The following is a 56,422-nucleotide window of genomic DNA, read 5'->3' on the forward strand; positions in this document are numbered from 1 at the left end:
ATACAAAGCAAAACTAAAAGAATACAAATTAAAAACAGCGATTATGAAAAACAGACCTTTTGAGAATTTTGACTTTACAGACTTCTGGGATGATGATGAATATGCTATGAATGAATATATTGGCGCGCCTCCAACAGAAGAGATGATAGAAGAAACAGAACGTGAACTGGGATACAAACTCCCCGAATCTTATATTTGGCTGATGAAGCAGCATAACGGTGGAATACCTTTCAATGTTTGTTTTCCTTGCGACGAGCCTACCAGTTGGGCGGACGATCATGTGGCTATCACCGGCATTATGGGAGTTGATAAGGATAAGATATATTCTCTTTGCGGACAGCTCGGCAGCCGTTTCATGATTGAAGAATGGGGGTATCCGGACATCGGAGTGGCCATCTGCGACTGTCCTTCTGCGGGACATGATATGATTTTCCTTGATTATCGGGAGTGTGGTCCGCAGGGCGAACCGAAAGTCGTTCATGTCGATCAGGAAGATGATTATTATGTTACTTTCCTTGCCGATAACTTTGAAAAATTTATTCGGGGACTTGTTAACGAAGATGTCTTTGATACATCGGAAGAAGATGAAAGAATGGAGCTGGAAAAAGTTCGGAACGCAGCTTTCTCACCGCTCTTGTCCGATTTGTGCGCAAAGTGTGATCATCCCGTGGATACGGAACGGTGGATTCGGAAGATATCGGAAGAAATAGTAATTGATAAGGGATTCTTTGCGCTTCATGCCGACGAACGTTCTTATCTGCTTTACGACATCCAGCTTTGGCTTTACACCAACGCTTATCCCGATACGACGGAAGAAGATTACCTGTCTGCCTATAAAAAGATAATAGCGCTGGACGGTGAGTTCAGTACAGGAGGATATGCTTCGGATTTTGTAACTGATTGGCTGACGCGACGCAAGGAGAGCGGTATGGTTACGTGTAATGACGGTATTCTTTCGATGGCAGCGGGGACTAAGGAGGCCTTGCTGGCAAATCGGGAGTTGATTTCGAACAAAGAGCAATAATTTGTGTTTATTTATTATAAATATATATCTTTGTCCCGAATTATAAACACGTAGATTTATGAAAAAGATTTTTGGTGCTTTAATGATTGCCGTATGTATCGGTATGGCGATGCCTGCCCAGGCACAATTACATTTTGGTGTAAAGGGTGGTTTAAACTTGTCTAAAGCAAGCTTTTCTGATGTGAAAGAAAACTTTAAAAAGGATAATTTTACAGGTTTCTTTATCGGTCCGATGGCGGAATTCAATATCCCGGTTGTGGGATTAGGAGTCGATGCGTCTTTGCTTTTTGCTCAAAGAGGTATAAAAATCTCTGATGGAGGTGAAGAAGCTACTGTCAAGCAGAATGGCTTGGATATTCCGGTCAATTTGAAATATAACATCGGCCTGGGAAGTCTGGTAGGTCTTTATGTGGCTGCCGGTCCTGATTTTTACTTTGATTTTGCCGGTAATAAGACAATAGACGGAGTAAGAACCGATAAAAAGAAAGCTGAAGTCGGTATCAATGTCGGCGCAGGTGTGAAGTTGCTGAATCATCTGCAAGTAGGAGCTAATTATAATATTCCGTTGGGCAAGACTGCCAGCTTTGAAGACATTGAAGGCTCATACAAAACCAAGACTTGGCAAGTATCCGTTGCTTATATATTCTAAGCTATCCGTTACTTTTTATCATAAAAAGAAAGAGCTTCCGATAGAGGAGGCTCTTTTTTTATTCTAAGGTATTTTGTTTAAGATACTGGTCTGTAAACTTGAATCTATTTTATTAAATTCCGGTGTACAGACTATTTTTCTTATCAGTGTTCCCTTCCCTCTTTTAAATCCCCATTTTTTTATTGTACTTTTGTGCTTGCAATGAAAAAGTATGTAGATGTCATATTACCATTACCGCTTCCGAAGTACTTTACCTATTCCCTGCCGGATGAATGTGCGGAAGAAGTTGAAATCGGATGCCGTGTGATAGTTCCTTTCGGACGGAAGAAGTTTTATACAGCTATCGTTCGTAATGTTCATTATTGTGCTCCGACGGAGTATGAGGTGAAGGATATATCTGCATTGCTGGATGCTTCTCCTATTTTATTGTCCACTCAATTTAAGTTTTGGGAGTGGCTGGCAGATTACTATCTCTGTACACAAGGAGACGTTTATAAAGCGGCACTTCCTTCCGGTTTGAAGTTGGAGAGTGAAACGATTGTAGAATATAATCCCGATTTTGAGGCAGATGCACCGTTGTCGGAAAGAGAGCAGCGTATTCTTGATTTGCTTTCAGTAGATTCTCAGCAATGTGTCACGAAACTGGAGAAGGAGAGTGGCATGAAAAATATCCTCACAGTCATCAAATCTCTGCTGGATAGAGAGGCCATCTTTGTGAAAGAGGAATTGCGCCGTACTTACAAGCCGAAAACAGAGGCGAGAGTACGATTAGCCGGTTCTGCTGATGAAAAGCGGCTTCATATCTTATTTGATATCCTGTCCCGTGCTCCGAAGCAGTTGGCGTTGTTGATGAAATATGTCGAGTGTTCGGGAATCCTTGGAAGAGAAACGCCGAAAGAAGTTTCGAAAAAGGAACTATTGCAACGTGCAGGGGTGTCTCCTTCTATTCTGAATGGCTTGGTGGAGAAAAAGATATTTGAGATTTACTTTCATGAAGTCGGCCGGCTGAATCAGGAGGTGAAGGAGGTCGTAAAGTTAAATGCCTTGAACGAGTTTCAGCAGCGGGCGCACGATGAGATCGTGCAATCCTTTCAGGAGAAAAATGTCTGCCTGCTTCATGGAGTCACATCCAGTGGAAAGACGGAAGTATACATTCATCTGATAGAAGAAACGATTCGTCAGGGGAAACAAGTATTGTATCTCTTGCCTGAAATAGCATTGACTACTCAAATCACAGAACGCCTGCAACGGGTATTCGGTTCTCGTTTGGGGATTTATCATTCCAAGTTTCCGGATGCCGAACGGGTAGAGATATGGCGGAAGCAACTGGGAGAAAAAGGATTTGATATCATCCTTGGAGTCCGTTCTTCCGTATTTCTTCCTTTCCGTGATCTGGGGCTGGTGATTGTAGACGAAGAGCATGAGAACACCTATAAGCAACAAGACCCTGCTCCCCGCTATCATGCACGGAATGCGGCTATCGTACTGGCTGCCATGTATGGAGCAAAAACGCTTCTCGGTACTGCTACCCCCTCCATAGAAACATGGCAGAACGCAAGGAATGGAAAATATGGATTTGTACAACTGAAAGAACGTTATAAAGAAATTCAGCTGCCGGAGATTATTCCGGTGGATATCAAAGAGCTGCATCGCAAGAGGCGGATGGTCGGACAGTTCTCGCCGTTGCTGATACAATATATGAAAGAAGCACTGGAACAGAAAGAACAAGTCATTCTTTTCCAGAACCGTCGCGGATTTGCACCGATGATAGAATGCCGTACTTGCGGCTGGGTGCCGAAATGTAAGAACTGCGATGTGAGTCTGACTTATCATAAAGGCATCAACCAACTGACCTGCCATTATTGCGGCTATACCTATCAACTGCCGAAGTCCTGTCCTGCCTGTGAAGGAACAGAACTGGTCAATCGCGGTTTTGGTACGGAAAAGATTGAAGATGATATCAAAGTCCTTTTTCCGGAAGCGGCTGTTGCCCGAATGGATTTGGACACTACCCGTACCCGAGCTGCCTACGAGAAGATTATTGCCGACTTTGAACAGGGAAAGACGGATATACTTATCGGTACGCAAATGGTTTCGAAAGGTCTGGACTTTGATCACGTAAGTATAGTGGGTATCTTAAATGCGGACACCATGCTTAATTATCCGGATTTCCGTTCTTACGAACGTGCTTTCCAACTGATGGCACAAGTAGCGGGACGAGCCGGACGTAAAAATAAACGCGGGCGGGTGGTATTGCAAACGAAAAGCATTGATCACCCCATTATCCATCAGGTTATCGGTAATAACTATGAAGAAATGGTAGACGGTCAGCTCGCCGAACGGCAAATGTTTCATTATCCCCCTTACTATCGGTTGGTGTATGTATATCTGAAAAACCATAATGAAGCTTTGCTGGACCAGATGGCTGCGGTCATGGCAGATAAACTAAGAACCGTGTTCGGAAACCGGGTATTGGGACCGGACAAACCTCCCGTTGCCCGTATCCAGACATTATTCATCAAAAAGATAGTGTTGAAGATCGAACAGAATGCCCCGATGGGACGTGCGCGGGAATTGCTACAACGTATCCAGAAAGAGATGCTGGAAGATGAGCGCTATAAATCCTTGATTGTCTATTATGATGTAGATCCGATGTAGCACTTGATACAGACCTAATATTTTCCTTATAATAACCTTTATAAATTAACTAACCATGAAACGACTTACGATTTATTGCTTAACATGTCTTATTGGTGTGAGTCCTCTTTTTGCCCAGCAAGGAGTGACGCAGTGTGGAACCCCTACGGGGCAACCGAAATTTCCAATTGAAACTTATCAGGAACTGCCCGATCCTTCTTCCCCCTCTGATAAAGACTGGGCAGCAGTTACCATCCCTCAGATTTCCTGGGGAACAATTGACACCCGCTATGCGAAGCATCGGCTTCCCCAGCTGAAAAAGCAGCAGCTTACCACTTTAAAAGGCTGGCGTGGCGAACGTGTAAACGCGCAGGCTGTTGTCTGGACCGGCACTGAGGTGAAAGATCTGAACTTCAGCTTTACCGATTTTAAAGATAAAAAAGGAAATAGTCTTTCGGATGAGGCGTTTAAAGCCGGTTTCATCCGTTATGTAATGACCGATGAACTGAATAAAGATGGCAGAGGCGCGTGCGGTCACCGTCAAGCAGTGGATTACGATTCGTTGTTGGTAGCCGACCCGATTGATACGAACTTGAAATCAATGTCTGTTCCGGCACGTACCGTTCAGCCTATCTGGGTGCAATGTTGGATTCCTCAATCGGCTACTCCCGGAACCTACAAGGGTGCTTTGCTGGTAAAAGACGGTTCCCGTCTGTTGCAGCAGCTTAATCTCGAAATCCTCGTTTCTTCCCGTGAACTTCCTGCACCGTCCGAATGGGCTTATCATCTGGATTTGTGGCAGAGCCCGTTTGCCGTAGCCCGTTATTATCAGGTTCCCTTGTGGAGCCAGGAGCATCTGGACGCTATGCGCCCGCTGATGAAAATGCTGGCAGATGCCGGTCAAAAGATTATCACAGCCACTTTGACACATAAACCCTGGAACGGTCAGACTGAAGATTATTTCGAGACGATGGTTACATGGATGAAACGTGCCGACGGCACTTGGGCTTTCGACTATACGGTTTTCGATCGGTGGGTAGAGTTTATGATGAGTGTCGGTATCGATCAGCAGATTAACTGTTACTCTATGGTTCCCTGGGAATTATCTTTCCAGTATTTTGATCAGGCAACAAATTCATTGAAGTTTGTAAAGACAGCACCGGGAGAACCTGCTTATGAAGAAATGTGGGTTGCGATGCTTACTTCTTTTTCCAAGCATCTGAGAGAAAAAGGATGGTTTGATATTTGTGCGATTGCGATGGATGAGCGTCCGATGGATGTAATGCAGAAAACGTTGAAAGTAATCCGTAAGGCAGATCCGGAGTTTAAAGTTTCACTGGCCGGTAATTATCATGCTGAGATAGAGCCGGACTTGTACGATTATTGCATTGTTATCGGACAGAACTTCCCGGAAGAAGTGCGTCTCCGCCGTGCGGCCGAGAATAAACGTACCACCTATTATACTTGTTGTACGGAAGCACATCCCAATACATTCACTTTTTCCGACCCTGCTGAGGCTGCATGGGTGAGTTTCTATTCTTCGAAGAAGCATCTGGACGGCTATCTGCGTTGGGCATACAATAGCTGGCCTTTGGAGCCGTTGCTCGATTCACGTTTCCGCACGTGGGCGGCAGGAGATACTTATCTCGTGTATCCGGGAGCCCGTAGCTGTATCCGTTTCGAACGTTTGATCGAAGGTATTCAGGCACATGAGAAAATAACGATTCTTCGTCAGGAATTTGAGAAGAAGGGAAATAAAGCCGGATTAAAGAAGATAGAGAAAATGCTGGCGCCGTTTAATTTGGGTAATATGCCGGAAATACCGGCAGCCGTTACCGTGAACCGGGCCAATCAGATACTTAATTCGTTTTGATAATAGAAACGAATGAAGCCTGTCAATTATTAAACGTAAATTATGAAAAAAATATTATTTGTCTGCCTCGGAAATATCTGCCGTAGCTCTACGGCGGAAGGAGTAATGCTTCACCTGATCAAAGAAGCCGGACTGGAAGAAGAATTTGTGATTGATTCCGCCGGAATCCTGTCTTATCATCAAGGCGAGTTGCCGGATAGCCGGATGCGTGCACACGCTGCCCGTCGTGGTTATCAACTGGTTCATCGCTCCCGTCCGGTGCGGACAGAGGACTTTTATAATTTTGATCTGATTATTGGCATGGACGACCGTAACATAGATGATCTGAAAGAAAAAGCTCCTTCTACGGAAGAGTGGAAAAAGATTCATCGCATGACGGAGTACTGTACCCGCATTCTCGCCGACCATGTCCCCGACCCCTACTATGGAGGGGCCGAAGGATTTGAATATGTGCTGGATGTACTCGAAGACGCTTGTGCCGGTCTGCTTACTTCTTTAACTCAGGATAACTGATCCGTGTGTGATAAGCGATTTTCAGCTTTTCTTTGAATACCGTCTTGATGGTCGCAATGTCCTTGAAAGTGATAGGGCACTCTTTGAAATAACCTTCAGCAACTTGGGAGTCAATGATCTTGTCGACCAAGTTGCTGATAGTTTCTTCCGTATATTCCGGCAGACTGCGTGACGCCGCTTCGACAGCATCCGCCATCATTAGAATAGCTGTCTCCTTTGAGAAAGGATTAGGACCCGGATAGGTGAACAGTTCTTCATTCGGTTCCTCGTCGGGGTGCTCGTTCTTCCATGAGATATAGAAGAACTTCGTTTTCCCCCGTCCATGATGGGTGCTGATAAAGTCTTTGATAACTTTCGGCAGATTATGCTTGTCCGCCAGTTTCAATCCGTCTGTCACATGACTGATCACGACCTGGGCACTTTGCTCATAATTCAGATTCTTATGAGGATTGACGCCTCCCGACTGATTCTCCGTAAAGAAAGCGGGATTCTCCATCTTGCCGATATCATGATATAAAGCTCCGGTACGTACTAATTGACTTTTCGCTCCAATACGGATCGCTGCTTCTGCCGCCAGATTGGCTACCTGCATAGAGTGCTGGAAAGTTCCGGGCACTGTTTCGGACATCTGTCGGAGAAGATCACTGTTGATATTGGAAAGTTCGACCAAAGTCACATTAGAGGTAAAGCCGAACGTCTTTTCCAGCAGAAACAGCAACGGATATGTAAACAGCAGCAGAATACCATTAATAAAGAAATAGGTATACATCCGTGCATTCAATTTAGAGAAGTCATTGGCAAGTCCATTCTCGGTCATTAGCTCGAATGCGAAGTAAATAGCCGCATAAGTCAGTATCACCAATAAGGCCGTGCGGAAGAGCTGTGACCTCTGCGAAAGTTCCCTTAAACTGAAAATGGCAACTAATCCGGCAGCCAACTGCGTCAGAATGAACTCATGCGGAAAACGCAGGGATATAGAGCAGATTAATATCGTAATGACATGCGTCAGGAAGGCAGTTCGTGAATCGAGGAAAACCCGTATGATGATGGGCAGCATCGCATACGGAATCATATATACATTAAATATATTATGTGATACCATGAAAGCTGTTACCACACTATAAAATACAATCAGTGTAAACAGTAACGACAGGCTGCCTTTGCGCTCATAATAATCTTTTCGGAACAGGTCGAGATAGAGCATAAAGCAAAGCATCAGCATACCGACAAACAAAATCTGCCCGCCAAGAATCAAGCGGCTCTGATCAATGGATTCACTTCGCTTGATGGACTCTTTGCGTAATGATTCCAGAATATTGTACGTTTCCGGGCTGATGATTTCTCCACGGTCTATAATTTTCTGTCCGCTGACGACTAATCCGTTGGCCCAGGAATAGTTGTTCAGCATTTCCTCTTTGGCGGTCTGTGTCCGTTGTTGGTCGAATGTGAGATTGGGAGTGATGTATTCGTTTAATGAACATTGTCTCAGAATCTCACGGTTGAAGTGGGTCGTATCTGCGGATAGCAAGTACTCATAAGCTTTTTTGACCGTATATATATGATCGGTAGGCTTGGAGTTGGCGAGTTTATCGTCGATGATCATGATTGCCGAAGTACTGTCCTTGTGGAGTTCTTGTATGTTTTCTGTCGAAACGATGCCCTCTCCGTATATTTCTTTTAATGTCCGTTCGATGTATCGCAGATAATCTACGGAAGGAAGTATACCTTTCAGGTGAGTATGGTAATTCTCTTTCAGCTTGGCGATTGCGTCTTTCTCTACTTGTTTGTCAAGCAGATAATAAGGTTGGAAGGAAGCCAGCAGACTATCCTGTTCCCGGTTCACCACTGCGTCGTCTTTATAGATCGGAAAGTCAAAAGTGGCTATCAACTGCCCGTACTTCCAGGGCTTGTTTATGTCAAACTGATAGTTGAATTTTCCGTCACGTGGCAGGAAATAGACAATCAGTGTCACTGTCGCTACAAACAGCAATGATTTATATAATATATCTCTTCTTGAGAACCTCTTTTTCTTCTTCATATGTTCCATACGCATTGAAATTTTTGCGAAAAGTACAAAAAAAAACAATAGTGTGGAAAAAAAGGTTTAATTTTGCCACGATTTACCTATACTAACCCAAATTATGGCAGAAAGAAAAGTAAGAGTTCGTTTTGCTCCGAGTCCTACGGGAGCATTGCACATCGGTGGTGTGCGTACAGCTTTGTATAATTATCTATTTGCGCGTCAACACGGCGGAGACCTCATTTTCCGTATTGAAGATACTGACTCCAACCGGTTCGTGCCGGGAGCGGAAGAGTATATACTTGAGTCATTCAAGTGGTTGGGTATCCACTTTGACGAAGGAGTGAGCTTCGGTGGAGAACACGGCCCGTACCGTCAGTCCGAACGTCGCGAAATCTATAAGAAATACGTGCAGATTTTGTTGGATAATGACAAGGCATACATCGCTTTTGATACTCCTGAGGAACTGGATGCTAAGCGTGCGGAAATTGCTAACTTCCAATATGATGCATCTACCCGCAGGATGATGCGCAATTCTCTGACAATGTCGAAAGAAGAAGTGGATGCATTGATTGCTGAAGGAAAGCAATATGTGGTCCGCTTTAAGATTGAGCCGAACGAGGATGTTCACGTGAATGACTTGATTCGTGGCGAAGTCGTTATTAATTCATCTATTCTGGATGACAAGGTGCTCTATAAATCGGCTGACGAACTGCCTACTTATCATCTCGCGAACATTGTGGATGACCATTTGATGGAAGTGTCTCACGTAATCCGTGGCGAAGAATGGTTGCCTTCGGCACCGCTGCACGTACTGTTGTACCGTGCATTCGGCTGGGAAGACACGATGCCGGAATTTGCCCACCTGCCTTTGCTGCTGAAGCCGGAAGGAAACGGTAAACTAAGTAAGCGTGACGGTGACCGTTTGGGATTCCCTGTATTCCCGTTGGAATGGCGTCCGGAATCGGGGGAAGTGTCTTCCGGATATCGTGAATCGGGTTATTTGCCCGAAGCGGTGATTAACTTCCTGGCTTTGTTGGGATGGAATCCGGGCAACGATCAGGAAGTGATGTCTATGGACGAGATGATAAAACTGTTCGACATTCATCGTTGCAGCAAGTCCGGAGCTAAGTTCGATTATAAAAAAGGTATTTGGTTCAATCATCAGTATATCCAGCTTAAACCGAATGAAGAAATTGCCGAACTGTTTTTGCCTGTGCTGAAAGAGCATGGGGTAGAGGCTCCTTTCGAGAAGGTCGTTACGGTAGTCGGCATGATGAAAGACCGTGTAAGTTTTATCAAGGAACTGTGGGATGTATGTAGTTTCTTCTTTGTGGCTCCTGCTGAATATGACGAAAAGACAGTGAAGAAACGCTGGAAAGAAGACTCGGCAAAATGTATGACTGAGTTGGCGGAAGTAATTGCCGGCATCGAGGATTTCAGCATTGAAGGCCAGGAGAGGGTAGTGATGGACTGGATTGCTGAAAAAGGTTACCATACAGGTAATATAATGAATGCCTTCCGTCTGACACTGGTGGGCGAAGGTAAAGGTCCGCATATGTTCGATATTTCCTGGGTATTGGGCAAGGAAGAGACATTGGCTCGTATGAAGCGTGCCGTAGAGGTACTTAAATAATTAGGATTTGTAAATTATGCTTTACAATCTGGCAATAGTTGTTTATGACCTTTTGGTTCATTTTGCTGCTCCGTTCAGCCGTAAGCCCCGAAAAATGATGAAAGGGCATTGGGTGGTGTATGAACTTCTACGACAGCAAGTGGAGAAAGGGGAGCAGTATATTTGGTTTCACGCTGCTTCGCTTGGTGAGTTTGAACAAGGGCGTCCATTAATAGAAATGATCAGGGAAAAATATCCCGATTATAAGATATTGCTCACATTTTTCTCTCCGTCCGGTTACGAAGTGCGCAAGCATTACCGGGGAGCGGACATTGTCTGCTATCTGCCGTTTGATAAACCGCGGAATGTGAAGAAGTTCCTGGATATTGCAACCCCGTGCATGGCATTCTTTATCAAGTACGAATTTTGGAAGAATTACCTGGATGAGCTTCATAAGCGTCGCATCCCGGTGTATAGTGTTTCTTCCATTTTCCGTCGCGATCAGATATTCTTTAAATGGTATGGTGGGACTTATCGCAATGTGCTGAAGGATTTCGATCATTTGTTTGTGCAAAATGAGGCTTCCAAACGCTATTTGTCGAAGATTGGCATTAGTCGTGTGACAGTGGTGGGAGATACCCGTTTCGACCGTGTGTTGCAGATTCGGGAAGAGGCCAAAGACCTTCCGTTGGTGAAAATGTTTAAAGGAGACAATGCCTTTACGTTTGTAGCCGGCAGTTCTTGGGGACCGGATGAAGATTTATTCCTGGAGTACTTCAATACCCATCCGGAAATGAAGTTGATCATCGCTCCGCATGTGATTGATGAAAATCATCTGGTGGAGATTATCAGTAAACTGAAACGTCCTTATGTACGCTATACTCGTGCTGACGAAAAGAATGTACTGAAAGTTGATTGCTTGATTATCGATTGCTTCGGACTGTTATCTTCTATTTACCGCTATGGAGAAGTGGCTTATATCGGAGGTGGTTTTGGCGTCGGTATTCATAATACACTGGAAGCTGCTGTATATGGCATTCCTGTTATCTTCGGACCGAAATATCAGAAGTTTATGGAAGCAATCCGGTTGCTCGAAGCTAAAGGCGCATACTCTATTAAAGACTATAACGAGTTGAAAACCTTGTTGGACCGTTTCCGGACAGATGACGCTTTCATGCGTGAGACCGGCGCGAATGCCGGTTATTATGTGACCAGTAATGCCGGAGCTACGGAGAAGATTATGCACATGATTAACTTTTAGAGATGGATAAAGTTGCTTCAAGTCTTCAGAATAAATAATTTGAAATAGATAAATGGAGCGGCTTCATTAATGAACTGAAGTTTGATATAAAGAATATAGATCCCCTTATTTTAGAACTCCTGTTGTGGACGAAGCTAAAATAAGGGATCTTTTTATGAATCTATTTTTTCTTTATTTATACCATTGGGAATACATCAGGTAATTGTGAGCGATTTTTTGGTTTAGTTCCTTTGCCTGTTCCGGGTCTACCTTCTTGATAAATTTAGCCGGTACCCCTCCCCAGATACTTCCGGGTTCGATCACTGTATTGCTCAAGACCAAAGAACCGGCGGCAACGATGGCCCCTTCGCCTATTACGGCATGATCCAGTATAGTAGATCCCATCCCGATAAGTGCATAATCTTTGACGGTTGCTCCGTGAATCGTCACATTATGTCCTACGGAAACATGATCACCAATTTCGATGGTTGACTTCTCGTATAAAGTATGTAGCACGCTTCCATCCTGAATATTGACTCCATTACCTATCCGTATGGAATTAACGTCACCGCGCAATACTGTACAAAACCAGATGCTACAGTCATTTCCTATTTTTACATCTCCTATGATGGTTGCATTATCTGCGAGAAAACAGTTCTCTCCAATTTCGGGGGTAAAGCCCCGCACTGATTTGATTAAAGCCATAAATTATATTGTTTCTAATGATGTTTTTTATTGAATATGATTGGGGATTGTTCGACACCCGGGTCTCGTGATGTCTGACACCCGGATCTCAGACTGCCTGACACCCGGGTGTTAAGCAGCCTGACACCCGGGTGTCAGACAAAAGCTGTTTTAAATAGCTTTTGTTGCTTCTAGCAGCCATTTCTTTTCTTCTTCGTTCAGACTTGGAGAAAGTTTTTTGTAAACGGTTTGATGGTAGTCATTGAACCACTTGACTTCTTCTGCTGTCAGCATTTCTTTGATGATGCCTTTTTTGCAAATCGGGCATAGGGTGATCGTCTCAAATTTGAAATATTCTCCGAACATGCCTTCCTTATCTTTGCAGACCAATGTCAGATTCTCGGTGCGTATCCCGTGGCTGCCTGCCTTATAAACACCAGGTTCATTGGATGTAACCATACCGGGTTGCAGCACAATGGGATTTTCGTTCATACGGATACTTTGCGGACCTTCGTGTACGCTCAGAAAATGTCCTACGCCATGTCCGGTACCATGAAGGAAGTTCATGCCATGACTCCAGATAGGCATACGGGCCAATACATCGAGTTGGGCGCCGCGTGTTCCGGCTGGGAATTTAGCCATTGCCAATGCAATATGGCCTTTTAATATTAAGGTATAGTCTGTTTTTTCTTCCTCCGTCAGTTCGCCTAATGCAATGGTACGGGTGATGTCAGTTGTTCCATCCAGATACTGCGCTCCCGAATCTAACAGCAAGAAACCTTTAGACTGAAGCGTGACATCACTCTCCTCCGTTGCGGAATAGTGTACGATTGCTCCATGCTCTTTATATCCGGCGATTGTGTCAAAACTTTCTCCCATATACAAAGGTTGGGCTGCTCTGAACTCATGCAGCTTCCGGTCTACGCTCAGTTCGGTCTCTTTGCCCGAAAGCACTGATGCTTCCAGCCATTTGAGAAACTTGACAAGCGCCACGCCATCCCGCTGCATTGCGTGATGGATGCCGGCAATCTCCTGCTCATTGCGAATGGCTTTCAGTAATGTCACAGGAGATTCTCCACGAACGACCTTGCATGCAGGATTGATAGCCGAATAAATCGCATAGTTCGTTTTCTTTGGGTCGATAAGTATGTTTTCTCCTGCAAAAGAATTCAGGAAAGATTCAGCTTCGTCATATTTTCTCAGGCTGACTTGCTGCTCTTGCAAGTATTCATTTACCTCTTGGGTAATTTTTTCCGGCGAAATGAAGTAGACTACTTCATCTTGAGTAACCAATAGATAACTTACTATAACCGGATTGCAATGCACATCACTTCCTCTCAGATTGAGAGTCCATGCTATTTCGTCCAGACTGGATAAAAATAAAGCAAAGATGCCTTTCTCTTTCAGCTCGGTACGAATGGCGGCAACTTTTTCTCCACAACTTTTTCCTGCATATTTAACATCGTAGATAAAAGCCGGAGCATCAGGCATGGATGGACGGTCCTTCCAAATGTTTTTCAGAGGATCGCCAAACAGATTGACCTGTAACTGATAGGGGGCAAGATCTTCTTTCATTTGTTCCACCTGTTGCACGGAAAACATTTTCCCATCAATACTCACAGATTCTCCCGGCTTTAGATTCTGACAGAGGAACTTTGTGATACTAGGAGTTTCCGGCAGCATCTCTTTATATAATGTAATGCCGCTGCCTTCCAGTTCCTTTTCCGCTTGCAGGAAATAACGGGAATCTGTCCATAGTCCGGCTTTATCCATTAAGATGACGGCTGTTCCGGCGGAACCCGTGAAACCGGAAATCCATTCACGGGACATCCAATAAGGAGCTACATACTCACTCAGGTGAGGATCGGTGCTGGGAATGATGAACGCTTTGATATTGTTAGGGCGGAATGTCATCCGTAGTGCGTGTATACGCTCTTTTATGCTCTGCTTCATACCTTATTATGTTATTTATAGACATATTTATGAGTCTCAAAGGTACTAACTTTTCGCGGTTAATGATTTGTTTATGAATAGTTTTTGAGAAATATTTGCCGAAAGTTTTGTGAATAAAGAAAGTATGTGTAATTTTGCGGCGCAATTTGACTGCGGAAATTTTTAACCAATAACATATTAATAATAACAAAATGATTGTAGTACCTGTAAAAGAAGGCGAAAACATTGAAAAAGCGCTGAAGAAGTTTAAAAGAAAATTTGAGAAAACTGGCATCGTGAAAGAATTAAGAAGCAGACAGCAATTTGATAAACCGTCTGTAACTAAAAGACTTAAGAAAGAGCGTGCAGTTTATGTACAACAACTTCAGCAAGTAGAAGATTAATAATTCGTAATTTCCTTTGAATTATTGAATTCTTTTCATACATTCGTTGCACGATTTTAGATGTAGCGATATTATGTTAATTAAATCTTTTCTTGATTACCTCCGGTATGAGCGGAATTATTCCGAAAAAACCGTTCTGGCGTATGGCGAGGATATAAAGCAACTACAGGAGTTTGCTCAGGAAGAGTACGGAAAGTTTGATCCGTTGGAAGTGGAAGGTGAACTGATTCGTGAATGGATTGTTTCATTAATGGACAGGGGATATACTTCAACTTCTGTAAATCGAAAGCTAAGTTCGCTCCGGTCGTTCTATAAGTATCTTTTAAGGCAAGGAGAGGTGACCGTAGATCCGTTACGAAAAATAACAGGACCTAAGAATAAGAAACCGTTACCTGTCTTTCTGAAAGAGAGCGAAATGGATAAGTTGCTGGATGATACGGATTTTGGCGAAGGATTTAAAGGTTGTCGTGATCGGTTGATTATTGAAATGTTTTATGCTACAGGCATGAGACTATCGGAATTGATAGGTCTGGATGATAAGGATGTGGATTTTTCTGCTTCTCTTTTGAAAGTAACCGGGAAAAGAAACAAGCAACGGCTAATACCGTTCGGTGATGAACTGAAAGAGTTGATGCTTGAATATATTAATGTAAGAAACGAAGCGATTCCGGAAAGGTCGAAGGCTTTCTTTATTAAAGAGGATGGCGGACGGCTTTATAAGAATCTAGTCTATAATTTAGTGAAACGGAACCTGTCAAAGGTGGCGACGTTGAAAAAAAGAAGTCCTCACGTGCTGAGGCATACTTTTGCTACCACAATGCTGAATAATGATGCAGAATTGGGTGCGGTAAAAGAACTTTTGGGTCACGAGAGTATTGCAACTACCGAGATTTATGCGCATGCCACATTTGAAGAACTTAAAAAAGTGTATAAACAAGCTCATCCAAGAGCTTAAAAAAAGGAGGTAAGTATGGATATTAGAATTCAATCAATTCACTTTGATGCGTCAGAGCAATTGCAGGCATTTATTCAGAAGAAAGTGTCTAAGTTGGAAAAATATTACGAAGATATAAAGAAAGTAGAGGTGTCATTAAAGGTAGTTAAGCCGGAAGCTGCTGAAAATAAAGAGGCAGGCATAAAGATTCTTATTCCTAATGGTGAGTTTTATGCAAGTAAAGTGTGCGATACATTCGAGGAAGCAGTTGATTTGGATGTGGAAGCACTTGAAAAACAACTGGTGAAATACAAGGAAAAACAGCGTAGCAAATAAAAAAATCGCAAATATTTTGCGGGAAAGAAATAAATAACTAAATTTGCAGCCGTTTCGCTCGCGTTAGAACGTGACGGTTGCATTTTTTAGCTAGAATGCCTCTTTAGCTCAGTTGGCCAGAGCACGTGATTTGTAATCTCGGGGTCGTTGGTTCGAATCCGACAAGAGGCTCCAAGGATGAATGAGAATCATCCGATTTTAGCGAAAGGGATGACGGCAGTCAATTCGGTTCGCATGGCGGGGAAGAATTAGAAGAAGAACTGAGAATAAAACATCTATGTTCAGAGTATTGTTCGCTATTTGATTTTAATTCTTTGTTTGAAATATTAAGGGCAAATACCAGAGTGGCCAAATGGGGCAGACTGTAAATCTGCTGTCTTTCGACTTCGGTGGTTCGAATCCATCTTTGCCCACAATCAGAGTGACAACTTTGGCAAGAATGCGGAAGTAGCTCAGTTGATAGAGCATTAGCCTTCCAAGCTGAGGGTCGCGGGTTTGAGCCCCGTCTTCCGCTCTTTTTTTCTTGCTGTTATAGCTCAGCGGTAGAGCACTTCCTTGGTAAGGAAGAGGTCCCGGGTTCAAGTCCCGGTAACAGCTCATAAAGATGTAAATGCTGATTATTAATCAAATAAATAACAAGTAAAGCTATGGCTAAAGAGAAATTTGAACGTACCAAACCGCACGTAAACATTGGTACAATCGGTCACGTAGACCACGGTAAGACAACGTTGACAGCTGCTATCACTACTGTGTTGGCAAAAAAAGGTCTTTCTGAATTGCGTTCTTTCGATTCTATCGACAACGCTCCTGAAGAAAAAGAAAGAGGTATTACTATCAATACTTCACACGTTGAGTACGAAACAGCTAACCGTCACTACGCACACGTTGACTGTCCGGGACACGCCGACTACGTAAAGAACATGGTAACTGGTGCTGCTCAGATGGACGGTGCTATCATCGTTTGTGCTGCAACTGATGGTCCGATGCCTCAGACTCGCGAACATATCCTGTTGGCTCGTCAGGTAAACGTACCTCGTCTGGTTGTATTCTTGAACAAGTGCGATATGGTAGACGACGAAGAAATGTTGGAACTCGTTGAAATGGAAATGAGAGAACTTCTTTCATTCTATGATTTCGATGGTGACAATACTCCTATCATCCAGGGTTCTGCTCTTGGCGCATTGAACGGTGTTGAAAAATGGGAAGACAAAGTTATGGAACTGATGGATGCAGTTGATAACTGGATTCCACTTCCTCCGCGCGATGTTGATAAACCATTCTTGATGCCGGTTGAAGACGTGTTCTCTATCACAGGTCGTGGTACTGTAGCAACAGGTCGTATCGAATCTGGTATCATCCACGTAGGTGATGAAGTTGAAATCCTTGGTTTAGGTGAAGATAAGAAATCAGTTGTAACTGGTGTTGAAATGTTCCGTAAACTGTTGGATCAGGGTGAAGCTGGTGACAACGTAGGCTTGTTGCTCCGTGGTGTTGACAAGAACGAAATCAAACGTGGTATGGTTCTTTGTAAACCGGGTCAGATTAAACCGCACTCTCGCTTCAAAGCTGAGGTTTATATCCTGAAGAAAGAAGAAGGTGGTCGTCACACTCCGTTCCACAACAAATACCGTCCTCAGTTCTACTTGCGTACTATGGACTGTACAGGTGAAATCACTTTGCCGGAAGGAACAGAAATGGTAATGCCGGGTGATAACGTAACTATCACTGTAGAGTTGATCTACCCAGTAGCATTGAACCCAGGTCTTCGTTTCGCTATCCGCGAAGGTGGACGTACAGTAGGTGCTGGTCAGATTACTGAAATTATCGACTAATACACAATAATTAATCAGTTCCCGGTTTTACTATCGGGAACTGATTATGTACAAACGGGAGTAGCTCAGTTGGTAGAGCACCGGTCTCCAAAACCGGGTGTCGGGAGTTCGAGCCTCTCCTCCCGTGCTAATATTATTGAAATGAAAAAGGTAATAGCTTATATTAAAGAATCTTACGACGAACTTGTTCATAAAGTATCGTGGCCTACGTATTCCGAACTTGCTAACAGTGCAGTAGTTGTTTTATATGCTTCCCTGCTTATTGCATTGGTAGTATGGGGTATGGATGTCTGTTTCCAGAACTTCATGGAAAAAATTGTTTATCCACATTAAAAAATTAGGAATTGAAAATGGCTGAGATTGAAAAGAAATGGTACGTTCTGCGTGCTATTAGCGGAAAAGAAGCTAAGGTAAAGGAATATCTTGAAGCTGACCTTAAAAACAGCGACCTTGGTGAATATGTATCTCAGGTATTGATTCCAACTGAAAAAGTGTATCAGGTTCGCAATGGTAAAAAAATTGTGAAAGAGAGAAGTTATCTCCCTGGTTACGTTTTGGTGGAGGCTGCTTTGGTTGGTGAGGTCGCTCATCATCTGCGCAATACTCCGAATGTGATAGGCTTTTTAGGCGGCTCCGAGAAACCGGTGCCTCTCAGACAATCAGAAGTGAATCGTATACTTGGTACAGTAGACGAACTACAGGAAACGGGTGAAGAACTCAATATTCCGTATGTAGTGGGTGAGACTGTGAAAGTTACTTTTGGTCCTTTCAGCGGATTCAGTGGTATCATTGAAGAAGTGAATAGTGAAAAGAAGAAACTAAAGGTCATGGTGAAGATATTCGGGCGCAAAACGCCGCTTGAATTAGGCTTTATGCAAGTGGAAAAAGAATAACGCGGAATTGTTACGCTGTTGTTGTTCTTCGTTTAATGTTTATATATAAATCAATAAAAAAATGGCTAAAGAAGTTGCTGGACTAATCAAGTTACAGATTAAAGGAGGCGCTGCAAATCCATCACCCCCAGTTGGACCTGCTTTGGGTTCCAAGGGTATTAATATCATGGAATTTTGCAAGCAATTCAATGCCAGAACCCAAGACAAGGCAGGTAAGATTTTGCCTGTTATCATTACTTACTACGCAGATAAGTCTTTCGATTTTGTAATCAAGACTCCTCCCGTTGCTATTCAATTGCTTGAAGTAGCTAAGGTAAAGAGTGGTTCTGCTGAGCCTAACCGTAAGAAAGTTGCCGAGCTTACTTGGGAACAGATTCGTACGATCGCTCAGGACAAAATGGTTGACTTAAACTGTTTTACTGTGGATGCTGCCATGAGAATGGTTGCTGGTACAGCTAGAAGTATGGGTATCGCTGTAAAAGGGGAGTTCCCGGTTAATAACTAATAAACTTCAATTGTAATGGGTAAACTGACAAAAAATCAAAAGTTAGCTGCAGAAAAAATTGAAGCAGGGAAAGCATACTCACTGAAAGAAGCTGCATCTTTAGTAAAAGAAATTACTTTCACTAAATTTGATGCCTCACTGGATATTGACGTACGTTTAGGTGTAGACCCACGTAAAGCTAACCAGATGGTGAGAGGTGTTGTTTCACTTCCTCATGGTACTGGTAAAGAAGTACGTGTTTTGGTACTCTGTACACCGGATGCTGAAGCTGCTGCAAAAGAAGCTGGTGCTGACTATGTTGGTCTTGACGAATATATTGAAAAGATCAAAGGTGGATGGACTGATATTGATGTAATCATCACTATGCCATCTATCATGGGTAAAATTGGTGCACTCGGTCGTGTACTCGGTCCTCGTGGATTGATGCCTAACCCGAAGAGTGGTACTGTAACTATGGATGTTGCTAAAGCTGTAAAAGAAGTAAAACAAGGTAAGATTGACTTTAAAGTTGATAAGAGCGGTATTGTTCATACTTCTATCGGTAAGGTATCATTCAGTCCTGATCAGATTCGCGACAACGCGAAAGAGTTCATCTCTACTCTGAACAAACTGAAACCGACCGCAGCAAAGGGTACATATATTAAGAGTATTTATCTTTCTAGTACAATGAGTGCGGGTATCAAAATCGACCCGAAATCAGTGGATGAAATCTAATAAAACAGAGAAATAATGAGAAAGGAAGATAAAAATTCGATTATAGAGCAAATTGCTGCTACAGTAAAGGAATATGGCCACTTCTATTTGGTAGACGTTACAGCGATGAACGCTACTGCTACAAGTGCATTGAGAAGAGATTGTTTCAAGTCTGACATCAAATTGATGGTAGTTAAGAATACATTGCTTCACAAAGCTCTTGAAAGCCTGGAAGAAGACTTTTCTCCTCTTTACGGTTCTTTGAAAGGTACAACTGCTGTTATGTTTTGCAATACTGCAAACGTACCTGCTAAACTGATCAAAGACAAAGCTAAAGACGGAATTCCCGGACTGAAAGCTGCATATGCAGAAGAAAGCTTCTACGTTGGTGCAGACCAATTGGATGCTCTCGTTGCTATCAAGAGTAAGAACGAAGTTATCGCCGATATCGTTGCATTGTTGCAATCTCCGGCCAAGAATGTTATTTCTGCTCTTCAATCAGGTGGTAACACCCTTCACGGAGTTCTCAAAACTCTTGGTGAGAGACCCGAATAATTTTCAAAAAACAACAAAGTATTTAAACAATTAAAATCATACAAAAAATGGCAGATTTGAAAGCTTTTGCAGAACAATTAGTTAACTTGACAGTAAAAGAAGTTAATGAACTTGCAACTATCCTTAAAGAAGAATACGGTATTGAACCTGCTGCTGCAGCTGTTGCTGTTGCTGCTGGTCCTGCAGCTGGTGCTGCTGCTGTAGAAGAAAAAACTTCTTTCGACGTAGTATTGAAGAGCGCTGGTGCAGCTAAACTTCAGGTTGTTAAGGCCGTTAAGGAAGCTTGTGGTCTTGGCTTGAAAGAAGCTAAGGACATGGTAGACGGTGCTCCTAGTGTAGTAAAAGAAGGTTTGGCTAAAGACGAAGCAGAATCATTGAAGAAAACATTGGAAGAAGCTGGAGCTGAAGTTGAACTTAAATAACATTAGCCTGGTAATCAGGTAATTCGGTTAGGAATCCTTCGCAAGAGGATTCTTAACCTTTTTGTGTATATATTTCAAATTAAGTTCTCCAAATTCATTCACAGATGTCTTCAAATACTGTAAATCAAAGAGTTAATTTTGCTTCGACTAAGAATCCGCTTGAATATCCGGATTTCCTGGAAGTACAATTGAAGTCATTCCAAGACTTTCTACAATTAGATACCCCACCTGAAAAGCGCAAGAATGAGGGTTTGTATAAAGTATTTGCTGAAAACTTCCCTATTGCCGATACAAGAAACAATTTTGTTCTTGAGTTTTTGGATTATTATATTGATCCGCCGCGCTATACCATCGATGATTGTATAGAGCGTGGGCTCACATATAGTGTTCCTTTGAAAGCGAAACTTAAGCTGTACTGTACCGACCCCGATCACGAGGATTTTGATACAGTTATTCAGGACGTATTCCTCGGCCCGATCCCTTACATGACTGATAAGGCTACTTTCGTCATTAACGGTGCCGAACGTGTAGTTGTGTCACAGCTTCACCGTTCTCCGGGTGTGTTCTTCGGTCAGAGTGTACATGCCAATGGTACGAAACTTTACTCGGCTCGTATTATTCCGTTTAAAGGTTCGTGGATTGAGTTTGCTACCGACATCAATAATGTGATGTACGCATACATCGACCGTAAGAAGAAATTGCCGGTAACTACTTTGTTACGCGCGATTGGCTTCGAGAACGATAAGGATATTCTTGAGATTTTCAACCTTGCAGAAGATGTTAAGGTAAACAAAACAAATCTGAAGAGAGTTCTGGGTCGTAAGTTAGCTGCACGTGTTTTGAAAACATGGATTGAAGATTTCGTTGATGAAGATACCGGTGAAGTGGTTTCTATCGAACGTAACGAGGTTATTATCGACCGTGAAACCGTACTGGAGGAAGTACATATTGATGAAATTCTGGAATCGGGAGTTCAAAACATCCTTTTGCATAAGGACGAGCCGAATCAATCTGATTTCTCTATTATATATAATACTCTGCAGAAGGACCCGAGTAACTCGGAAAAAGAAGCTGTGTTGTATATCTATCGTCAATTGCGTAACGCCGATCCGGCCGATGATGCAAGTGCACGTGAAGTTATCAACAACTTGTTCTTCTCAGAAAAACGATATGACCTTGGTGATGTAGGTCGTTACAGAATCAACAAGAAACTGAATCTGACGACTGATATGGACGTGCGTGTCCTCACGAAGGAAGATATCATTGAAATCATCAAATATCTGATTGAGTTGATTAATTCAAAAGCAGATGTGGATGATATTGACCACTTGAGCAACCGTCGTGTACGTACAGTAGGTGAACAGCTTTCTAACCAGTTTGCTGTTGGTCTGGCTCGTATGTCTCGTACGATTCGTGAACGTATGAACGTTCGTGACAATGAAGTATTTACTCCGATTGATTTGATCAATGCGAAGACTATTTCTTCTGTGATCAATTCTTTCTTTGGAACAAATGCTTTGTCACAGTTCATGGACCAGACAAACCCGTTGGCTGAAATTACGCACAAGCGCCGTATGTCTGCCCTAGGTCCTGGTGGTCTTTCTCGTGAACGTGCCGGATTTGAGGTTCGTGACGTTCACTATACACACTACGGTCGTCTTTGTCCGATTGAGACTCCTGAAGGTCCGAATATCGGTTTGATTTCTTCCTTGTGTGTATTCGCTAAAATTAATGAGCTGGGATTCATTGAAACTCCGTACCGTAAGGTGGAAAACGGAAAAGTGGATCTTTCCGATAATGGTCTGGTTTATCTGACTGCTGAAGAAGAAGAAGAAAAGATTATTGCACAGGGTAATGCTCCGTTGAATGATGACGGTACATTTGTTCGCAATAAAGTTAAATCTCGTCAGGACGCTGACTTCCCGGTTGTAGAACCGTCTGAAGTAGATTTGATGGACGTTTCTCCTCAGCAGATTGCATCGATTGCTGCTTCACTGATTCCGTTCCTGGAACATGATGATGCTAACCGTGCATTGATGGGATCAAACATGATGCGCCAGGCAGTTCCTTTGTTGAGAAGTGAAGCTCCGATTGTAGGTACAGGTATCGAACGACAGTTAGTGAGAGACTCTCGCACGCAGATTACTGCAGAAGGCGATGGTGTTGTTGACTTCGTTGATGCTACTACGATCCGTATTTTGTATGACCGTACAGAGGACGAAGAATTTGTAAGCTTCGAGCCTGCTTTGAAAGAATATAGAATTCCGAAGTTCCGTAAGACGAACCAGAACATGACTATTGACTTGCGTCCGATTTGTGACAAAGGTCAGCGCGTGAAGAAGGGTGACATCCTGACTGAAGGTTATTCTACCGAAAAGGGTGAATTAGCTTTGGGTAAAAACCTGTTGGTTGCTTATATGCCATGGAAGGGATATAACTATGAGGATGCTATCGTATTGAACGAACGCGTGGTTCGCGAGGACTTGTTGACTTCTGTTCACGTAGAAGAATACTCTTTGGAAGTTCGTGAAACGAAGCGCGGTATGGAAGAATTGACTTCTGATATTCCGAATGTAAGTGAGGAAGCTACTAAAGACCTGGATGAAAATGGTATCGTAAGAATCGGTGCGCGTATCGAACCGGGTGATATCATGATCGGTAAGATTACTCCGAAAGGTGAATCTGATCCTTCTCCGGAAGAAAAACTACTTCGTGCTATCTTCGGTGATAAGGCAGGTGATGTGAAAGATGCTTCTTTAAAAGCTTCTCCTTCTTTGAAAGGTGTTGTTATTGATAAGAAACTTTTCTCACGTGTAATCAAGAACCGTAGCTCTAAACTGGCGGATAAAGCATTGTTGCCTAAGATTGACGATGAGTTTGAATCAAAGGTTGCAGACTTGAAGCGTATTCTGGTTAAGAAACTGATGACTTTGACTGAAGGCAAGGTTTCTCAGGGTGTGAAAGACTACTTAGGAGCAGAAGTTATTGCTAAGGGATCTAAGTTCAGTGCTTCTGATTTTGATTCACTTGACTTTACTTCTATTCAGCTGAGTAACTGGACTAGTGATGACCATACTAATGGTATGGTTCGTGATCTGGTTATGAACTTTATCAAGAAATACAAAGAGTTGGATGCTGAATTGAAGCGTAAGAAGTTTGCTATCACTATCGGTGATGAACTTCCGGCTGGTATCATTCAGATGGCTAAAGTATATATTGCTAAGAAACGTAAGATTGGTGTAGGTGATAAGATGGCAGGTCGTCACGGTAACAAGGGTATCGTGTCACGTGTTGTGCGTCAGGAAGATATGCCGTTCTTGGCAGATGGTACTCCGGTTGACATTGTACTGAATCCGTTGGGTGTGCCTTCTCGTATGAACATTGGTCAGATTTTTGAAGCTGTATTAGGTCGTGCCGGAAAAACTTTGGGCGTGAAATTTGCAACTCCTATTTTTGACGGTGCTACGATGGACGACTTGGATCAGTGGACAGACAAAGCGGGATTGCCACGTTACTGTAAAACTTATCTTTGTGATGGTGGTACAGGTGAGCAATTTGACCAGGCAGCAACCGTAGGTGTGACTTATATGCTGAAGCTGGGGCACATGGTTGAAGACAAGATGCACGCTCGTTCTATCGGTCCGTACTCATTGATTACTCAGCAACCTCTTGGTGGTAAAGCACAGTTCGGTGGTCAGCGTTTCGGAGAAATGGAGGTTTGGGCACTCGAAGGCTTCGGTGCTGCTCATATCCTGCAGGAAATCTTGACTATTAAGTCTGACGACGTAGTAGGACGTTCTAAGGCTTATGAAGCAATTGTGAAAGGTGAACCGATGCCGCAACCCGGTATTCCGGAATCCTTGAACGTATTGTTACACGAGTTGAGAGGTTTAGGTTTGAGTATCAACCTAGAATAAAATAATGAAAGAATGCAGGATGTCAATAGGCCGATGAAGGTCTGTTGACATTCGCATCTTCTTCAATTTCCAATGATTCAATTATCAAATCTCAATTATATAGAGTATGGCTTTTAGAAAAGAAAATAAGACGAAAAGCAATTTCTCGAAGATCTCAATTGGTCTGGCTTCTCCGGAAGAAATCCTAGAGAATTCGAGTGGTGAAGTTTTGAAGCCTGAAACCATAAATTACCGTACGTACAAACCCGAACGCGATGGTTTGTTCTGCGAGCGCATTTTTGGTCCTATTAAGGATTACGAATGCCATTGCGGTAAATATAAGCGTATCCGTTATAAAGGTATCGTCTGCGACCGTTGTGGTGTAGAAGTTACAGAAAAGAAAGTACGCCGTGAACGTATGGGACATATACAGTTGGTGGTGCCGGTGGCACACATCTGGTATTTCCGTTCGCTTCCAAATAAGATCGGTTATTTGCTCGGACTGCCGACAAAGAAGCTGGATTCGATTATATATTACGAACGTTATGTTGTTATTCAGCCGGGTGTAAAGGCTGAAGATGGCATTGCCGAATATGATTTACTTTCTGAAGAAGAATATCTGGATATTCTGGATACACTTCCGAAGGACAATCAATATCTGGAGGATAATGATCCGAATAAGTTCATCGCTAAGATGGGAGCTGAAGCAATCTATGATTTGCTGGCTCGTTTGGATCTGGATGCTCTGTCTTATGAATTGCGTCACCGTGCAGGCAATGATGCTTCACAGCAACGTAAGAATGAGGCATTGAAACGTCTGCAGGTTGTAGAATCGTTCCGTGCATCACGTGGACGTAACAAGCCGGAATGGATGATTGTACGTATCGTACCGGTTATTCCGCCCGAACTCCGTCCATTGGTTCCATTGGATGGTGGTCGTTTTGCTACTTCTGACTTGAATGACCTTTATCGTCGTGTTATCATTCGTAACAACCGTCTGAAGAGATTGATCGAAATCAAAGCTCCGGAAGTAATCTTGCGTAATGAGAAACGTATGCTTCAGGAATCTGTAGACTCATTGTTCGATAATTCACGTAAATCAAGTGCAGTGAAGACGGATGCTAACCGTCCGTTGAAATCACTGTCTGATAGCTTGAAAGGTAAACAAGGACGTTTCCGTCAGAACTTGCTGGGTAAACGTGTTGACTACTCTGCACGTTCGGTAATTGTCGTTGGTCCGGAACTGAAGATGGGTGAGTGCGGTATTCCTAAATTGATGGCTGCCGAACTTTATAAGCCGTTTATTATCCGTAAGCTCATTGAACGTGGTATCGTTAAGACGGTGAAATCTGCAAAGAAGATTGTAGATCGTAAGGAAGCGGTGATCTGGGATATTCTGGAACACGTAATGAAAGGACATCCTGTACTGTTGAACCGTGCTCCGACATTGCACCGTTTGGGTATCCAGGCATTCCAGCCGAAGATGATCGAAGGTAAAGCTATCCAGTTGCACCCGTTGGCATGTACGGCATTCAACGCCGACTTCGACGGTGACCAGATGGCTGTTCACTTGCCTTTGAGTAACGAAGCAATTCTTGAAGCTCAGATGTTGATGCTTCAGTCACATAATATCCTGAATCCGGCAAATGGTGCGCCTATTACTGTGCCTGCACAGGATATGGTTCTTGGTTTGTATTACATTACCAAGTTGCGTGCTGGTGCTAAGGGAGAAGGACTTACATTCTACGGACCGGAAGAAGCATTAATCGCTTATAATGAAGGTAAGGTAGATATTCATGCTCCGGTAAAGGTGATCGTGAAAGACGTTGATGAAAATGGTAACATTGTTGACGTTATGCGTGAAACTTCTGTAGGACGTGTGATTGTTAATGAAATTGTTCCTCCTGAAGCAGGTTATATCAATACGATTATTTCTAAGAAATCTCTTCGTGATATCATTAGTGATGTAATCAAGGTTTGTGGTGTGGCTAAAGCTGCAGACTTCCTGGATGGAATCAAGAACTTAGGTTACCAAATGGCCTTTAAGGGTGGTTTGTCATTCAACTTGGGTGATATTATTATCCCGAAAGAAAAAGAGACATTGGTACAAAAAGGTTACGACGAAGTTGAACAAGTCGTAAACAACTATAATATGGGTTTCATTACCAACAACGAACGTTATAATCAGGTAATTGATATCTGGACACATGTGAACTCTGAGTTGTCTAACATCTTGATGAAAACTATTTCTTCGGATGACCAAGGATTTAACTCTGTATACATGATGCTGGATTCGGGTGCCCGTGGTTCTAAAGAACAGATTCGTCAGTTGTCCGGTATGCGTGGTTTGATGGCTAAGCCCCAGAAAGCTGGTGCTGAAGGTGGTCAGATTATTGAAAACCCGATCTTGTCAAACTTTAAAGAGGGACTTTCTGTGTTGGAGTACTTTATCTCTACTCACGGTGCCCGTAAAGGTTTGGCGGATACCGCTTTGAAGACTGCCGATGCCGGATATTTGACTCGTCGTCTGGTAGACGTTTCTCACGACGTGATCATCACGGAAGAAGACTGCGGTACACTTCGTGGATTGGTTTGTACAGACTTGAAGAATAATGATGAAGTAATTGCTACCCTGTATGAACGCATCTTAGGGCGTGTTTCTGTACATGATATTATTCATCCTACTACAGGCGAATTGCTTGTGGCCGGTGGTGAAGAAATCACAGAAGAAGTTGCTAAGAAGATTCAGGATTCTCCGATTGAAAGCGTTGAAATCCGTTCTGTATTGACTTGTGAAGCGAAGAAGGGGGTTTGTGCTAAGTGTTACGGACGTAACCTGGCAACAAGCCGCATGGTTCAGAAGGGTGAGGCTGTTGGTGTAATTGCTGCTCAGTCAATCGGTGAGCCGGGTACACAGTTGACATTGCGTACATTCCACGCCGGTGGTACTGCTGCGAATATTGCGGCAAATGCAAGTATTGTGGCTAAGAACAGTGCTCGTCTGGAATTTGAAGAACTTCGTACGGTAGATATCGTAGACGAAATGGGTGAAGCTGCAAAAGTAGTGGTAGGCCGTTTGGCTGAAGTTCGTTTTGTGGACGTAAATACTGGTATCGTTCTTTCTACGCACAATGTACCTTATGGTTCTACATTATATGTATCGGATGGTGATCTGGTTGAAAAGGGTAAGTTAATTGCTAAATGGGACCCGTTCAATGCCGTTATTATAACTGAAGCAACTGGTAAGATTGAATTCGAAGGTGTAATTGAGAATGTTACTTATAAGGTGGAATCGGATGAAGCAACTGGTCTTCGTGAAATCATCATTATTGAATCTAAGGATAAAACGAAAGTTCCTTCGGCTCATATCCTGACAGAAGACGGTGATCTGATTCGTACTTATAACTTACCGGTAGGTGGTCACGTGATTATTGAAAATGGTCAGAAAGTGAAAGCCGGTGAAGTAATCGTGAAGATTCCGCGTGCTGTAGGTAAGGCGGGTGACATCACGGGTGGTCTTCCTCGTGTTACTGAGTTGTTTGAAGCACGTAATCCGTCTAATCCTGCTGTCGTTTCTGAAATTGACGGTGAGGTTACAATGGGTAAGATCAAGCGTGGTAACCGTGAAATCATCGTAACTTCGAAAACAGGTGAAGTGAAGAAGTATCTTGTTGCATTGTCCAAACAGATTCTGGTTCAGGAGAACGACTATGTGCGTGCTGGTACTCCATTATCTGACGGTGCTACTACTCCGGCTGATATCCTGGCAATTAAAGGTCCTACGGCTGTACAGGAATATATTGTGAATGAAGTTCAGGATGTATACCGTCTGCAGGGTGTGAAGATCAATGATAAGCATTTTGAGATTATCGTTCGCCAGATGATGCGTAAGGTTCAGATCGATGAGCCGGGTGATACTCGCTTCTTGGAACAACAGGTAGTGGATAAGCTTGAGTTTATGGAGGAAAACGATCGTATCTGGGGTAAGAAAGTCGTTGTTGATGCAGGTGATTCTCAGAATATGCAGCCGGGACAGATTGTGACTGCCCGTAAGTTGCGTGATGAGAACAGTATGCTGAAGCGCCGTGACTTGAAACCTGTTGAGGTACGTGATGCTGTAGCTGCAACTTCTACTCAGATTCTTCAGGGTATTACGCGTGCTGCACTGCAGACTTCAAGCTTTATGTCAGCTGCATCCTTCCAGGAAACAACGAAGGTGTTGAATGAGGCTGCTATCAATGGCAAGACAGATAAACTTGAAGGAATGAAGGAAAACGTAATTTGCGGTCACTTAATTCCGGCAGGTACAGGTCAGCGTGAATTTGAAAAGATTATCGTTGGTTCAAAAGAAGAGTATGATCGTATCTTGGCGAACAAGAAGACAGTACTAGATTACAATGAAGTAGAATAATACAATTCAATTGACTATATGAAAAAGGAGCGATTGCTGTAGCAGGCAGTTGCTCCTTTTTTTGTTTCTTTTACCTGACTGTATCATTCTTATCTCGATAAAATTTTGTTATTTTGCAAAAAAACATTTTATCTTATTTAATATGGAAGAACAAAATAACAACCAGTTACAGATCGAGTTGAAAGAAGAAGTAGCGCAAGGAACTTATGCGAATCTTGCAATCATTACTCATTCAAGCTCTGAGTTTATTCTAGACTTTGTACGGGTTATGCCAGGAGTGCCGAAAGCAGGAGTGCAATCTCGTATTATAGTAGCTCCAGAACACGCAAAACGCTTGTTGCGGGCATTGGAGGATAACATAGCAAAGTATGAACGTGCTTTTGGACCTATTCGTATTTCTGAAGAGTCACCGATGCCTCCGCTAAGTGTTGTAAAAGGCGAAGCATGAGGTTGATATAAAAACATTAAAAAAGAAAAAAAAGTTGTAGCGCATTGAATATTCAAATATTATTCGTATTTTTGCAGCCCAAAATGTATAGTTACGAAATTAATATAACAATAATATAAATCAAAAAACAATTAAAATGCCTACAATTCAGCAATTAGTAAGAAAAGGACGCGAAGTGCTGGTGGAGAAAAGTAAATCTCCAGCCTTGGATTCATGTCCTCAAAGACGTGGCGTTTGCGTGAGAGTATATACTACTACTCCGAAGAAGCCGAACTCTGCAATGCGTAAAGTAGCTCGTGTACGTTTGACTAACCAAAAAGAGGTTAACTCATACATTCCGGGAGAAGGACACAACTTGCAGGAACACTCAATCGTTTTGGTACGTGGCGGTCGTGTAAAAGACCTTCCTGGTGTACGTTACCACATTGTACGTGGTACACTTGATACTGCAGGTGTTGCTGGTCGTACTCAAAGACGCTCTAAATACGGAGCTAAGCGTCCGAAACCAGGACAAGCTGCGCCGGCTAAGAAAAAATAAGGATTAAAACCTAATTAGAATTAAAGTAATAACTTACGTTTTAGTTTGTTGGAAATGCTAAAGGTTGAGTAAATTCTCCGGTGGGAGAGTTGAAGAAGTCAAGAAGTAGACAACCAAGAACAAAAACATTATTTTTCAAACAAATGAGAAAAGCAAAACCAAAAAAACGCGTAATCCTTCCGGATCCCGTTTTTAATGACCAAAAGGTTTCTAAGTTTGTAAACCATTTGATGTATGATGGTAAAAAGAATGCGTCTTATGAAATCTTTTATGCCGCTCTGGAAACAGTGAAAGCAAAACTTCCTAACGAAGAAAAATCAGCTCTCGAAATCTGGAAAAAGGCTTTGGATAATGTAACTCCGCAAGTAGAAGTAAAATCTCGTCGTGTAGGTGGTGCTACCTTCCAGGTTCCTACTGAAATCCGTCCTGATCGTAAAGAATCGGTTTCAATGAAAAACTTGATTCTGTTTGCTCGCAAAAGAGGTGGTAAATCTATGGCAGACAAATTGGCTGCTGAAATCATGGATGCCTTTAACGAACAAGGTGGTGCATACAAACGTAAAGAAGATATGCATAGAATGGCTGAAGCTAACCGTGCATTTGCCCATTTCAGATTCTAATACTATAAGAATATAACCGATTTAGATTAAAAACTTAAAGTAAAGGAATAAGAAAATGGCAAAGACAGATTTACATTTGACTCGTAATATCGGTATCATGGCTCACATTGATGCCGGAAAAACAACAACTTCTGAACGTATCCTGTTCTACACTGGATTGACTCACAAAATTGGTGAGGTACACGATGGTGCTGCAACAATGGACTGGATGGAACAGGAGCAAGAACGTGGTATTACTATTACATCTGCTGCAACAACAACAAGATGGAAATATGCTGGTGATACTTATAAAATCAACTTGATTGACACTCCGGGACACGTTGACTTTACTGCTGAAGTAGAACGTTCGTTACGTATTCTGGATGGTGCTGTGGCTGCTTACTGTGCAGTAGGTGGTGTAGAACCTCAATCAGAAACTGTATGGCGTCAAGCTGATAAGTATAATGTGCCACGTATTGCGTACGTAAACAAAATGGACCGTTCGGGTGCTGACTTCTTTGAGGTTGTACGCCAGATGAAAGCTGTTTTGGGTGCTAATCCTTGTCCAATCGTTGTTCCTATTGGTGCTGAGGAAACCTTCAAAGGTCTAGTAGACTTGATTAAAATGAAAGCTATCTATTGGCATGATGAAACAATGGGGGCTGACTATACAGTTGAAGAAATACCGGCAGATCTCGTTGATGAAGCAAATGAATGGAGAGATAAAATGCTTGAAAAGGTAGCTGAGTTTGACGATGCTTTGATGGAGAAATATTTCGACGATCCTTCTACTATTACAGAAGAAGAAGTGTTGAGGGCTCTTCGCAATGCAACAGTTCAGATGGCAGTTGTACCAATGTTGTGTGGCTCTTCATTTAAGAATAAGGGTGTTCAGACATTGTTGGACTATGTTTGTGCTTTCTTGCCTTCTCCATTGGATACTGAGAATGTGATTGGTACAAATCCGAATACAGGTGCAGAAGAAGATCGTAAACCGAGTGATGATGAGAAAACATCAGCTTTGGCATTTAAGATTGCTACTGACCCTTATGTAGGTCGTTTGACTTTCTTCCGTGTATATTCGGGTAAGATTGAAGCTGGTTCTTATATCTATAATTCTCGCTCTGGTAAGAAAGAACGTGTTTCTCGTCTGTTTCAGATGCATTCAAACAAGCAGAATCCGGTTGAAGTAATCGGTGCTGGTGATATTGGTGCAGGTGTAGGTTTTAAAGATATTCATACAGGTGATACGCTTTGTGATGAAACAGCTCCGATCGTATTAGAGTCTATGGACTTCCCAGAACCGGTAATCGGTATTGCAGTTGAGCCTAAAACTCAGAAAGACATGGATAAATTGTCTAACGGTTTGGCTAAGCTCGCTGAAGAAGATCCGACATTTACAGTTAAGACTGATGAGCAAACAGGACAGACTGTAATCTCTGGTATGGGTGAGTTGCACTTGGATATCATTATTGACCGTTTGAAACGTGAATTTAAAGTAGAATGTAACCAAGGTAAACCTCAGGTTAATTATAAGGAAGCTATCACTAAGACAGTTGATCTTCGTGAAGTTTATAAGAAACAGTCTGGTGGTCGTGGTAAGTTTGCAGATATTATCGTTAAGATCGGTCCTGTTGATGAAGATTTCAAAGAAGGCGGATTGCAGTTTATCGATGAAGTGAAGGGTGGTAATATTCCTAAAGAATTTATTCCTTCAGTTCAGAAAGGTTTCACAAGCGCAATGAAGAACGGTGTGTTGGCCGGATATCCGTTGGATTCAATGAAAGTAACTTTGATTGATGGTTCATTCCACCCGGTTGACTCTGACCAGTTGTCTTTCGAAATCTGTGCTATTCAGGCATATAAGAATGCATGTGCTAAAGCAGGTCCGGTATTGATGGAGCCTATCATGAAACTGGAGGTTGTTACTCCGGAAGAAAACATGGGTGATGTGATCGGTGACTTGAATAAGCGTCGTGGTCAGGTTGAAGGTATGGAATCTAGCCGTTCCGGTGCTCGTATCGTGAAAGCAATGGTGCCACTGGCTGAAATGTTTGGTTATGTAACAGCGTTACGTACTATTACATCAGGTCGCGCAACTTCATCAATGGTATATTCTCATCACGCTCAAGTTTCTAACTCTATTGCTAAGGCAGTATTGGAAGAAGTTAAAGGACGTGCTGATTTACTCTAGAAGAATATCAAAAGCAGCAGGCTAGCGAATGACTCTTAGCCTGCCGCTTTATCTTATTTATAAATATATTAATTTAAAACCATAATGAGTCAGAAAATTAGAATTAAATTGAAATCTTACGACCACAACTTGGTTGACAAGTCAGCTGAGAAGATTGTAAGAACCGTAAAGGCTACGGGTGCTATTGTTAGTGGTCCAATTCCTCTGCCTACGCACAAGCGTATCTTTACAGTAAACCGCTCGACTTTCGTTAACAAGAAGTCACGTGAACAGTTTGAACTCTCTTCTTATAAGAGATTGATCGACATCTATAGCTCAACTGCTAAGACAGTAGATGCTCTTATGAAGCTTGAGTTGCCGAGTGGTGTGGAAGTAGAAATTAAAGTTTGATAATTAAAAATTAGTGAAATGCCAGGATTATTAGGAAAAAAAATCGGAATGACATCCGTTTTCAGTGCTGATGGTAAGAATGTACCATGCACTGTTATCGAAGCAGGTCCTTGTGTTGTTACTCAGGTTAAAACTGTCGAAAAAGATGGCTATGCAGCTGTTCAGTTGGGTTTCCAGGACAAAAAGGAAAAACATACAACTAAACCGTTGATGGGTCACTTTAAGAGAGCTGGAGTAACACCGAAGAGACACTTGGCCGAGTTCAAAGAATTTGAGACAGAGTTGAATCTGGGTGATACTATTACTGTAGAGATGTTTAATGACGCTACTTTCGTAGATGTTGTCGGAACTTCTAAAGGTAAAGGCTTCCAGGGTGTAGTTAAGAGACATGGTTTCGGTGGTGTAGGTCAAGCTACTCACGGTCAGCATAACCGTGCTCGTAAGCCGGGTTCTATCGGTGCTTGTTCTTATCCAGCTAAAGTATTCAAAGGAATGCGCATGGGCGGACAGCTCGGTGGTGACAGAGTTACTGTTCAAAACTTGCAGGTATTAAAAGTAATCGCGGATCATAACCTTCTTTTGATCAAAGGTTCTATCCCGGGTTGCAAAGGTTCAATCGTAATAATTGAGAAATAATGGAAGTTAACGTATATAACATTAAAGGTGAAGACACTGGGAGAAAGGTTACGTTAAACGAATCTATCTTCGGAATTGAGCCCAACGACCACGCTATCTATTTGGATGTAAAGCAATTTATGGCCAACCAGCGTCAGGGTACTCATAAGTCAAAAGAAAGAAGTGAAATCAGTGGCTCTACTCGTAAGATCGGTCGCCAGAAAGGTGGTGGTGGAGCACGTCGTGGTGATATGAATTCACCGGTGCTCGTTGGTGGTGCTCGTGTTTTTGGTCCGAAGCCAAGAGACTACTTCTTCAAGTTAAATAAAAAAGTTAAGACATTGGCTCGTAAGTCAGCATTGTCTTATAAAGTTCAGAACAACGCGCTTATTGTTGTTGAAGACTTCGTTTTTGAAGCTCCTAAGACAAAAGATTTCGTTGCTATGACAAAAAATCTTAAAGTTTCCGATAAAAAGCTACTTGTAATTTTACCGGAAGCAAATAAAAACGTATATTTGTCAGCTCGTAACATAGAGGGTGCAAACGTGCAGACTGTCTCAGGATTAAATACTTACAGAGTATTGAATGCTGGGGTTGTTGTGCTTACAGAAAACTCTCTGAAGGCTATTGACAATATCTTAATTTAAAAAGGAGGCTTAAATAATGGGAATTATTATTAAACCGTTGGTAACAGAGAAAATGACTGCAATCACTGATAAGCTGAATCGTTTCGGCTTTGTTGTACGTCCTGATGCTAACAAACTGGAAATTAAGAAGGAAGTTGAAGCTCTTTATAATGTTACTGTAGTTGATGTGAATACAGTGAAGTATGCAGGCAAAAATAAAAGCCGTTATACTAAAGCAGGTATCATCAATGGACGTACGAATGCATTCAAAAAAGCAATCGTAACATTGAAAGAAGGAGATACTATTGATTTTTATAGTAATATTTAATAAAAATGGCAGTACGTAAATTAAAGCCCACAACACCGGGGCAAAGACATAAAATTATTGGTACTTTCGAAGAAATTACTGCATCAGTACCAGAAAAGTCTCTTGTATATGGTAAGAAATCATCTGGTGGTCGTAACAACGAAGGTAAGATGACTATGCGCTACATTGGTGGCGGTCATAGAAAGGTGATTAGAATTGTTGATTTCAAGAGAAACAAAGACGGTGTACCAGCAGTGGTTAAGACAATTGAATACGATCCGAATCGTTCGGCTCGTATCGCTTTGTTATATTACGCTGATGGAGAAAAAAGATATATTATTGCTCCCAATGGATTGCAAGTTGGTGCGACTCTGATGTCGGGTGAAACAGCAGCGCCAGAGATTGGTAATACTCTTCCCCTTCAGAACATTCCGGTTGGTACTGTAATTCACAATATTGAGTTACGTCCGGGACAGGGTGCTGCTCTGGTTAGATCAGCTGGAAACTTTGCTCAGTTAACTTCTCGTGAGGGTAAGTATTGTGTGATTAAATTGCCTTCAGGTGAAGTAAGACAGATTCTTAGCACTTGTAAAGCTACTATCGGTAGTGTTGGTAACTCAGATCATGGATTGGAACGCTCAGGTAAGGCTGGACGCTCTCGTTGGCAAGGTCGTCGTCCTCGTAACCGTGGTGTTGTAATGAACCCGGTTGATCACCCGATGGGTGGTGGTGAAGGACGTTCTTCCGGAGGACATCCAAGATCTCGTAAGGGATTGTACGCTAAGGGACTTAAGACTAGAGCTCCTAAGAAACAATCGTCTAAGTACATTATTGAGAGAAGAAAAAAGTAATCTGATTAATTGAGTAAACTATGAGTCGTTCATTAAAAAAAGGTCCATATATTAACGTAAAGCTTGAAAAGAGAATTTTTGCCATGAATGAGTCTGGCAAAAAAGTCGTAGTAAAGACATGGGCCAGAGCTTCAATGATTTCGCCTGATTTTGTAGGCCATACAGTTGCAGTTCACAATGGAAATAAATTTATTCCTGTATATGTTACCGAAAATATGGTAGGACACAAGTTGGGCGAATTTGCTCCAACTCGTACATTCAGAGGACACGCTGGTAACAAGAAAAGATAACAGGAATTATTTGAAATAATAAAGTAATAAATATAATGGGAGCAAGAAAAAAAATATCGGCTGAAAAAAGAAAAGAAGCCCTTAAGACCATGTATTTTGCTAAATTGCAAAATGTTCCTACTTCTCCACGTAAGATGCGCTTAGTCGCTGATATGATTCGTGGTATGGAAGTGAACAGAGCACTTGGTGTTTTGAAATTTTCTTCAAAAGAAGCTGCTGCAAGAGTGGAAAAATTGCTTCGCTCTGCAATTGCTAACTGGGAACAGAAAAACGAACGTAAAGCAGAAAGCGGCGAGTTGTTCGTAACGCAGATTTTTGTTGATGGTGGCGCTACACTCAAAAGAATGAGACCGGCACCGCAGGGTAGAGGTTATAGAATTCGCAAACGTTCAAATCACGTAACATTGTTCGTTGGTGCTAAAAGTAATAACGAAGATCAAAATTAAGGTAGATGGGACAAAAAGTTAATCCAATAAGCAACCGTTTAGGAATTATCAGAGGATGGGATTCTAACTGGTATGGTGGAAATGATTACGGTGATTCTTTGCTGGAAGATAGCAAAATCCGTAAATATCTTAATGCAAGACTTGCAAAGGCAAGTGTATCAAGAATCGTAATTGAACGTACGCTGAAGCTCGTTACTATTACTGTTTGCACTGCTCGCCCGGGTATTATCATCGGTAAAGGTGGCCAAGAAGTTGATAAGTTAAAAGAAGAGTTGAAGAAGGTTACCGACAAAGATATTCAGATTAATATCTTTGAAGTGAAAAGACCGGAACTGGATGCTGTAATTGTTGCTAACAACATTGCTCGCCAGGTAGAAGGTAAAATTGCCTACCGCCGTGCCATTAAAATGGCTATCGCAAATACAATGCGTATGGGTGCTGAAGGTATCAAAATTCAGATTTCAGGACGTTTGAATGGAGCTGAAATGGCTCGTTCTGAAATGTATAAAGAAGGAAGAACTCCGTTGCACACTTTCAGAGCTGATATCGACTACTGTCATGCTGAAGCATTGACTAAAGTTGGTCTTTTAGGTATCAAAGTTTGGATTTGTAGAGGTGAAGTGTTTGGTAAGAAAGAATTAGCTCCGAACTTTACACAAAGCAAAGAAAGTGGTCGTGGAAACAATGGTGGAAACAACGGCGGAAAGAACTTCAAAAGAAAGAAAAATAATCGCTAAACGAATTTGAATTTTAGGAAACTATGTTACAACCGAAAAAGACAAAATTCAGAAGACAACAAAAAGGCCGTGCAAAAGGTAATGCCCAGAGAGGTAACCAGCTGGCTTTCGGTTCTTTTGGCATTAAGGCTTTGGAAACTAAATGGATTACAGGCCGTCAGATCGAAGCTGCTCGTATTGCAGTAACAAGATATATGCAACGTCAAGGACAGATCTGGATCCGTATATTCCCGGATAAACCAATTACTAGAAAACCTGCCGATGTGCGTATGGGTAAAGGTAAAGGTGCTCCCGAGGGATTTGTGGCTCCTGTAACTCCAGGTAGAATCATTATTGAAGCTGAAGGAGTATCTTACGAAATCGCGAAAGAAGCATTGCGCTTAGCTGCTCAAAAGCTTCCTATTACAACGAAGTTTGTCGTAAGACGTGATTATGATATTCAAAATCAAAATGCGTAAGGTTTATGAAAATTGCAGAAATTAAAGAAATGACTACTAATGATTTAGTAGAAAGAGTAGAGGCAGAAACAGCTAATTATAACCAGATGGTTATCAATCATTCTATTTCTCCTTTGGAAAATCCTGCTCAAATCAAACAATTACGCAGGACTATTGCGCGTATGAAAACAGAATTACGCCAAAGAGAACTTAACAATAAATGATCAGCTTGATGGAAGCAAGAAATTTAAGAAAAGAAAGAACAGGGGTTGTATTGAGCAACAAGATGGAAAAAACTATCACAGTTGCTGCCAAGTTTAAAGAAAAACACCCTATATATGGTAAGTTCGTTAGTAAAACGAAGAAGTACCATGCTCATGATGAAAAGAATGAATGCAATATCGGTGATACTGTACGCATCATGGAAACTCGTCCTTTGAGCAAGACTAAAAGATGGAGATTAGTAGAAATAATTGAAAGAGCTAAGTAATTATGATACAAGTAGAATCCAGACTTACAGTATGTGATAACAGTGGAGCTAAAGAAGCTTTGTGCATCCGTGTATTGGGTGGCACAGGTCGTCGTTACGCTTCAGTAGGAGATGTTATTGTAGTTTCCGTAAAGAGTGTTATCCCTTCGAGTGATGTTAAAAAAGGTGCAGTATCAAAGGCTTTGATTGTACGTACGAAGAAAGAAATCCGTCGTCCTGATGGTTCTTATATACGTTTTGATGATAATGCTTGCGTGTTGCTTAATAATGCAGGTGAAATTAGAGGAAGTCGTATTTTCGGTCCTGTAGCAAGAGAACTTCGTGCTACAAACATGAAGGTTGTGTCACTTGCGCCTGAGGTACTTTAATTTTGTAAAAGATTTGAGTAATGAGTAAATTACATATTAAAAAAGGCGATACAGTTTACGTAAATGCTGGCGAAGATAAGGGCAAAACTGGTCGTGTATTGAAGGTTCTTGTTAAAGAAGGTCGTGCAATTGTTGAGGGTATCAATATGGTATCTAAGAGCACTAAGCCGAATGCAAAGAATCCACAGGGTGGTATTGTGAAGCAAGAAGCTTCTATCCACATTTCAAACTTGAACCCGGTTGATCCAAAAACTGGTAAAGCAACGCGTATTGGGAGAAGAAAGAGTTCTGAAGGAACTTTAGTGCGTTATTCTAAAAAATCAGGAGAGGAGATTTAGTAATGAGTAATACTGCTAGCCTAAAGAAAGAATATGCAGATCGTATTGCACCTGCATTGAAATCACAATTCCAGTATTCTTCAACGATGCAGGTACCCGTACTTAAGAAGATTGTTATCAATCAAGGTTTAGGTATGGCTGTTGCTGATAAGAAGATTATTGAAGTAGCAATCAATGAAATGACAGCTATCACAGGTCAGAAGGCCGTAGCTACCATTTCTCGTAAAGATATCGCAAACTTTAAGTTACGTAAAAAAATGCCGATTGGCGTTATGGTAACTTTGCGCCGTGAGAGAATGTATGAATTCTTGGAAAAACTAGTTCGTGTAGCTCTTCCTCGTATTCGTGACTTCAAAGGTATCGAAAGTAAGTTTGATGGTAAAGGTAACTATACCCTTGGTATTCAGGAACAAATCATTTTCCCTGAAATAAATATCGATAGTATTACAAGAATTCTCGGAATGAATATTACCTTTGTAACTTCTGCGGAGACAGATGAAGAAGGTTATGCCTTGTTGAAGGAATTCGGTTTACCTTTTAAAAACGCTAAAAAAGATTAATAGAATATGGCAAAGGAATCAATGAAGGCACGTGAAGTAAAGCGTGCTAAATTAGTAGCCAGATACGCCGAGAAAAGAGCTGCTTTGAAGCAAATCGTGAGAACAGGTGAACCTGCCGATGCTTTTGAAGCTGCACAGAAATTGCAAGAGTTGCCTAAGAATTCAAATCCGATTCGTATGCACAACCGTTGCAAACTGACTGGTCGTCCAAAAGGTTATATCCGTCAGTTCGGAATTTCAAGAATCCAGTTCCGTGAGATGGCATCTAACGGTCTGATCCCGGGCGTAAAGAAAGCAAGCTGGTAATTATTGTTTAAATATTGTCAGGGAAGTCCTGATTAATTTAATTTATTTTTATATGACTGATCCAATAGCAGATTATTTGACGAGGTTGCGGAACGCAATTGGTGCTAAGCACAGAGTTGTAGAAGTTCCCGCTTCGAACTTGAAAAAAGAAATCACTAAGATTCTTTTTGAAAAAGGCTACATTCTTAACTATAAGTTTGTAGAAGATGGTCCTCAAGGAACTATCAAGGTTGCCTTGAAGTATGATTCTGTTAACAAAGTTAACGCAATCAAAAAATTAGAAAGAGTATCTTCTCCGGGTATGCGTAAGTATACTGGTTACAAAGATATGCCGCGTGTTATTAATGGGCTGGGTATTGCTATAATATCTACTTCCAAAGGTGTAATGACTAACAAAGAAGCTGCTGAACTGAAAATCGGTGGTGAAGTCTTGTGTTACGTATATTAATTTAGGAGGAATAAGCAATGTCAAGAATAGGAAAATTACCCATTAGTATCCCTGCTGGAGTGACAGTCACTCTGAAGGATGATGTGGTTACCGTTAAGGGACCCAAAGGCGAACTTAGCCAATATGTGAATCCTGCTATCAATGTTGCCATTGAAGACGGACACGTGACTTTAACAGAAAACGAAAAAGAAATGATTGATAACCCGAAGCAAAAGCATGCTTTCCACGGTTTGTATCGTTCTTTAGTTCATAACATGGTTGTGGGCGTGTCTGAAGGATATAAAAAGGAACTGGAACTTGTCGGTGTAGGTTACCGTGCTTCTAACCAAGGTAACATCATTGAACTGGCTTTAGGTTATACACACAATATTTTCATTCAATTGCCTGCTGAGGTGAAAGTTGAAACTAAGTCTGAAAGAAATAAGAATCCTCTTATTATATTGGAATCGTGTGACAAACAATTGCTTGGTCAAGTTTGCTCTAAAATACGTTCTTTCCGTAAACCTGAACCATATAAGGGTAAAGGTATTAAGTTTGTTGGCGAAGTAATTCGTAGAAAGTCTGGTAAATCAGCCGGCGCTAAGTAAATCATATAAAATTAGATTATTATGACAACAAAAATAGAAAGACGAGTTAAGATCAAATATAGAGTACGCAATAAGATTTCAGGTACTGCTGAACGTCCGCGTATGAGTGTATTTAGAAGTAACAAGCAAATTTATGTCCAGATTATCGATGATCTTTCTGGTAAGACACTGGCTGCTGCTTCTTCTTTAGGTATGGCTGAGAAAGTCGCAAAGAAAGAACAAGCTGCTAAAGTTGGTGAAATGATTGCTAAAAAGGCTCAGGAAGCAGGTATAACTACTGTTGTTTTCGACCGTAATGGTTACTTGTATCATGGGAGAGTAAAAGAAGTAGCTGATGCTGCTCGTAACGGTGGACTTAAATTTTAATCATTATGGCAGGAGTTAATAATAGAGTTAAGGTTACTAACGATATAGAACTGAAGGATAGATTGGTTGCTATTAATCGTGTTACTAAAGTTACCAAAGGTGGTAGAACTTTTAGTTTCTCTGCAATCGTTGTTGTAGGTAACGAAGAAGGTATTATCGGTTGGGGACTTGGTAAAGCAGGTGAAGTAACAGCTGCTATCGCTAAAGGCGTAGAATCAGCTAAAAAGAACCTGGTGAAAGTACCTGTTTTGAAAGGTACTGTTCCTCATGAACAATCAGCTAAGTTTGGTGGTGCTGAAGTATTCATCAAACCTGCATCTCACGGAACCGGTGTAGTAGCTGGTGGTGCTATGCGTGCTGTATTGGAAAGTGTTGGTATTACTGACGTTTTGGCAAAATCTAAAGGTTCTTCAAATCCGCACAACCTTGTTAAAGCTACAATTGAAGCTTTGAGTGAGATGCGTGATGCAAGAATGATTGCTCAGAACAGAGGTATTAGTGTTGAAAAAGTATTTAGAGGATAAGGAGGAGATATGTCAACTATAAAGATTAAACAAGTTAAAAGTAGAATTGGTGCTCCAGCTGATCAGAAAAGAACTCTTGATGCACTGGGACTTCGCAAACTGAACCGTGTGGTTGAACACGAAAGCACTCCTTCAATTCTTGGAATGGTAGATAAAGTAAAACACTTGGTTGCCATTGTTAAGTAATTATTTGTTGAATAAAAAAACGAATTACAATATGAACTTAAGTAATTTAAAACCTGCAGAAGGATCTACTAAGACAAGAAAGAGAATAGGACGTGGTGCCGGTTCTGGTTTGGGTGGTACTTCTACAAGAGGTCATAAAGGAGCTAAATCAAGATCTGGATACTCTAAGAAAGTTGGCTTTGAAGGTGGTCAGATGCCTCTTCAACGTCGAGTACCTAAATTTGGTTTTAAGAATATCAATCGTGTAGAATATAAGGCTATCAACTTGGATACAATTCAGACGCTTGCAGATGCTAAGAATCTGACAAAAGTTGGTATTAGCGACTTTATTGAAGCAGGATTTATTTCTTCAAATCAATTGGTTAAAGTATTGGGTAACGGAGCTCTGACTAACAAGCTGGAAGTAGAAGCTAACGCATTCTCTAAGAGTGCTGCTGCTGCTATTGAAGCTGCTGGTGGAACTGTAGTAAAACTCTGATTCAATGAGAAAAGCTATTGAAACATTAAAGAATATATGGAAGATTGAGGATCTGAGACAGCGGATCCTCATCACCATATTGTTTGTGGCAATTTACCGTTTCGGATCATATGTCGTATTACCGGGTATTAATCCGGCAATGTTGGCAAAATTGCACGAACAAACAAGTGAAGGCCTTTTAGCCTTGTTAAATATGTTCTCTGGAGGAGCATTTTCTAATGCCTCTATTTTTGCATTAGGAATCATGCCTTATATCTCTGCATCTATCGTTATTCAGCTATTGGGAATCGCTGTGCCGTATTTCCAAAAGTTGCAGCGCGAAGGTGAGAGCGGCAGAAGAAAAATGAATCAATATACTCGTTATCTGACGATTGCTATATTGTTAGTTCAGGCCCCTTCTTATTTGCTCAATCTTAAAATGCAGGCTGGCCCTTCCTTAAATGCTTCATTAGATTGGACTCTGTTTATGGTTACCTCTACCATTATTTTGGCAGCAGGTAGTATGTTTATTTTGTGGCTTGGTGAAAGAATAACTGATAAAGGTATTGGTAACGGTATTTCATTTATCATCCTGATCGGTATTATCGCTCGTTTCCCTGATGCTTTGATACAAGAAGTTGTATCCAGAGTAGCAAATAAGAGTGGTGGTCTGATTATGTTTATAATTGAAGTCGTATTCTTATTGTTAGTGATTGGTGCTGCAATCTTGTTGGTACAAGGTACAAGAAAGATTCCTGTACAATATGCTAAAAGAATCGTAGGTAATAAACAATATGGTGGTGCAAGACAGTATATTCCTTTGAAGGTGAATGCTGCTGGTGTAATGCCTATAATCTTTGCTCAGGCAATCATGTTTATTCCAATTACATTTATCGGTTTTTCCAATAATGTAAATAACGCAGGCGGTTTCTTGCATGCGTTTACAGATCATACAAGTTTCTGGTATAATTTTGTTTTTGCGGTAATGATTATATTATTTACATATTTCTATACTGCAATTACAATCAATCCGACTCAGATGGCTGAGGATATGAAGAGAAATAATGGTTTCATCCCTGGTATCAAACCGGGAAAGAAAACAGCAGAGTATATTGATGATATCATGTCTCGTATTACTTTACCGGGTTCTTTTTTCTTGGCATTGGTTGCTATTATGCCTGCTTTTGCTGGTATATTTGGGGTTCAAGCTGGATTTGCTCAATTCTTCGGCGGTACATCTTTGTTAATTCTTGTAGGTGTTGTTCTTGATACACTGCAACAGGTTGAAAGTCATTTGTTGATGAGACATTATGATGGTCTGTTGAAATCAGGTCGTATTAAGGGACGCGCTGGTGTAGCGGCATATTAATTCTTTAGAATAGAAATGATATTTCTTAAGACAGAAGATGAAATAGAATTGCTCCGTCAGAGTAACCTGCTTGTCAGTAGAACTCTAGCTGAGGTTGCTAAAGTGGTGAAGCCTGGTGTAACTACACGTGAGTTGGATAAAGTTGCTGAAGAATTCATTAGAGATAATGGGGCAACTCCAACTTTTAAAGGATTCCCGAATCAATATGGAGACCCGTTTCCTGCATCCATCTGTACTTCTGTAAATGAGCAGGTAGTACATGGAATCCCGGGGGATATTGTTCTGAAAGACGGCGATATCGTATCTGTGGATTGCGGAACTTATATGAATGGTTTTTGTGGAGATTCTGCTTATACTTTTTGTGTAGGAGAGGTAGACGAAGAAATTCGTAACTTGTTGAAGGGAACTAAAGAAGCGTTATATATCGGTATTCAGAATGCAGTGCATGGAAAAAGAATCGGAGATATCGGATATGCTATTCAGCAATATTGTGAGTCTCATTCTTATGGTGTAGTGCGTGAGTTTGTCGGTCACGGCATCGGTAAGGAAATGCACGAAGATCCCCAGGTACCTAATTATGGTAAAAGAGGATATGGTCCTTTGATGAAAAGAGGTCTTTGCATTGCAATTGAGCCGATGATAACGTTGGGAGACAGACAAGTGATTATGGAAGGTGACGGATGGACTGTGAGGACCAGAGATCGTAAATGTGCTGCGCACTTTGAGCATACGGTAGCTGTTGGAGCTGGTGAGGCTGATATTTTGTCTTCATTCAAATTCATAGAAGAAGTTTTAGGAGATAAAGCAATATAATATGGCAAAGCAATCTGCAATAGAACAAGATGGAGTTATAGTTGAAGCATTGTCTAATGCAATGTTTCGTGTTGAATTAGAAAACGGACATGAGATTACTGCACATATTTCAGGTAAGATGCGTATGCATTACATCAAGATCTTGCCGGGAGATAAAGTGAGAGTCGAAATGTCTCCTTACGACTTATCGAAAGGAAGAATTGTGTTTAGATATAAATAAAATTAAGATATGAAAGTAAGAGCATCATTAAAGAAACGCACGCCAGAATGTAAGATCGTTAGACGTAATGGCCGTTTGTATGTTATTAACAAGAAAAATCCTAAGTATAAACAACGTCAAGGATAATTTGTTATTTTTGCAAAAAAAATAATTTAGTATATGGCTATAAGAATAGTTGGTGTAGATTTACCTCAGAATAAAAGAGGTGAAATTGCGTTGACCTATGTATATGGAATAGGTCGCAGTAGTTCAGCAAAAATTTTAGATAAAGCTGGTGTAGATAAAGATCTGAAGGTTAAAGACTGGACAGATGATCAAGCTGCTAAGATTCGTGAGATTATCGGTGCAGAGTATAAAGTAGAAGGTGATCTTCGTTCTGAAATCCAATTGAACATTAAGCGATTAATGGATATTGGTTGTTACCGTGGTGTACGTCATCGTATTGGTCTGCCGGTTAGAGGTCAGAGCACTAAGAACAATGCACGTACTCGTAAGGGTAGAAAGAAAACCGTTGCTAATAAGAAAAAAGCTACTAAATAATAATTGTTGATATGGCAAAAAAAACAGTTGCAGCTAAGAAGAGAAATGTGAAAGTAGACGCTAATGGACAGTTACACGTTCATTCATCTTTCAACAATATTATTGTTTCTCTTGCAAACAGTGAAGGGCAGATTATCTCTTGGTCATCTGCAGGAAAGATGGGATTTAGAGGTTCAAAAAAGAATACTCCTTATGCAGCTCAGATGGCTGCCCAAGATTGTGCAAAAATTGCATTTGATCTTGGCCTGAGAAAGGTAAAAGCATATGTGAAGGGTCCAGGTAACGGACGTGAGTCTGCTATTAGAACTATCCACGGAGCTGGTATTGAGGTTACAGAGATCATCGACGTAACTCCACTTCCACACAATGGTTGTCGTCCTCCGAAAAGACGTAGAGTTTAATTTACCTTTAACTTAAAATGATCTTGATTTTGTTTTTGGATTGCAATAATTTCTTCTCTGCAATCGCGGCTGCAACAAATTGAGTTCATGAATAAACAATTAAATATTTAAAAGAAATGGCTAGATATACTGGACCAAAATCAAGAATAGCCCGTAAATTCGGTGAAGGCATCTTTGGAGCTGATAAAGTTTTGTCAAAGAAGAACTATCCTCCCGGACAACACGGAAATTCAAGAAAAAGAAAAACTTCTGAATATGGTGTGCAACTTCGTGAAAAGCAGAAAGCGAAATACACTTATGGAGTTTTAGAAAAACAATTCCGCAATTTGTTTGAAAAAGCCGCTACCGCTAAAGGTATTACCGGTGAGGTGCTTCTTCAATTGCTGGAAGGCCGTCTTGACAACGTAGTATTCCGTTTGGGTATTGCTCCTACACGTGCTGCTGCTCGTCAGTTGGTTAGTCACAAGCATATTACTGTAGATGGTGAAGTGGTAAACATTCCTTCATTCGCAGTAAAACCAGGACAATTGATTGGTGTTCGTGAAAGATCTAAATCTTTGGAAGTAATTGCTAACTCTCTTGCAGGTTTCAATCACAGCAAATACGCTTGGTTGGAGTGGGATGAAACTTCTAAGGTCGGTAAAATGTTGCATATACCTGAAAGAGCAGACATTCCTGAGAACATTAAAGAACATTTGATCGTTGAATTGTATTCTAAATAATAATTAATTTCATGGCGATATTAGCATTTCAAAAACCTGATAAAGTATTAATGTTGGAGGCGGACTCCAGATTCGGTAAATTCGAATTTCGTCCGTTGGAACCGGGGTTTGGTATTACCGTAGGTAATGCATTACGCCGTATCCTGCTCTCTTCATTAGAGGGTTTTGCTATCACTACTATCAGAATAGATGGTGTGGAGCATGAATTTTCTAGTGTACCTGGAGTAAAAGAGGATGTTACCAACATTATCTTGAATCTGAAACAAGTGAGATTCAAGCAAGTAGTTGAAGAATTCGAGAGCGAAAAAGTGAGCATCACTGTCGAGAATTCAAGTGAATTTAAAGCAGGTGACATAGGTAAGTATTTGACTGGATTTGAAGTGTTAAATCCGGAATTAGTTATTTGTCATTTAGATTCTAAGGCAACTATGCAGATTGATATTACAATTAACAAGGGTCGTGGATATGTTCCTGCTGATGAAAATCGCGAATATTGCACGGATGTTAATGTAATTCCAATCGACTCTATTTATACACCGATACGTAATGTCAAGTATGCTGTAGAAAACTTCCGTGTAGAACAGAAGACTGACTACGAAAAGCTAGTGCTTGAGATTAGTACCGACGGTTCTATACACCCGAAGGAAGCGCTGAAAGAAGCTGCAAAAATTCTGATCTACCACTTCATGTTGTTCTCTGATGAGAAGATCACGCTTGAAAGTAACGATACTGATGGCAATGAAGAGTTTGACGAAGAAGTATTGCATATGCGTCAACTGTTGAAGACTAAGCTTGTTGATATGGACTTGTCAGTTCGTGCCCTCAACTGTTTGAAGGCTGCTGATGTAGAAACTCTCGGCGACTTGGTACAATTCAACAAAACTGACCTGTTGAAGTTCAGAAACTTCGGAAAGAAATCGCTTACCGAGCTTGATGATTTGCTGGAAAGTCTGAATCTATCGTTTGGAACCGACATTTCTAAATATAAATTAGATAAAGAATAAAAAATGAGACATAATAAAAAATTCAATCATTTAGGTCGTACTGCTTCTCACAGAAGCGCTATGTTATCTAACATGGCTTGCTCCTTGATCAAGCACAAAAGAATCACTACGACTGTGGCAAAGGCAAAAGCTTTGAAGAAGTTTGTTGAGCCTTTGATTACAAAGTCTAAAGAAGATACTACGAATTCTCGTCGTGTTGTATTTAGCAACCTGCAAGATAAGATTGCAGTAACAGAATTGTTCAAAGAAATCTCGGTTAAGATTGCTGACCGTCCGGGTGGTTATACTCGTATCATCAAGACTGGTAACCGTTTAGGTGATAATGCAGAAATGTGTTTCATTGAGTTGGTTGACTACAATGAAAACATGGCTAAAGAAAAAGTTGCTAAGAAAGCTACTCGTACTCGTCGTTCTAAGAAGAGTGCCGAAGCTGCTGCTCCTGCTGCAGTTGAAGCTCCTGCAACTGAAGAACCAAAAGCTGAATCAGCTGAATAATTTTACAGTTATTCTTATACATATAAAAAAGGCTACTCATACGGGTAGCCTTTTTTGTATCCTTATGTTTTAGTTATCCTAAGATACATTAAAAGATTTACCGAATGAACTTTTCATAAGAATTATCTGTTATATTTGCAGGAGAATATGGCAAAATTTGTAAAGGTAATATTGTTTCTGTTGCTGGCGGTTGCCCTTCATGGGGTCGCAGGCAATGTTTTCACTGAAAAGCAGGTGGAACAACCAGAGCATGCTGTTACATATTCTATGAAACCGCAGGGGCAGATTAATGCTCCAGAATCTCCTTATCTTCCTGTGGCTGAATTAACTAATTTGCAAAGCCATCAGATATCGGTGACACGCATCCAACGTGTGCAAATCGGTGAATACTTCTCTTCTCTGAGAAATGTGCTGCAATGTTGTGCAGACCGTGATAACTCGCTGTCACAGCATTGGGGAAGGATTTATAATACTACAACTTCCTATTATTGCCAGCCTGCAAGTGAATATTATGTATTTACTTTAAGGCATATTATTATTTAGACGTTTATTTATTGGTATTATTTTACGGATTGCTGGCGTTAATTATATAGTGCCGGTCAGTCTTTATTATCTTCATATTTTTACTAATAATTTAAACTTCAATATTATGGCAACTCAAGCTATTGATGCTACTATATTTGCATCTTCACATCCCGATATCGCTAAACGTACGAGTATCTCCGGTCTTTTAATTTCTTGTGTAATGTTACTGATTGGTATTTTATCTTTTGCTTCTACTTTTGAACTGGAAGATAAATCGTCTACTGTCAGTATGGCTCTGATGGTCTTTGGAACAGGATTGTTCCTTTTAGGTATATTCCGGCTTTTCTGGAAGTCAAAAGAAGTGGTCTATGTACCGACAGGAAGCATAGCGAAAGAGCGTAGTATTTTCTTTGATCTGAAGCATATGGACAAGTTGACTGACCTTGTTAATTCCGGTTCATTTTCTGCGGATTCAAAGATTAAGAGTGAGGCAAGTGGTAATATACGTATGGACGTGATACTATCTGCTGATAATAAATTTGCAGCTGTACAGCTATTCCAGTTTGTACCTTATACATATCAGCCGGTGACTGCTGTGCATTATTTTACCAATGATGCAGCTGCAGCTGTTGCTGCGTTTCTGACTAAAAGTCAATTGAATTAAAGTGCTTAATGCCAAATGGTATTCATGTTGATGGCGAATTGTCATTCATCAGAAGATCATTTCTAAGATAGTCAAGTGCAGGGATGCAGGGATAAATGGATAATGGATTGATAATTACTGAATATCGCACTTCTATGTCTTAATAGCTTAGATACAAGCAGGCTTTAAGGAATAATTTGACATGTGGGGATTAACCGTCGATGACGGCAATCCCCATTTTTTTCATTAAGAAGCACGCATTCATGTTCTGTGCGACTCCGCTTCTCATCTGGTATGAAAATGTCAGTTCGTTGTTGGTAATGTCCGCTTCGAAACAATAATTCCGGATATTTTGTGGAAAAGCATCTATTAGTGTGCCTAGCAGTAGGTCATGAGTAGCGATAATACCATTGGCATCCATGCTCATGAACTGTTTGATTAAGGCAAAAGAACCTTTCTGTTTATCCATAGAGTTAGTTCCTTTCAGAATTTCATCAAGGATGATAAATAATTCTTCTCCGGCTTTGAGTTTATCAATGATTAGTTTCAGTCGTTTGAGTTCGGCGAAGAAGTAAGATTCGTTGTCGGTGAGTGAATCACTTGTCCGGAGGCTGGTGACAAGACGAGCGGGAAATATTTCCATTTTCGCAGCCCATACAGGAGCACCAATGCAAGCCAAGAGGTAGTTGACACCTACGGTGCGCAGGTAAGTACTTTTGCCTGCCATGTTGGCGCCGGTAATAATGATAAAGAACGGGCGTTTCTCCATATCGATTCCATTGCGGACACATTTATTGCGGTTCATGAGCGGATGCCCTAAGGCTTCGGCTTGCAGATGGAAAGACTGAGAAGTTATTTGAGGATAGATGTAATCCGGATGGTTGTATGAGAATGTTGCAAGAGAACAATAAGCATCAATTGCTCCGATAGCTTCGATCCAGCGGGGAAGATCTGCGGAGTGTGCTTCTTTCCATTTCTCGATTTGCATGACTTGGCGGAGTTCCCAAAATAGGAGGCCGTTCAAGATGGTGCTCATTAGCAGATTACCTCGCTGGTCGAGTGCATTCATGAGTTTAGCAAGGCGATGTACGGACTGGGAAGCTGTTTGATTTTGGCTTGTAAGTTCGGCTTTCAGTTGTTGCAATGCAGGGCTGTGCATCTCTTTTTTCTCGGTGATGAGAATCTGGTCGGCGTAAGTAGACAGAATTTGTAGTTTTTCGCCATACGTCGCTTGTATTTTGGTTATTCCTTTTGAGAAGATAAAACTGAATACGACAAAGCATGCAAATACTATCCCGCTGATGCTTGCAGGGAGAAATCCCAGTATCGTTGCGCCGATACACAGGAGGTTTATAATACCTACTGCTGTCGGGAGGATACGGAGGAAAGCGTGTTTCCGATAGTCGCTCGGACTGTTTACCCATTCTTTAATTGCAGAGGTGTCGGATGGCTTGCCTTTATAAAGTAATCCGAGCAGGCGGAATTGTTGTCGAAACTCAAGTTCTGAAGATAGTTCCCGAATCGCTTCCTGACGTTGTTCGATAGCTTCTTTTTCTTCCAGATGTGCATTGAACCAGTTGGCAAGACGCTGTTTGCCGATGGGGGTCGAAGTACGATTGATATACTGGAATAGTGAGTGCTCGCCAAATATGTCCAAGTCGAAAGTATAGAGATGAGACGGATCGATGTATTCCTTTCCGTTGTCGAAGTCGGAAAAGTCATATTGCAGTGCTCGTAGTTCCTGCTGATTGATTTCTATTTTCTTTTTGAGATAATCTTTCCAGTAAAACCATCGGTTGTGGCTTTGCACCAGCCAAATGAAAGCGATGATGGGAATTACGGTAAAGACGATGAGCTTTAACCATCCATCAGACCAAAAAATAATAGCGGAGGCTACTGCTTCTACGAATAAGATCAGTCTCAGAAGGCTGATATAGCGAATGCGTTTCCGCGCTTTTTGTAGTTGTTGTTCTGTTTCCTGAATGATTTGTTGATAGGTTGCTATAATATTTTCTTGTTTTTCCATACGATTATATTGCTTTTCGGACAAAGGTAATATAATTCGTAAAAGGCAGAATGGGAGCGTGTTTTTGTAAAGAGCAGATTTACTCTTTATTAACGGTCATTCAGTAATCGGTGATGAAGCAAGTTGTGATGGTTTAGAGTAAAGTTACATAGGAAATAAACACACTTTGTTATTGTCACTTGTCACCTTTGCGTGATAAGTGTCTTATAATTAGTCAAGTAATGGTGATAATAACCGGTGATAATAAGGTGATAATAGATGTTTTTCTGCTTTCTATTATCACCTGTTTTTAATAGACAATACGGTTAATTTGCTGATTATCAGTGGTAAGCGCACTGTTTTAAAGCCTTTGCCTATTTATGTTAAGAACTCCCTTTTAGGCATGAATGTACGTTGTTTATGCCATATATTACTTCCTGTATGCCGCCTATATTAAGACAAGACTCGGCAACCTTAACCTGTAAACAAGGTTTGACTAATATATTTTGTTCGTTTCATATTTTCGTTTCACGTCCGTGATCTGTTCGGTTCACGTATGTGAGCTCAATAGTTTACGTACGTGGACTGATGGGAGCATGTACGTGAAACGATTTATTGTTACTGACGGAATATATTAATCATGCCTGCATAATAGCATAATGAATCGTTCATTTGCTGTTGTTCCCGGGAGCTTATTCTTTCATAGTTGATATGGGGCTGACTAAAAAGTCGGTAGTATCTTAAATCTTCTCCTTCCCGAAGGGAGGGGAATTGGAGATACTACCGACTTTTTAGTCAACCCTGACGACTCAGGTATTAACGCCTGATATTCCGGATGAAAAAAGACAAGATAAGATTATAAAAAGAACCATAAACCGTATCTCATGAGTAAACGAACTTCGGGGACGATTGACTTGCTTCCGGGATAATTGTGTGTAAGAGGTGCTGTGCCAAGAAGGCGAAAGGGGCTTCTTGGCTTCTTTTTTCAACATTTCTTTTTCCATTCTTGCATTTATGCGCTAAAATTTATAACTTTCCACTCGAAAAGGCGTTGAATGAAGAAAGGAGGATGGCTTATGAAGAAAGGATATATTTTGTGGTTGCTGATAAGCGTGATTAGCCTTCCGGTAGTTGCGCAGAATATCATTTATTCAAACTTGAAGGAGTTGATGGCTCAAGATGGCGATACCCTTGCAGTGTTGCGAGTAGAGAAGCGTTCCAGAAGCCAGATTCTATTGACAGGCGGGGCTGACTACCGGATAACGGCAGGCAATGATGAATCTATGTGCCGCCAGTTGAAGAAGCGTTGTTTTGCGGTGCGTACTTCTGAAGGAGACTTATTTATCAACTGTCGTAAGTTGCGTTATAAAAAGATGCGTTTCGGGGCGTGGTATGCTCCGGCTGTTCAGTTGGGCAAAAATATCTATTTCTGTGCGATGCCATTAGGGTCGGTAATCGGTGGAACATTTGCAGAAGAAGATGATGTGAAACTGGGCGGAAATGTGGGAGATGCTCTTGCTGCTTCAAGTCTGGTTACTAAACGGGTCTGCTATGAGCTGAACGGTGAGACCGGAAAGATTGATTTTGTAGGAAAAGAAAAGATGGCGCAACTGCTGGAAAAACATCCGGAATGGAAAAAAGCCTACCTTACAAAAGACAGTCAGGAAGCGAAGCATACCTTCAAGTATCTGCAAATGCTGTGTGGTGAGCAGCAGAAAGAATAAATAATACCTTTCTGATAATAAATCTACCAAAACCTTTGTCTTTTCTCTTCTTTTTTTCTATATTGCGAAGAGTTATAGAACTGTATTGCTTACAGTTTGTAATCCTTAATTCTGCTTATTATGAAGATAACTCTTGGCAACACGTTACCTCCCTACCCAGCTTTCATAGAAGGTATCCGGAGGGCCCCCGACCGTAGTTATATGCTTACGCCGGCGCAGACAGCTACGGCATTGAAGAATGCATTGCGCTATATCCCCTTGGAATTGCATGAGCAACTGGCACCTGAATTTATGGAAGAATTGCGTACCCGTGGGCGAATTTACGGATACCGCTTCCGCCCCGCAGGCGATCTGAAAGCCAGACCGATTGATGAATATCGTGGCAAATGTGTGGAAGGCAAAGCCTTTCAAGTAATGATTGACAACAATCTCTGTTTTGATATCGCGTTGTATCCCTATGAGCTTGTTACTTATGGTGAAACCGGACAAGTTTGTCAGAACTGGATGCAATACCTTCTGATCAAGCAATATCTCGAAGAACTTACTCCTGAGCAAACACTGGTCATTGAGTCCGGACATCCGTTGGGACTGTTTCGTTCCCGTCCCGATGCTCCCCGCGTTATTATTACCAACTCTATGATGATAGGCCAGTTCGACAATCAGCACGATTGGCACATTGCCGCACAAATGGGAGTTGCCAACTATGGGCAGATGACGGCGGGCGGCTGGATGTATATCGGTCCGCAGGGTATTGTTCATGGCACTTTCAACACATTACTCAACGCCGGGCGATTGAAACTCGGCATTCCGCAGGACAAAGATTTGCGTGGTCACCTCTTCGTATCTTCCGGTTTGGGAGGAATGAGCGGGGCACAGCCAAAGGCAGCCGAAATAGCCGGAGCAGCCTCTATTATAGCCGAAGTCGATAGCTCCCGTATCGAAACACGTTATCGGCAGGGATGGGTAGGCCATGTCACACAGGACCTGTCGGAAGCTTTCCGCCTGGCAAAAGAAGCGATGGAACGTCGGGAACCTTGCTCGATAGCCTATCATGGCAACGTCGTTGATTTGCTGGAATATGCGGAACGCGAGCAGATTCATATTGAACTTTTGTCCGATCAGACCTCTTGTCATGCCGTTTACGAAGGAGGCTACTGTCCCGTAGGCTTGACTTTCGAAGAGCGCACCCGCCTTCTTCATGAATCTCCTGATCAGTTCCGTCGTCTGGCAGACGCTTCTTTGCGCCGCCATTTTGAGGTAATCCGGAAACTGGTGGCATGCGGCACTTACTTCTTCGATTATGGCAACTCCTTTATGAAAGCGATTTATGATGCCGGAGTGAAAGAGATTTCCCGCAATGGAGTTGATGAGAAAGACGGATTTATATGGCCGAGTTATGTAGAAGATATCATGGGACCCCAACTCTTTGATTATGGCTATGGCCCCTTCCGATGGGTATGTCTGAGCGGTAGGCACGAAGATCTGATAAAAACGGACCGTGCCGCAATGGAGTGCATTGATGTCAATCGACGGGGACAGGATCTGGATAATTATAACTGGATACGCGACGCCGAAAAGAACAGGCTGGTAGTAGGTACTCAGGCACGTATTCTCTATCAGGATGCTGTAGGAAGAATGAATATCGCCCTCCGTTTCAATGAAATGGTACGGCGGGGAGAAGTAGGACCGATTATGTTGGGCCGTGATCATCACGATGTGAGTGGAACCGATTCTCCTTTCCGTGAGACATCGAATATCAAAGATGGAAGTAATGTCATGGCTGATATGGCCGTGCAGTGTTTCGCTGGAAACTGCGCCCGTGGCATGAGCTTGGTAGCCCTGCATAATGGCGGCGGAGTCGGCATCGGAAAAGCGATTAATGGCGGCTTCGGCATGGTATGTGACGGCAGCGAACGGGTAGACGAGATACTTCGCTCGGCTATGCTTTGGGATGTGATGGGCGGAGTGGCCCGCCGTTCGTGGGCCCGCAATCCGCATGCAATGGAAACTAGTGGCGCTTTCAATGAATCACATTCGGAAGGGTATCATATAACGATGCCTTATCTGGCTGATGACGAGCTGATTAAAAAGACAATAAAAGAAGCATTGTAATAGAAAGTAACGAAATAGAGAAATAAATATGAATTGGAGTAAGATCATCGAATGTGTCCCCAACTTTAGCGAGGGACGTGATTTGGAGAAAATAGACAAGATAGTAGCCCCTTTTCGTGGCAAATCCGGCGTGAAGCTGCTCGATTATAGCAATGATGAAGATCATAACCGTCTGGTAGTCACTTTGGTTGGCGAACCGGAAGCCTTGCGCGATGCAGTCATTGAAGCTATCGGCATTGCTGTCCGTCTGATAGACCTTAATCATCATAGCGGACAGCATCCCCGCATGGGAGCGGTGGATGTGGTTCCTTTCATCCCGATCAAGAATACGACGATGGAAGAAGCCGTCGCCCTGTCGAAAGAAGTGGCTTCCCGGGTGGCGGAACTATATAATCTCCCTGTCTTTCTGTATGAAAAGTCCGCCACAGCCCCGCATCGGGAAAATCTGGCCTCCGTCCGTAAGGGAGAATTTGAAGGAATGGCGGAGAAAATCAGACTTCCCGAATGGCAGCCCGACTTCGGCCCTGCCGAGCGTCATCCCACTGCCGGAACGGTAGCTATCGGTGCCCGAATGCCGCTAGTCGCTTATAACATCAATCTGAGTACCAATAATCTTGAAATAGCCACGAAGATAGCAAAAAATATCCGGCATATCAACGGCGGTCTCCGCTACGTCAAAGCAATGGGGGTGGAACTGAAAGAGCGGAATATCACCCAAGTATCCATTAATATGACCGATTACACCCGCACCGCCCTTTACCGTGCTTTCGAATTGGTGCGTATTGAGGCCCGCCGCTATGGAGTGACGATTGTTGGAAGTGAGATCATTGGTCTGGTGCCGATGGAAGCGCTGATAGATACGGCCTCCTATTATTTAGGACTGGAGAATTTCTCCATGCAGCAGGTGCTGGAAGCGCGTATCATGGAATAGCGCCCGGAGTATTAAAATAATGTGCGTCCGATATAAAGCTGCTGAAACTTATATCGAATTATGATTGAAATAGTAAGAACCGAATAATAAAAGATCAATGAGTGAAAACCTGATTATATTCAATGCCCGTATTGTCACCCCGACAGGAATCTCCGCCCGTAAAGGTGCGGAAATGGGACAACTCCGCATCATAGAAAACGGAACGGTAGAAGTGACCAAAGGCATCATCACTTACGTCGGCGAGAGTCGTGGCGAAGATCGTGACGGCTACTACCAGCATTACTGGCATTACAACGCCCGGGGACATTGCCTGCTTCCGGGCTTTGTCGATTCGCATACCCATTTTGTTTTTGGCGGAGAACGTTCCGAAGAATTTTCATGGCGGCTGAAAGGCGAAAGCTATATGTCCATCATGGAACGTGGCGGAGGGATAGCCAGTACCGTAAAAGCTACCCGGCAAATGAATTTCCTGAAACTTCGCTCGGCAGCCGAAGGCTTTCTGAAGAAGATGAGTGCTATGGGAGTCACCACGGTAGAAGGTAAAAGCGGTTATGGACTCGATCGGGAAACAGAGCTGCTGCAACTGAAAATAATGCGCAGCCTGAACAATGACGAGCACAAACGTATCGACATTGTATCCACTTTCTTAGGAGCCCACGCCCTTCCCGAAAAGTATAAAGGAAGAGGAGACGAATACATCGACTTTCTGATTCGTGAAATGCTCCCCGTTATCCGCGAGAAC

The 56,422-nt window shown here is 41.9% G+C and carries 63 protein-coding genes and 5 tRNA genes (1 of these 68 running past the window's edge); 64 read left to right on the forward strand and 4 right to left on the reverse strand.

Annotated elements, in window-relative coordinates; translation table 11 throughout:
• The first annotated feature begins 43 nt into the window (after positions 1–43).
• The 5 genes from DW640_RS09380 to DW640_RS09400 all read left to right on the forward strand — a co-directional run bounded on the left by DW640_RS09380 (position 44) and on the right by DW640_RS09400 (position 6,696).
• Positions 44–1,024, forward strand: coding sequence for an SMI1/KNR4 family protein (locus DW640_RS09380; RefSeq protein ID WP_072066472.1), 981 nt, complete (start codon positions 44–46; stop codon positions 1,022–1,024).
• 58 nt (positions 1,025–1,082) lie between these two features.
• On the forward strand, positions 1,083–1,673 hold the full coding sequence (locus DW640_RS09385) for a porin family protein (RefSeq protein ID WP_048697198.1): 591 nt from the start codon (positions 1,083–1,085) through the stop codon (positions 1,671–1,673).
• A gap of 201 nt (positions 1,674–1,874) precedes the next feature.
• Positions 1,875–4,331 (forward strand): primosomal protein N', encoded by a 2,457-nt coding sequence (gene priA, locus DW640_RS09390; RefSeq protein WP_054958730.1) that lies wholly within the window; start codon positions 1,875–1,877, stop codon positions 4,329–4,331.
• A 55-nt stretch (positions 4,332–4,386) separates the two neighbouring features.
• On the forward strand, positions 4,387–6,183 hold the full coding sequence (locus tag DW640_RS09395; RefSeq protein WP_008762017.1) for a DUF4091 domain-containing protein: 1,797 nt from the start codon (positions 4,387–4,389) through the stop codon (positions 6,181–6,183).
• Positions 6,184–6,225: 42 nt separating this feature from the next.
• Positions 6,226–6,696: a low molecular weight protein-tyrosine-phosphatase gene (locus DW640_RS09400; RefSeq protein ID WP_008762018.1), complete on the forward strand. Its 471-nt coding sequence runs from the start codon at positions 6,226–6,228 to the stop codon at positions 6,694–6,696.
• Here DW640_RS09400 and DW640_RS09405 read toward each other — a convergent pair.
• Positions 6,671–8,743 carry an HD family phosphohydrolase gene (locus DW640_RS09405; RefSeq protein WP_008762019.1) on the reverse strand — a complete coding sequence of 691 codons (2,073 nt, stop codon included), beginning with the start codon at positions 8,741–8,743 and terminating at the stop codon, positions 6,671–6,673. The two genes, DW640_RS09400 and DW640_RS09405, sit on opposite strands and share 26 nt — an antisense overlap.
• A 94-nt stretch (positions 8,744–8,837) precedes the next feature.
• On the opposite strand from DW640_RS09405, the gene gltX reads away from it, so the two are divergent.
• On the forward strand, positions 8,838–10,352 hold the full coding sequence (gene gltX, locus DW640_RS09410; RefSeq protein WP_016268837.1) for a glutamate--tRNA ligase: 1,515 nt from the start codon (positions 8,838–8,840) through the stop codon (positions 10,350–10,352).
• Positions 10,353–10,368: 16 nt separating this feature from the next.
• Positions 10,369–11,592: a 3-deoxy-D-manno-octulosonic acid transferase gene (locus DW640_RS09415; RefSeq protein ID WP_054958953.1), complete on the forward strand. Its 1,224-nt coding sequence runs from the start codon at positions 10,369–10,371 to the stop codon at positions 11,590–11,592.
• Between the two features lie 171 nt (positions 11,593–11,763).
• Here DW640_RS09415 and DW640_RS09420 read toward each other — a convergent pair whose 3' ends face one another.
• Complete coding sequence (locus DW640_RS09420; protein ID WP_008762022.1) at positions 11,764–12,276, reverse strand: gamma carbonic anhydrase family protein; 513 nt, start codon at positions 12,274–12,276, stop codon at positions 11,764–11,766.
• Positions 12,277–12,426: 150 nt separating this feature from the next.
• On the reverse strand, positions 12,427–14,208 hold the full coding sequence (locus DW640_RS09425) for an aminopeptidase P family protein (protein ID WP_117577956.1): 1,782 nt from the start codon (positions 14,206–14,208) through the stop codon (positions 12,427–12,429).
• A gap of 191 nt (positions 14,209–14,399) precedes the next feature.
• Between DW640_RS09425 and rpsU the strand changes: the two genes are divergently transcribed.
• From rpsU to DW640_RS09695, 53 genes are all read left to right on the forward strand, one after another.
• The gene (gene rpsU / locus DW640_RS09435) at positions 14,400–14,591 is read left to right on the forward strand and encodes a 30S ribosomal protein S21 (RefSeq protein WP_002558090.1); all 192 of its coding nucleotides are present in this window, start codon (positions 14,400–14,402) and stop codon (positions 14,589–14,591) included.
• Between the two features lie 73 nt (positions 14,592–14,664).
• Positions 14,665–15,546: a tyrosine recombinase XerC gene (gene xerC / locus DW640_RS09440; protein ID WP_016268834.1), complete on the forward strand. Its 882-nt coding sequence runs from the start codon at positions 14,665–14,667 to the stop codon at positions 15,544–15,546.
• Positions 15,547–15,561: 15 nt separating this feature from the next.
• Positions 15,562–15,861 carry a ribosome hibernation-promoting factor, HPF/YfiA family gene (gene hpf, locus DW640_RS09445; protein WP_008762025.1) on the forward strand — a complete coding sequence of 100 codons (300 nt, stop codon included), beginning with the start codon at positions 15,562–15,564 and terminating at the stop codon, positions 15,859–15,861.
• A gap of 97 nt (positions 15,862–15,958) precedes the next feature.
• Positions 15,959–16,035 (forward strand) — tRNA-Thr (locus DW640_RS09450).
• Between the two features lie 156 nt (positions 16,036–16,191).
• Positions 16,192–16,274, forward strand: a tRNA-Tyr gene (locus DW640_RS09455).
• A 28-nt stretch (positions 16,275–16,302) separates the two neighbouring features.
• Positions 16,303–16,375 (forward strand) — tRNA-Gly (locus DW640_RS09460).
• An 11-nt stretch (positions 16,376–16,386) separates the two neighbouring features.
• Positions 16,387–16,458, forward strand: a tRNA-Thr gene (locus tag DW640_RS09465).
• 50 nt (positions 16,459–16,508) lie between these two features.
• Positions 16,509–17,693, forward strand: a complete 1,185-nt coding sequence (tuf, locus tag DW640_RS09470) for an elongation factor Tu (RefSeq protein ID WP_008762026.1) — start codon at positions 16,509–16,511, stop codon at positions 17,691–17,693.
• A gap of 54 nt (positions 17,694–17,747) precedes the next feature.
• Positions 17,748–17,820, forward strand: a tRNA-Trp gene (locus tag DW640_RS09475).
• Between the two features lie 14 nt (positions 17,821–17,834).
• On the forward strand, positions 17,835–18,026 hold the full coding sequence (secE, locus tag DW640_RS09480) for a preprotein translocase subunit SecE (RefSeq protein ID WP_004296363.1): 192 nt from the start codon (positions 17,835–17,837) through the stop codon (positions 18,024–18,026).
• 17 nt (positions 18,027–18,043) lie between these two features.
• Complete coding sequence (gene nusG, locus DW640_RS09485; RefSeq protein ID WP_004296362.1) at positions 18,044–18,586, forward strand: transcription termination/antitermination protein NusG; 543 nt, start codon at positions 18,044–18,046, stop codon at positions 18,584–18,586.
• Positions 18,587–18,647: 61 nt separating this feature from the next.
• Positions 18,648–19,091 (forward strand): 50S ribosomal protein L11, encoded by a 444-nt coding sequence (rplK, locus tag DW640_RS09490; protein WP_008762027.1) that lies wholly within the window; start codon positions 18,648–18,650, stop codon positions 19,089–19,091.
• A gap of 15 nt (positions 19,092–19,106) precedes the next feature.
• Positions 19,107–19,805, forward strand: a complete 699-nt coding sequence (rplA, locus tag DW640_RS09495) for a 50S ribosomal protein L1 (protein WP_004310894.1) — start codon at positions 19,107–19,109, stop codon at positions 19,803–19,805.
• 15 nt (positions 19,806–19,820) lie between these two features.
• Positions 19,821–20,339 (forward strand): 50S ribosomal protein L10, encoded by a 519-nt coding sequence (gene rplJ, locus DW640_RS09500; protein WP_008762028.1) that lies wholly within the window; start codon positions 19,821–19,823, stop codon positions 20,337–20,339.
• A gap of 47 nt (positions 20,340–20,386) precedes the next feature.
• Positions 20,387–20,761, forward strand: coding sequence for a 50S ribosomal protein L7/L12 (gene rplL / locus DW640_RS09505; RefSeq protein ID WP_002558082.1), 375 nt, complete (start codon positions 20,387–20,389; stop codon positions 20,759–20,761).
• A 104-nt stretch (positions 20,762–20,865) separates the two neighbouring features.
• The gene (gene rpoB, locus DW640_RS09510; RefSeq protein WP_008762029.1) at positions 20,866–24,678 is read left to right on the forward strand and encodes a DNA-directed RNA polymerase subunit beta; all 3,813 of its coding nucleotides are present in this window, start codon (positions 20,866–20,868) and stop codon (positions 24,676–24,678) included.
• A gap of 106 nt (positions 24,679–24,784) precedes the next feature.
• The gene (rpoC, locus tag DW640_RS09515; RefSeq protein ID WP_008762030.1) at positions 24,785–29,068 is read left to right on the forward strand and encodes a DNA-directed RNA polymerase subunit beta'; all 4,284 of its coding nucleotides are present in this window, start codon (positions 24,785–24,787) and stop codon (positions 29,066–29,068) included.
• A gap of 142 nt (positions 29,069–29,210) precedes the next feature.
• A complete protein-coding gene (locus DW640_RS09520) occupies positions 29,211–29,516 on the forward strand; it encodes a DUF3467 domain-containing protein (protein WP_008762031.1) in 306 nt (101 codons plus the stop codon).
• Positions 29,517–29,652: 136 nt separating this feature from the next.
• Positions 29,653–30,054, forward strand: coding sequence for a 30S ribosomal protein S12 (gene rpsL / locus DW640_RS09525; protein WP_005675419.1), 402 nt, complete (start codon positions 29,653–29,655; stop codon positions 30,052–30,054).
• Positions 30,055–30,197: 143 nt separating this feature from the next.
• Positions 30,198–30,674 (forward strand): 30S ribosomal protein S7, encoded by a 477-nt coding sequence (gene rpsG / locus DW640_RS09530; RefSeq protein ID WP_008762032.1) that lies wholly within the window; start codon positions 30,198–30,200, stop codon positions 30,672–30,674.
• A 55-nt stretch (positions 30,675–30,729) separates the two neighbouring features.
• Positions 30,730–32,847: an elongation factor G gene (fusA, locus tag DW640_RS09535; protein WP_008762033.1), complete on the forward strand. Its 2,118-nt coding sequence runs from the start codon at positions 30,730–30,732 to the stop codon at positions 32,845–32,847.
• A gap of 84 nt (positions 32,848–32,931) precedes the next feature.
• Positions 32,932–33,237, forward strand: coding sequence for a 30S ribosomal protein S10 (rpsJ, locus tag DW640_RS09540; RefSeq protein ID WP_002558075.1), 306 nt, complete (start codon positions 32,932–32,934; stop codon positions 33,235–33,237).
• Between the two features lie 18 nt (positions 33,238–33,255).
• Positions 33,256–33,873 (forward strand): 50S ribosomal protein L3, encoded by a 618-nt coding sequence (rplC, locus tag DW640_RS09545; RefSeq protein WP_008762034.1) that lies wholly within the window; start codon positions 33,256–33,258, stop codon positions 33,871–33,873.
• The gene (rplD, locus tag DW640_RS09550) at positions 33,873–34,499 is read left to right on the forward strand and encodes a 50S ribosomal protein L4 (RefSeq protein WP_008762035.1); all 627 of its coding nucleotides are present in this window, start codon (positions 33,873–33,875) and stop codon (positions 34,497–34,499) included. The genes rplC and rplD overlap by 1 nt, the downstream gene beginning before the upstream one ends.
• A 16-nt stretch (positions 34,500–34,515) precedes the next feature.
• A complete protein-coding gene (gene rplW, locus DW640_RS09555) occupies positions 34,516–34,806 on the forward strand; it encodes a 50S ribosomal protein L23 (RefSeq protein ID WP_007747932.1) in 291 nt (96 codons plus the stop codon).
• A 5-nt stretch (positions 34,807–34,811) separates the two neighbouring features.
• Positions 34,812–35,636, forward strand: a complete 825-nt coding sequence (gene rplB, locus DW640_RS09560) for a 50S ribosomal protein L2 (RefSeq protein WP_008765427.1) — start codon at positions 34,812–34,814, stop codon at positions 35,634–35,636.
• 20 nt (positions 35,637–35,656) lie between these two features.
• Entirely contained in the window at positions 35,657–35,926 is a 270-nt protein-coding gene (rpsS, locus tag DW640_RS09565; protein ID WP_008762037.1) for a 30S ribosomal protein S19, read from the forward strand.
• A gap of 35 nt (positions 35,927–35,961) precedes the next feature.
• Positions 35,962–36,372: a 50S ribosomal protein L22 gene (gene rplV / locus DW640_RS09570; RefSeq protein WP_004296344.1), complete on the forward strand. Its 411-nt coding sequence runs from the start codon at positions 35,962–35,964 to the stop codon at positions 36,370–36,372.
• A 5-nt stretch (positions 36,373–36,377) separates the two neighbouring features.
• Positions 36,378–37,109 carry a 30S ribosomal protein S3 gene (gene rpsC, locus DW640_RS09575; protein WP_008762038.1) on the forward strand — a complete coding sequence of 244 codons (732 nt, stop codon included), beginning with the start codon at positions 36,378–36,380 and terminating at the stop codon, positions 37,107–37,109.
• 23 nt (positions 37,110–37,132) lie between these two features.
• A complete protein-coding gene (gene rplP / locus DW640_RS09580) occupies positions 37,133–37,567 on the forward strand; it encodes a 50S ribosomal protein L16 (protein ID WP_002558067.1) in 435 nt (144 codons plus the stop codon).
• A gap of 5 nt (positions 37,568–37,572) precedes the next feature.
• Positions 37,573–37,770 (forward strand): 50S ribosomal protein L29, encoded by a 198-nt coding sequence (gene rpmC / locus DW640_RS09585; RefSeq protein ID WP_008762039.1) that lies wholly within the window; start codon positions 37,573–37,575, stop codon positions 37,768–37,770.
• A complete protein-coding gene (gene rpsQ / locus DW640_RS09590) occupies positions 37,767–38,036 on the forward strand; it encodes a 30S ribosomal protein S17 (protein ID WP_008762040.1) in 270 nt (89 codons plus the stop codon). The genes rpmC and rpsQ overlap by 4 nt, the downstream gene beginning before the upstream one ends.
• Positions 38,037–38,038: 2 nt before the next feature.
• On the forward strand, positions 38,039–38,404 hold the full coding sequence (gene rplN / locus DW640_RS09595; RefSeq protein ID WP_004296340.1) for a 50S ribosomal protein L14: 366 nt from the start codon (positions 38,039–38,041) through the stop codon (positions 38,402–38,404).
• 20 nt (positions 38,405–38,424) lie between these two features.
• On the forward strand, positions 38,425–38,742 hold the full coding sequence (gene rplX / locus DW640_RS09600) for a 50S ribosomal protein L24 (protein ID WP_008762041.1): 318 nt from the start codon (positions 38,425–38,427) through the stop codon (positions 38,740–38,742).
• Between the two features lie 2 nt (positions 38,743–38,744).
• Positions 38,745–39,302: a 50S ribosomal protein L5 gene (gene rplE / locus DW640_RS09605; RefSeq protein ID WP_005675434.1), complete on the forward strand. Its 558-nt coding sequence runs from the start codon at positions 38,745–38,747 to the stop codon at positions 39,300–39,302.
• Positions 39,303–39,308: 6 nt separating this feature from the next.
• Positions 39,309–39,608 carry a 30S ribosomal protein S14 gene (gene rpsN / locus DW640_RS09610; protein WP_008762042.1) on the forward strand — a complete coding sequence of 100 codons (300 nt, stop codon included), beginning with the start codon at positions 39,309–39,311 and terminating at the stop codon, positions 39,606–39,608.
• 52 nt (positions 39,609–39,660) lie between these two features.
• On the forward strand, positions 39,661–40,056 hold the full coding sequence (gene rpsH / locus DW640_RS09615; RefSeq protein WP_008762043.1) for a 30S ribosomal protein S8: 396 nt from the start codon (positions 39,661–39,663) through the stop codon (positions 40,054–40,056).
• Between the two features lie 17 nt (positions 40,057–40,073).
• Positions 40,074–40,643, forward strand: coding sequence for a 50S ribosomal protein L6 (gene rplF / locus DW640_RS09620; RefSeq protein ID WP_008765429.1), 570 nt, complete (start codon positions 40,074–40,076; stop codon positions 40,641–40,643).
• A gap of 21 nt (positions 40,644–40,664) precedes the next feature.
• Positions 40,665–41,009 carry a 50S ribosomal protein L18 gene (gene rplR / locus DW640_RS09625; protein ID WP_008765430.1) on the forward strand — a complete coding sequence of 115 codons (345 nt, stop codon included), beginning with the start codon at positions 40,665–40,667 and terminating at the stop codon, positions 41,007–41,009.
• A gap of 5 nt (positions 41,010–41,014) precedes the next feature.
• The gene (gene rpsE, locus DW640_RS09630) at positions 41,015–41,533 is read left to right on the forward strand and encodes a 30S ribosomal protein S5 (protein WP_008762045.1); all 519 of its coding nucleotides are present in this window, start codon (positions 41,015–41,017) and stop codon (positions 41,531–41,533) included.
• Positions 41,534–41,542: 9 nt separating this feature from the next.
• Complete coding sequence (gene rpmD, locus DW640_RS09635) at positions 41,543–41,719, forward strand: 50S ribosomal protein L30 (RefSeq protein ID WP_004296332.1); 177 nt, start codon at positions 41,543–41,545, stop codon at positions 41,717–41,719.
• Positions 41,720–41,750: 31 nt separating this feature from the next.
• Entirely contained in the window at positions 41,751–42,197 is a 447-nt protein-coding gene (rplO, locus tag DW640_RS09640) for a 50S ribosomal protein L15 (protein WP_008762046.1), read from the forward strand.
• A 4-nt stretch (positions 42,198–42,201) separates the two neighbouring features.
• A complete protein-coding gene (secY, locus tag DW640_RS09645) occupies positions 42,202–43,545 on the forward strand; it encodes a preprotein translocase subunit SecY (protein ID WP_008762047.1) in 1,344 nt (447 codons plus the stop codon).
• Between the two features lie 15 nt (positions 43,546–43,560).
• Positions 43,561–44,358, forward strand: a complete 798-nt coding sequence (map, locus tag DW640_RS09650) for a type I methionyl aminopeptidase (RefSeq protein WP_117577958.1) — start codon at positions 43,561–43,563, stop codon at positions 44,356–44,358.
• 1 nt (position 44,359) lies between these two features.
• Positions 44,360–44,578 (forward strand): translation initiation factor IF-1, encoded by a 219-nt coding sequence (gene infA / locus DW640_RS09655; RefSeq protein WP_002558052.1) that lies wholly within the window; start codon positions 44,360–44,362, stop codon positions 44,576–44,578.
• Between the two features lie 9 nt (positions 44,579–44,587).
• Positions 44,588–44,704 (forward strand): type B 50S ribosomal protein L36, encoded by a 117-nt coding sequence (gene ykgO / locus DW640_RS09660; protein ID WP_002558051.1) that lies wholly within the window; start codon positions 44,588–44,590, stop codon positions 44,702–44,704.
• A gap of 33 nt (positions 44,705–44,737) precedes the next feature.
• Positions 44,738–45,118, forward strand: coding sequence for a 30S ribosomal protein S13 (rpsM, locus tag DW640_RS09665; RefSeq protein WP_004296328.1), 381 nt, complete (start codon positions 44,738–44,740; stop codon positions 45,116–45,118).
• A gap of 11 nt (positions 45,119–45,129) precedes the next feature.
• The gene (gene rpsK / locus DW640_RS09670) at positions 45,130–45,519 is read left to right on the forward strand and encodes a 30S ribosomal protein S11 (RefSeq protein WP_004296327.1); all 390 of its coding nucleotides are present in this window, start codon (positions 45,130–45,132) and stop codon (positions 45,517–45,519) included.
• A 116-nt stretch (positions 45,520–45,635) separates the two neighbouring features.
• On the forward strand, positions 45,636–46,241 hold the full coding sequence (gene rpsD / locus DW640_RS09675; protein WP_008762050.1) for a 30S ribosomal protein S4: 606 nt from the start codon (positions 45,636–45,638) through the stop codon (positions 46,239–46,241).
• An 11-nt stretch (positions 46,242–46,252) separates the two neighbouring features.
• Positions 46,253–47,245, forward strand: a complete 993-nt coding sequence (locus DW640_RS09680) for a DNA-directed RNA polymerase subunit alpha (protein ID WP_008762051.1) — start codon at positions 46,253–46,255, stop codon at positions 47,243–47,245.
• Positions 47,246–47,248: 3 nt separating this feature from the next.
• Positions 47,249–47,740, forward strand: a complete 492-nt coding sequence (gene rplQ / locus DW640_RS09685; RefSeq protein WP_008762052.1) for a 50S ribosomal protein L17 — start codon at positions 47,249–47,251, stop codon at positions 47,738–47,740.
• Positions 47,741–47,887: 147 nt separating this feature from the next.
• Entirely contained in the window at positions 47,888–48,283 is a 396-nt protein-coding gene (locus tag DW640_RS09690) for a hypothetical protein (RefSeq protein ID WP_008765431.1), read from the forward strand.
• Positions 48,284–48,389: 106 nt separating this feature from the next.
• Entirely contained in the window at positions 48,390–48,929 is a 540-nt protein-coding gene (locus DW640_RS09695; RefSeq protein WP_008765432.1) for a hypothetical protein, read from the forward strand.
• Positions 48,930–49,119: 190 nt separating this feature from the next.
• Here DW640_RS09695 and DW640_RS09700 read toward each other — a convergent pair whose 3' ends face one another.
• Positions 49,120–50,934 carry a MutS family DNA mismatch repair protein gene (locus tag DW640_RS09700; RefSeq protein WP_117577959.1) on the reverse strand — a complete coding sequence of 605 codons (1,815 nt, stop codon included), beginning with the start codon at positions 50,932–50,934 and terminating at the stop codon, positions 49,120–49,122.
• 1,055 nt (positions 50,935–51,989) lie between these two features.
• Between DW640_RS09700 and DW640_RS09710 the strand changes: the two genes are divergently transcribed.
• The 4 genes from DW640_RS09710 to hutI all read left to right on the forward strand — a co-directional run.
• On the forward strand, positions 51,990–52,637 hold the full coding sequence (locus tag DW640_RS09710) for a DUF6563 family protein (protein WP_032850491.1): 648 nt from the start codon (positions 51,990–51,992) through the stop codon (positions 52,635–52,637).
• Positions 52,638–52,757: 120 nt separating this feature from the next.
• The gene (locus tag DW640_RS09715; RefSeq protein WP_117577963.1) at positions 52,758–54,749 is read left to right on the forward strand and encodes a urocanate hydratase; all 1,992 of its coding nucleotides are present in this window, start codon (positions 52,758–52,760) and stop codon (positions 54,747–54,749) included.
• A 28-nt stretch (positions 54,750–54,777) separates the two neighbouring features.
• Positions 54,778–55,680 (forward strand): glutamate formimidoyltransferase, encoded by a 903-nt coding sequence (gene ftcD, locus DW640_RS09720; protein ID WP_008762058.1) that lies wholly within the window; start codon positions 54,778–54,780, stop codon positions 55,678–55,680.
• Positions 55,681–55,777: 97 nt separating this feature from the next.
• On the forward strand, positions 55,778–56,422 hold the 5' portion of the coding sequence (hutI, locus tag DW640_RS09725; RefSeq protein ID WP_117577965.1) for an imidazolonepropionase. It continues 609 nt past the right edge of the window; the window shows 645 of its 1,254 coding nt (coding positions 1–645); its start codon is at positions 55,778–55,780; the stop codon falls past the right edge of the window.

Origin of the sequence: Bacteroides sp. AM23-12, from assembly GCF_003434395.1 — a bacterium.
In the GTDB taxonomy this organism is placed as follows: domain Bacteria; phylum Bacteroidota; class Bacteroidia; order Bacteroidales; family Bacteroidaceae; genus Bacteroides; species Bacteroides thetaiotaomicron.

What these genes read in the sequence shown, in the direction of transcription:
- rplO (WP_008762046.1), top strand. Translation starts at nt 41,751, where the DNA reads ATGAACTTAAGTAATTTAAAACCTGCAGAAGGATCTACTAAGACAAGA.
- rpoC (WP_008762030.1), top strand. Translation starts at nt 24,785, where the DNA reads ATGGCTTTTAGAAAAGAAAATAAGACGAAAAGCAATTTCTCGAAGATC.
- DW640_RS09405 (WP_008762019.1), bottom strand. Translation starts at nt 8,743, where the DNA reads ATGGAACATATGAAGAAGAAAAAGAGGTTCTCAAGAAGAGATATATTA.
- DW640_RS09380 (WP_072066472.1), top strand. Translation starts at nt 44, where the DNA reads ATGAAAAACAGACCTTTTGAGAATTTTGACTTTACAGACTTCTGGGAT.
- rplX (WP_008762041.1), top strand. Translation starts at nt 38,425, where the DNA reads ATGAGTAAATTACATATTAAAAAAGGCGATACAGTTTACGTAAATGCT.
- rpsK (WP_004296327.1), top strand. Translation starts at nt 45,130, where the DNA reads ATGGCAAAAAAAACAGTTGCAGCTAAGAAGAGAAATGTGAAAGTAGAC.
- DW640_RS09700 (WP_117577959.1), bottom strand. Translation starts at nt 50,934, where the DNA reads ATGGAAAAACAAGAAAATATTATAGCAACCTATCAACAAATCATTCAG.
- secY (WP_008762047.1), top strand. Translation starts at nt 42,202, where the DNA reads ATGAGAAAAGCTATTGAAACATTAAAGAATATATGGAAGATTGAGGAT.
- rplL (WP_002558082.1), top strand. Translation starts at nt 20,387, where the DNA reads ATGGCAGATTTGAAAGCTTTTGCAGAACAATTAGTTAACTTGACAGTA.
- rplB (WP_008765427.1), top strand. Translation starts at nt 34,812, where the DNA reads ATGGCAGTACGTAAATTAAAGCCCACAACACCGGGGCAAAGACATAAA.
- DW640_RS09385 (WP_048697198.1), top strand. Translation starts at nt 1,083, where the DNA reads ATGAAAAAGATTTTTGGTGCTTTAATGATTGCCGTATGTATCGGTATG.
- rpmC (WP_008762039.1), top strand. Translation starts at nt 37,573, where the DNA reads ATGAAAATTGCAGAAATTAAAGAAATGACTACTAATGATTTAGTAGAA.
- DW640_RS09425 (WP_117577956.1), bottom strand. Translation starts at nt 14,208, where the DNA reads ATGAAGCAGAGCATAAAAGAGCGTATACACGCACTACGGATGACATTC.
- rpsD (WP_008762050.1), top strand. Translation starts at nt 45,636, where the DNA reads ATGGCTAGATATACTGGACCAAAATCAAGAATAGCCCGTAAATTCGGT.
- infA (WP_002558052.1), top strand. Translation starts at nt 44,360, where the DNA reads ATGGCAAAGCAATCTGCAATAGAACAAGATGGAGTTATAGTTGAAGCA.
- rpsQ (WP_008762040.1), top strand. Translation starts at nt 37,767, where the DNA reads ATGATCAGCTTGATGGAAGCAAGAAATTTAAGAAAAGAAAGAACAGGG.
- DW640_RS09710 (WP_032850491.1), top strand. Translation starts at nt 51,990, where the DNA reads ATGAAGAAAGGATATATTTTGTGGTTGCTGATAAGCGTGATTAGCCTT.
- nusG (WP_004296362.1), top strand. Translation starts at nt 18,044, where the DNA reads ATGGCTGAGATTGAAAAGAAATGGTACGTTCTGCGTGCTATTAGCGGA.
- rpsC (WP_008762038.1), top strand. Translation starts at nt 36,378, where the DNA reads ATGGGACAAAAAGTTAATCCAATAAGCAACCGTTTAGGAATTATCAGA.
- DW640_RS09420 (WP_008762022.1), bottom strand. Translation starts at nt 12,276, where the DNA reads ATGGCTTTAATCAAATCAGTGCGGGGCTTTACCCCCGAAATTGGAGAG.
- rpsN (WP_008762042.1), top strand. Translation starts at nt 39,309, where the DNA reads ATGGCAAAGGAATCAATGAAGGCACGTGAAGTAAAGCGTGCTAAATTA.
- rpsS (WP_008762037.1), top strand. Translation starts at nt 35,657, where the DNA reads ATGAGTCGTTCATTAAAAAAAGGTCCATATATTAACGTAAAGCTTGAA.
- gltX (WP_016268837.1), top strand. Translation starts at nt 8,838, where the DNA reads ATGGCAGAAAGAAAAGTAAGAGTTCGTTTTGCTCCGAGTCCTACGGGA.
- rplJ (WP_008762028.1), top strand. Translation starts at nt 19,821, where the DNA reads ATGAGAAAGGAAGATAAAAATTCGATTATAGAGCAAATTGCTGCTACA.
- rpsU (WP_002558090.1), top strand. Translation starts at nt 14,400, where the DNA reads ATGATTGTAGTACCTGTAAAAGAAGGCGAAAACATTGAAAAAGCGCTG.
- priA (WP_054958730.1), top strand. Translation starts at nt 1,875, where the DNA reads ATGAAAAAGTATGTAGATGTCATATTACCATTACCGCTTCCGAAGTAC.
- map (WP_117577958.1), top strand. Translation starts at nt 43,561, where the DNA reads ATGATATTTCTTAAGACAGAAGATGAAATAGAATTGCTCCGTCAGAGT.
- rplK (WP_008762027.1), top strand. Translation starts at nt 18,648, where the DNA reads ATGGCTAAAGAAGTTGCTGGACTAATCAAGTTACAGATTAAAGGAGGC.
- rplW (WP_007747932.1), top strand. Translation starts at nt 34,516, where the DNA reads ATGGGAATTATTATTAAACCGTTGGTAACAGAGAAAATGACTGCAATC.
- rplR (WP_008765430.1), top strand. Translation starts at nt 40,665, where the DNA reads ATGACAACAAAAATAGAAAGACGAGTTAAGATCAAATATAGAGTACGC.
- DW640_RS09395 (WP_008762017.1), top strand. Translation starts at nt 4,387, where the DNA reads ATGAAACGACTTACGATTTATTGCTTAACATGTCTTATTGGTGTGAGT.
- DW640_RS09690 (WP_008765431.1), top strand. Translation starts at nt 47,888, where the DNA reads ATGGCAAAATTTGTAAAGGTAATATTGTTTCTGTTGCTGGCGGTTGCC.
- ykgO (WP_002558051.1), top strand. Translation starts at nt 44,588, where the DNA reads ATGAAAGTAAGAGCATCATTAAAGAAACGCACGCCAGAATGTAAGATC.
- rplF (WP_008765429.1), top strand. Translation starts at nt 40,074, where the DNA reads ATGTCAAGAATAGGAAAATTACCCATTAGTATCCCTGCTGGAGTGACA.
- DW640_RS09680 (WP_008762051.1), top strand. Translation starts at nt 46,253, where the DNA reads ATGGCGATATTAGCATTTCAAAAACCTGATAAAGTATTAATGTTGGAG.
- rplV (WP_004296344.1), top strand. Translation starts at nt 35,962, where the DNA reads ATGGGAGCAAGAAAAAAAATATCGGCTGAAAAAAGAAAAGAAGCCCTT.
- secE (WP_004296363.1), top strand. Translation starts at nt 17,835, where the DNA reads ATGAAAAAGGTAATAGCTTATATTAAAGAATCTTACGACGAACTTGTT.
- rpsJ (WP_002558075.1), top strand. Translation starts at nt 32,932, where the DNA reads ATGAGTCAGAAAATTAGAATTAAATTGAAATCTTACGACCACAACTTG.
- rpsG (WP_008762032.1), top strand. Translation starts at nt 30,198, where the DNA reads ATGAGAAAAGCAAAACCAAAAAAACGCGTAATCCTTCCGGATCCCGTT.
- rplQ (WP_008762052.1), top strand. Translation starts at nt 47,249, where the DNA reads ATGAGACATAATAAAAAATTCAATCATTTAGGTCGTACTGCTTCTCAC.
- rplD (WP_008762035.1), top strand. Translation starts at nt 33,873, where the DNA reads ATGGAAGTTAACGTATATAACATTAAAGGTGAAGACACTGGGAGAAAG.
- rplN (WP_004296340.1), top strand. Translation starts at nt 38,039, where the DNA reads ATGATACAAGTAGAATCCAGACTTACAGTATGTGATAACAGTGGAGCT.
- fusA (WP_008762033.1), top strand. Translation starts at nt 30,730, where the DNA reads ATGGCAAAGACAGATTTACATTTGACTCGTAATATCGGTATCATGGCT.
- tuf (WP_008762026.1), top strand. Translation starts at nt 16,509, where the DNA reads ATGGCTAAAGAGAAATTTGAACGTACCAAACCGCACGTAAACATTGGT.
- rpsM (WP_004296328.1), top strand. Translation starts at nt 44,738, where the DNA reads ATGGCTATAAGAATAGTTGGTGTAGATTTACCTCAGAATAAAAGAGGT.
- xerC (WP_016268834.1), top strand. Translation starts at nt 14,665, where the DNA reads ATGTTAATTAAATCTTTTCTTGATTACCTCCGGTATGAGCGGAATTAT.
- rplE (WP_005675434.1), top strand. Translation starts at nt 38,745, where the DNA reads ATGAGTAATACTGCTAGCCTAAAGAAAGAATATGCAGATCGTATTGCA.
- rplC (WP_008762034.1), top strand. Translation starts at nt 33,256, where the DNA reads ATGCCAGGATTATTAGGAAAAAAAATCGGAATGACATCCGTTTTCAGT.
- rpsL (WP_005675419.1), top strand. Translation starts at nt 29,653, where the DNA reads ATGCCTACAATTCAGCAATTAGTAAGAAAAGGACGCGAAGTGCTGGTG.
- rplA (WP_004310894.1), top strand. Translation starts at nt 19,107, where the DNA reads ATGGGTAAACTGACAAAAAATCAAAAGTTAGCTGCAGAAAAAATTGAA.
- DW640_RS09400 (WP_008762018.1), top strand. Translation starts at nt 6,226, where the DNA reads ATGAAAAAAATATTATTTGTCTGCCTCGGAAATATCTGCCGTAGCTCT.
- DW640_RS09415 (WP_054958953.1), top strand. Translation starts at nt 10,369, where the DNA reads ATGCTTTACAATCTGGCAATAGTTGTTTATGACCTTTTGGTTCATTTT.
- DW640_RS09520 (WP_008762031.1), top strand. Translation starts at nt 29,211, where the DNA reads ATGGAAGAACAAAATAACAACCAGTTACAGATCGAGTTGAAAGAAGAA.
- rplP (WP_002558067.1), top strand. Translation starts at nt 37,133, where the DNA reads ATGTTACAACCGAAAAAGACAAAATTCAGAAGACAACAAAAAGGCCGT.
- DW640_RS09695 (WP_008765432.1), top strand. Translation starts at nt 48,390, where the DNA reads ATGGCAACTCAAGCTATTGATGCTACTATATTTGCATCTTCACATCCC.
- hpf (WP_008762025.1), top strand. Translation starts at nt 15,562, where the DNA reads ATGGATATTAGAATTCAATCAATTCACTTTGATGCGTCAGAGCAATTG.
- DW640_RS09715 (WP_117577963.1), top strand. Translation starts at nt 52,758, where the DNA reads ATGAAGATAACTCTTGGCAACACGTTACCTCCCTACCCAGCTTTCATA.
- rpmD (WP_004296332.1), top strand. Translation starts at nt 41,543, where the DNA reads ATGTCAACTATAAAGATTAAACAAGTTAAAAGTAGAATTGGTGCTCCA.
- rpoB (WP_008762029.1), top strand. Translation starts at nt 20,866, where the DNA reads ATGTCTTCAAATACTGTAAATCAAAGAGTTAATTTTGCTTCGACTAAG.
- rpsH (WP_008762043.1), top strand. Translation starts at nt 39,661, where the DNA reads ATGACTGATCCAATAGCAGATTATTTGACGAGGTTGCGGAACGCAATT.
- rpsE (WP_008762045.1), top strand. Translation starts at nt 41,015, where the DNA reads ATGGCAGGAGTTAATAATAGAGTTAAGGTTACTAACGATATAGAACTG.
- ftcD (WP_008762058.1), top strand. Translation starts at nt 54,778, where the DNA reads ATGAATTGGAGTAAGATCATCGAATGTGTCCCCAACTTTAGCGAGGGA.